The following is a 44,183-nucleotide window of genomic DNA, read 5'->3' as shown; positions in this document are numbered from 1 at the left end:
GACGGCTCGCCCGCCGAGCCGTCGCAGCTCTTCCCTCGGGATTATGTGGAGCGCGGCGAGCCAGAAACCCGCGGAAAACCTGCGCTCAGACGACATCGCTCCGCATAATGCTCCGCTTCGCATAATCGGCCTTATGTGGTGCACCACATAACACCGAGATTGGGGCCGCCTGGTCGAAGCGTTCGGAAGAGGGCCGTGACTACCTATCGCTCAAGCTCGACGATCCCTCCTTCAACGCGCCGATCTACGCGAACCTGTTCGACGACGAGGACGGCGAAGGCTACACTCTGCTTTGGTCGCGGCCGCGGAAGAACGGCGAGTGAGACTCAACCTCCGCCAAGCCCCGCCCGAGCTGCTCGGGCGGGGCTTTTCTTTACAACCGCGCAATATGGCTCGCCAACGGCGCCAACTAGATCCGCGCCTGACCTAGGCTCCTCATTCGTTTTGCTGGGCCTACAGAATTCTCATCTGGCAAAAAATGTTATCGACGTGGCTGACACCTCGCGTGAGCAGTGCTATTTCTTCTTGCGACGCGGGCGCGCCGGCTTGCGACCTTTGGGCAAAGGCTTGGGCGTCGTTGCTCCTTTGGGCGGCTGAACGAACAACTCGGATAAATGAACATCCAGCGTACCGGCGATTCGATCGAGAAGGTCAATTGTCGGGTTCTCCGATTGCCGCTCAAGACCACTCATATATGAGCGGTCAATCCCGGCATCGTACGCCAATTGCTCTTGCGGAATGCCGCGATCCACGCGGATCCGGCGCACATTCCAGGCCACAAGCGCACGAGCTTTCATGCGCCAAAGCAGCCATTTAGTAGGCCATCAAACCACTGGCTATAGCCTTAGTATTTCGGTAAGTTCGTCTCGAATGCAGTCGACGAAGTCCGCGCGTAAGCTTACATGAAAGAGCCGGCGTTAGATCCAGATGTTGCGGACGTGGCGCCGAATGAGTCGGTGCTGACGACCTATGACGAACAGCATTTGGTGACCTATTGGCGGCTTCTTGATGCCGAAGCCGCCGGCGCCGACTGGAAAGAAGTGGCTCGAATCGTGCTGCACATCGATCCGGATCGCGAGCCGGTGCGCGCCCGCAACGCATTTGACAGTCACTTGGCACGAGCAAGATGGATGGCAGACCACGGCTACCGCGACTTACTTCGCGGTGGTACGACCGAATAGCAAAGAAAACTATCGTTCGCATTTCGTAATTAGAACAGAATTCTCCCGCCGACGGCGTGATCGCCTGTAGGCATCACGCAATGCACAATTGCTGTCTTCCCCAACAACTCCAGGCTTCATAGAGATAGGCCGTAATCGTTGCACGGCAGGGGATCAGAGCAGTGTCTGAGATCGACTGGCGCTCACCGGAGGCGTATCGGCAAGCCATTGAATCAGGGGAGATGGCAGATTTCGCTTGGGAGTCACTCCGGCGGAGTACGAATTATCGAATGGCTTACCGGAACGTTCGACCGAAAGGCGGGCAGGTGACGTCCGAATTCCGGAGGAGATGGGGCGTCTGCTTTCGCTCATGACCCGCAGGGGTCCTTTTATGAACAGACGATCTTCTGGGCGCCCGAGGCCTTGCCCACGGTGGTCCGGGTCGTGCGCAGCGCGTCCGCCTCGCGAGCCATCGGCGCGACCCTACCGCGCGCGGACCTTGCATCGGGCAGCATTCGACAGGCACCGGACGGCTGGCACGCCGTGTTGCGCATTCAGGGAGCGCAACATCAACTCTGGCTGAAAGAGGCTCCGCAGCTGGGTGTCTCTTATGCAACCGAACTGCCGCTCGATGCGGATTTTGAGATCCGCGCTCATGCCTCACATCGGCTGTGGCGCGCCATCAACGGTCGTCCGTCAGGACCTCCCTTCCATCAGCTTTCGGCACAGCGGCGCGAACGGTTGGCCTTGGCGCTGCGAGCGCTCGACGGTCACATAGATGGCGCCTCGTATCGCGTGATCGCCGAGGTGCTGTTCGGTCGAAAACGAATCCCCGAACGCGCCTGGAAGACCCACGAATTGCGCAGCCGCACCATCCGCCTGGTGCAGGCTGGCTTAGCCTTGATGCGTGGCGGCTATCGCGCCTTGCTTCGTCCACCATCTCGCAAGGAATAGGGCAAGGGGTGCCGAAAATCGCCCCCGCATCTTCGGCATCCCCCCAAGCCTTTCTACTCCGCCATGGTGACCGTCAACGCACGACCCAACGCGGCCGCGCTCGAAACGATCACGGAGCCACACAAATGCCCGATCCGAACGCCGGCTTGCCGCAGCGATATCTGCGGACGCCAGAAGCTGCTCGATTTCTCAGCCTGTCCGGGCGGACCCTAGAAAAGCACCGAACCTACGGCACGGGTCCCGCCTATCGGAAGCTCGGGGGACGCGTCGTCTATGCGCTGGAAGACCTGAAAGCCTGGGCCGATCGCGGCGCCAAGACTTCGACCTCTGATCCCGGTGCAGGCACCGTGCTGCCTGCTAAGCGGCATGCGCCCATACCGTATGCCGGCCGGCCGCGTCGCTGAACGTCGCTAGGGATTATCTCGATGCGACGCAGACACATCTCTGAACGGGAACAGCTAAGTCTCTTCCGGGCGCTGTCTGGCGATCTCGCGCCACGCGATGCGCAGGATTTGATGGCCTATCCGTTCTTCTCCCTCGCTAAATCCAGGCGAGTCGTTCCCATCGACTTCCGCGCCGGCAAAGTTGCCATTCGCGTCGAAGCCGTGCCGGAGCATGGCATGGCTACGATCTGGGACGCTGACGTCTTGATCTGGGCGGCGTCGCAGATTGTCGAGGCCCGCGACGGCGGATTGAAGACCTCCCGCCTGATGGCGGCAACGCCGTATGAGATTCTGACCTTCGTTGGTCGCGGCACCAGCGTTCGGGACTACGACCGTCTCAAGGCCGCACTCGACCGGCTGCAATCGACCACTGTCATGACCTCGATCCGTCAATCGACCGATCGGCGGCGGCACCGATTCTCCTGGATCAATGAATGGAAAGAGACAGCCGACGTGCACGGCCGGCCCCGCGGATTGGAGCTGATCCTGCCGGACTGGTTCTATGCTGGTGTGCTGGATGACGCGCTCGTGCTCACCATCGACCGCGCGTATTTCGACCTGACGGGCGGGCTCGAACGCTGGCTTTATCGCGTTGTTCGCAAGCACGGCGGCAGCCAGAAGGGTGGCTGGAGCTTCGATTTTGCTCATCTCCACGCCAAATCCGGCAGCCTCTCGCCGCTCAAACATTTTGCCTATGACCTGCGCGAGATCGTCCGCCGTCAGACATTGCCGGGCTACCAACTCGTCATTGAGCGCGGCTTGCGGGGCGACGAGCGTCTGGCCTTTACGCCGATTGCCGCCGATCCCATTGCGGCGCGTCTGCGCAAGCGCGGTCTGAATGCTAGCCCGGGGGAAAACCTGTGAATCAGTTCGTGCTATTGGGGACGACAATCGACGTGCCAACGGGGACCCGATCCTCGTGTTATCGGGGACCAAAATCGGATGAAACGTCTTGGCACTCAACGACTTGGCGTGGCCGTAACTTTACTAACCTGGAATCCTTCGGATTCTTTCTAACGAGGTCGCGCGTTTTCCGGCCTGTTGGTAAGCGGCGGGCGTCCGTGAACTCACACCAAAGGGCGCGGACCGGCCATCGCTGCAGCAAAGACGGTTCGCGACCCCGGAATTGGACCGCGGCTGAGTTAGGCGCCGATCGTGCTTCGCAGTGCTTCAGCGCTCCAAGGGAATTGCTGCAGTCGGCGGAGCTGGGCGCATGGCGCACCCTGTCTTTGTTTCGATTCGGCAGAGCAAATTCGTCATCGATTGCGTCCGGCCTGCGCGACCATTCCAAGATCGCATCCTTTGGACACGGAATATGCATTGCCATCGGGCATGGCGACTTATTTACGATCGAAATCCTCCATGACGACGGAGGAACTGCATGAGCGACCTCACGCATGTTGAACTGCTGTGGCTTGAGAAGCGGATCGAGAACTGGATTCGGTTCGGCCGGGTGGCGGCCGAACAGATACTGGACCGACGACGTCGTGTCGTCTCATTTGCACCGGGCAGCATCTTTGCCTTCGTGCGCTGGACGTCCAGCGACTACGGAACCGTCGTTTCAAAGATCGATATCTTGCGTGCCGTTACGCCGGGCCAGCGCTGCGCGACCGTGCCCTATGTACGCCCAGGCGGCGATATTTTGCTGCGGCTCTCCGGTTGGCCGAAAGTCGAGCGGGTGCTGCAATTGATTGACGCCGTTGAGGCGCTCGGCATCAATGCTGCCGACGCAGCGCCTGACTACTGGCATCACGCACACAACCGCCTGTCGGTCGGAGAGTCGCCGAGGCCCTACACGCGGTCGCGGCATCAGATCTGGCTTCAACGTCGGAAGATCGCGCCATGAAGCACCGGATGACGATGCTCCTGACGATGTTCGGCTCGGTCGCCTTGCTGACGTCGGTGATCTGCGCGAAGCCTGTTGCCCTGTACGTCTGGAACGCCTCAGAGAGCGCCCCGCGTGGGCTCTATCGCCTGCAGCCCGTCGACACGCTGTTTGTCACCGAACTGGTTGCAGTTCTGCCGCCGGAGCCGCTTGCTGCGTTCCTTGCTGAGGGCAGCTATCTGCCGCGCGGCGTGCCAATGCTGAAGCGCGTCCTCGCACTCCCCGGGCAGACGGTTTGCAGGAATGGCCTCACCATTACCGTCGATGGAATTGGACTTGGCGAGGCGCTCGATCGCGACAGGCGTGGCCGTCCGCTCCCGATCTGGCAGGGCTGCCGCGTCGTCGCGCGAGATGACGTCTTCCTCATGAATTGGCAGTCGTCGGATTCGCTGGACGGCCGCTACTTCGGACCCATCCCGGCCTCTGCAGTCATCGCCCGCGCGCTGCCGATCTGGACGGATGGAGAGAATTAACCGTGTGTTGCTCACGCTCTCAAATAGCCGCGCCTCTAACCCATCGGATACAGCCGCATTCCTCCTTCCCGGCCAGAGCTAGCAGGGCCGCGGCATCGTGTGACCGTCGAGGTGGACCACTTGACCAAGTCGCAAGCAAGTCGCCAAGAGTCGGCTGTCGGCAAATTGGTGGAGTCGTATTCAATCGCGTGCTGTCGGGACTTTTCGCAAGGGGGACTGTGAGGAGAAGGGAGCACGATCATACGAGCCACGGACGGCAAGGGAAAAGCGCCGCCTCCGGTTGGGCGCATGTGGTTGGTGGAGTTGAAGTTTTAAGAGGCACCAGGAATGATCAAGCCATCGCTCCGTTCCCAATCGTCAAGGAAATCAACGGAGCCGGAGCCGTCGGCCTCCGCCAGTTTGCGGTGAAGCCATCGTGAGCCGGCGTGACAATGACCTTCGTGTTCGCCCTGGCCGTATTCGCGACAGCGGGCGCAGCTTCTCGGGCCCGAAGAGCTTTGTCGGCCAGGTCATGCGGGCGGCTAAGAGAGCCGGGCATGTCGGCAACGGTTTCGGGCGCGGTAAGGGAGGAGCAGGCCGGTCTCACTTCGGACGAGGCCGGCGTGCCGCGCTCTCGCTGTCACTCCGCTCGACCTCACGACGTGTGGTGATGAAGGCGCGCGTGGTACGTCACCACGGCACCCGCTTTCGCTCAGCACCGCTGACCAAGCACATCACCTATTTGAAGCGAGAGGGCGTGACGCGCGACGGTGCGGACGCCCGGATGTTCGATGCGAGGTCGGATGCGGCCGATGAACGCGCCTTTGCCGAACGCTGCAAGGACGACCGCCATCATTTTCGATTTATCATTTCTCCGGAGGATGCCGCCGAGCTCGGCGACCTCCGCACGTTCACGCGCGAGCTGATGACCGACGTCGCGCGGGATCTCGGAACCAAACTGGACTGGATTGCGGTCGACCACTGGAATACCGACAATCCGCATATTCATGTCCTGATCCGCGGCCGCGCAGAGGACGGCCAGGATCTGGTCATCAGCCGGGAATACATCAGCCGCGGGTTTCGGGACCGGGCGGCCGAGCGCGTCACGCTCGAACTGGGGCCGCGCAGCGAGCGAGACATCCAGTCCGCCCTGGAAAGGGAGGTTGAGGCCGAACGCTGGACCAGCCTCGATCGGGCGCTGCGTATCGTCGCCGACGAGGGCGCCGGCGTGGCAGACCTTCGGCCAAATGCATCAGGTGAGGACTCGGGGCTCCGCCGCCTGATGGTCGGCCGGGCAGTCTGGCTGGAACGTCTCGGTTTCGCCGATCAAGTTGCGCCCGGTTGCTGGACGCTGAAGTCTGGTATCGAGGACAAGCTGCGTGAGCTCTCGATTCGTCGCGATGTCATCAAGACCATGCATCGGGCGATGAGCGCTCGTGGCCGCGAGCCGGATGTCTCTGGCTTTGCCTTGCACGGCGAGGAACCGACAGATCCCGTGCTCGGCAGTTTGGTCGAGCGCGGGCTATATGACGAACTGAAAGGCTCGGCCTATGCGATCGTTGAGGGGATCGATGGACGAACGCATCACATCAGGTTCACCGATATCGAAATGACTGGCGATGCCGCGCCCGGCGCGATCGTGGAGGCGCGGTCTTACGATGACGCGCAGGGCCGTAAGCGTCTCTCGCTCGCCACCCGATCGGATCTCAGTATTGAGGCTCAGGTCACGGCGCCCGGAGCGACCTGGATTGACCGGCAATTACTCGCGCGGGATTCGATCGTGGCGAGCAGTGGTTTCGGATCCGAAGTGCGCGAAGCCATGGACCGAAGGCTTGACTATCTCGCAAGCGAAGGCCTGGCGCGCCGGCAGGGGTCAAGGGTCATCTTTGCCCGCGACCTCCTCAATACTCTAAGACAACGGGAGCTCGATGCGACGGTCGCAAGGCTCTCGGCCGAGACGGGGTTGCTCCACAATCCCTCGTCGGGCGAACGCATCGCGGGCATCTATCGTCAGCGCGTGACATTAGCGTCAGGCCGGTTTGCCATGATAGACGACGGGCTTGGATTCCAACTCGTGCCCTGGCGGCCAGCACTTGAGCAGCATCTCGGTCGACAGGTATCCGGCATCGCGGCAAGTGGCGGCGGTGTGACCTGGGGCTTTGGAAGGAAAATTGGCTTAGGAATCTGATTGGTGGGCTGCCCGGCACCTCCGCGGCAGTGTGCGAGGCGTTCGATGCGAAATCGCTGAACTGCCATCGCACGCCGTGCCGCCGGTCAAATACCATGCAATCTCGATCGGCTTTTGTACGCCAATCTATCCGAACACACTACGGTTGCGATTGAGCGGTTGCCCAGGGACCGCGAGTAGCCCCTTTTGCAGCCAACGTTCAGCGCGCCGGGTGAAGTCGATAGGCATCATTGCTCTGCTTCAGACGCGCACTGCAGGAAATGACGTTCTTCAAAAGGTCCAACGATGAAGCCCAGAATTGGCGTCTACCTCTCGGAGCAGATGGCCGCGCGGCTAACGGCAGCTGCCAAGCGTCCCGGCGTCACCAAATCGGCACTCGTTGAGGCCGCCCTTGCTCAGTTCCTCGGTGTTGATGATGAAGCCGACCACTCACTGGCTGACCACCGCTTTTCCCTTATCAGCCGTCAACTCGAACAGCTCGATCGGAATCTTAGAATCGTGAACGAGACTGTCGCGCTTCAGGCCAGATACCATCTTGCGGTGACGCCGCCGCTGCCCGCCGCAGCTCTACGCACGGCCTGTATGCTTGGGTCCGAGCGTTTCGACGAATTTGCTGCGCAGGTCGGACGACGCGTTCGGTCGGGAACATCGCTCATTCAGGAGACGATGGATCGGCTCAGCACACCGAAACGCGAAGCTCATTCGAGTGGCCCGTGCGGGGGAACGTCGAAGACATGCTCCTCAGCTCATGAGCCAGATCTCCGTACGTCAAGCCCGGTCGACGTTGAAGCAGAGCACTCCACTGCCGTCCGGGAGGGCGGCAGCCTGCTCAACTTTCCAGGGAAGACAGGACTGCCTCTGCACTAGCCCTGTTGCAAGGCAGACAGCTGCTCACCAAGGATTGGTCGAACAGCCACTACGGTCGCGACCGTCCATCCATGCGAATCGACGCCGGCGCGTCGGCGGCTTGACGGAAAATTGGCGCCTGAAGCTTCGGGTGTTCCTGCCGTTCGTTGCCGCTTACTATCTCTCATTTCTATTCCGGACCATTAATGCGACGGTCGCCGGCTCTTTGACCTCGGAATTTGGTCTCAGCGCTGGCGATCTTGGTCTACTGACGTCTGTTTACTACCTGATTTTCGCGGCTGCCCAGATTCCGATCGGAATCTTGTTGGACCGATATGGCCCGGGGCGGATCCAAAGTACCGTAATGGTTGCCGCAGCCCTGGGCGCAGCGCTATTTGCCATCTCGAACAACTTTTGGCTGCTCCTCGGCGGCCGGGCGCTGATCGGTCTTGGTGTCGCCGCATCCTTGACGGCCGGCTTGAAAGCCCTCGTGCTCTGGTTTCCCAGCGAACGTATCCCATTGCTAAACGGCCTGATGATTATGCTGGGAGCCCTGGGCGCGCTGACGGCAACTTTGCCTGCGGAATTTCTGCTGGTCTCGATGGGCTGGCGAGCATTGTTTGTGCTGCTCGCGATTGCCTCGGCCGGATGCGCTCTTATCATCTATTTTGTCGTCCCAGAGGTGTCGGCAACTATGTCGGTGGCGGGCGGACCAACGCCTAACAGTTTAAGGACGATTTATGCCGACCCACGCTTCTGGCGCCTGGCTCCACTTTCGGCCACCTGTATCGGGACGGCATGGGCGTTGCAGGGACTGTGGGCGGCGCCATGGCTCAGCGATGTCGAGGGCCTCGACCGGTCGGGACTACTCTGGCATTTGCTCATCATGGCTATCGCATTGAGTTTGGGCGGGCTTCTGTGGGGCATTGCGGTCGATCGGGCGCGCCGACGTGGGATTGGACCGCGGCCGCTGTTGGGTCTTGTCGCCGTGATGTTCATCGTGGCTCAGTTGGCATTGATCCTGCGATGGCCGCTCCCCTCGTATGTCCCGTGGATCGTCGTGGCGGCAGTCGGTGCTGGAACTGTCCTCAGTTACGCGATCCTGGCCGAGTATTTCCCAAAGGAGCTGGCGGGCAGGGCCAATGCAGCGCTGAACGTCTTCCACATCGGCGGCGCGTTTGTCGTGCAATATATGACGGGGTTATTGGTTCAGCTCTGGGCTCCCACAAATGGGCACTATCCTGAGATAGCTTACCAGACTGCGTTTGCTTTCAACGTAGGGCTTCAGATCGTAGCTGGGGTTTGGTTTGCACTAACTTGGATTCTGACGCGACGAGGCGAGGGGAATGAACTTGATGCATTCTCCCTCAAGCCGCTGCACGCATTCGAACTTGGGGGTAGGCGGCTTTTTCTGCAGGATCGCGAGAGCACGCGATAAGAGAACGGCGCCGATCAGTCTGAGCCGCATAAACGTAGCGGTTGCCTTTGTATGACGTGCCAGGAACGACGGGAATGCTAGGACCGATGCGCTTAAGACATGACGGGACATCCTGAGCATGTCCATTCTTAAGGGTAAAGCAGATTCCGCCTATTTGGCCGTCGATGTCGCCTTCTGACCGATAGTGTTGCAAAAGTCCCGAAAGGACGCGCGGCTAGTTTTCCGCGAAAGAACGAAATAAGCGACAATCGCCGGTCAATGTAGCCTCAGACCCGTTGTCAGAATCGCCGGTGGGTTTAGCGCCCGACAGAGTGGTCCCCCAGGTTATTATTCGATCGTCGCGCCTATGGCTCTAAGAATTTGAGTCGCATGCCGCAAAAAGACTTCTGCAACACTATCGACCCGGAGCAGAAATCGGGCGTCGTCCGTTCTTGCGGGAATCGAATTCAGGTCATTGCCGGGCGACCATGGCGTTCCACCACGGACAAACGCCGCTTAGCCTCGCGGCAATGGCGGCCAAACAGGCGAATTTTCGAAGACGCGGCTTCTGATCGCGCATCGAATTTGCGCAGCGCGGCACAAGTTTCCACTGCCATCAGGTCGACGATTGTGCTCTCTTTGGCTGCGCGACCTCTCACTGATCATTTCAACCCCAGCCCAATGGTCGGCTCGAGAGGGAGGAGCGCTGCCCCGGCGTTGATCCCCACGATTCGCGCCGGTCGCCTTGTTCATGCGTTCACCTGGAGTGGCAGCCATGGTGCAGAACCTAGTAGCCGGATTGGTCGTGGTGGCTTTGATGATCATGGGCGTACTTGCCTACGCCCAGAAACATGAGGGGTGCTTGCACGGGCGCTCGCTCCAAACCTTCAAGCCCTGCGGATCAGTTAGCGTTGACCTGTAGCGCTGGCCGCGACGCAGCGGCCAACCTCGCGCGATTTGGTGCTCATGATCCCGGGCACATCCCGGTTCGCCTATCTCCGTCTGTACGGGCCGAGCCGAGCCGTTCTTCAACCGAACGCGGGTTCTTGACAAACTGGGCGACTGATCACGCGACGCGTTGGACTCGCTTCCGTTGGTGGTCTGTCGAAGTCTGCTCTTGGCAGTTTTCGGGCCTGAGCATTCAGGCTGACGATGTCCGTTTACGAGGGGCATAGCGGACTTCTTTTTCGGGCGCGACCAGGTCCGTTGTTGGACCCACAGCGGACATTTGGTATCGGACTGGAAAGAACGTAATCTGGCAGTTCGCCCTCGCCGGAGATCCAACATGAAAGCTCGCCTTATCGCCGTCGCGGTCTGCAGCCTGTTGATCACGCATGTGGTCCAGGCGGCCGAAATCAGAATGCTTGCCGCGGGAGCCGTCAAAGAGGCTTTTCTCGAGCTTGTCTCGCAATTCGAAAGCACCTCCGGCAATCAGGTGGCGGCAACATGGACTGGCTCCGCAGACATAAGAAAGCGCATTGCTGCGGGTGAGGCTTTCGATCTCGTTATCGTCGGTGCACCGGACATTGATGCGTTCGTCAAGGACGGCAAGATGATGCCGGGGAGCCGCGTTGACATCGCTAGTTCCGGTGTCGGCATGGCGGTAAAGGCCGGCTCGCCTAGGCCCGACATCAGTTCCAGCGAGGCAGTTAAGAAGGCGCTGCTTTCCGCTAGGGCGGTTGCATATTCGACGGGTCCAAGTGGCGTCTATGTCCAGCGCCTGTTCGACCGCCTTGGGATAGCCGACCAGATGAAGGACAAGTCGAAACAGACGGCACCCGGCGTGCGCGTTGCCCAATATCTCGTGAACGGCGAAGCCGAACTCGGTTTCCAGCAGGTGAGCGAGTTGGTCCACGAAGCGGGCATCGATTTTCTAGGTCCGCTGCCGGCAGAAATCCAGAATGTCACAGTTTACTCCAGTGGTATCCCCACCGGTTCGAATGCAGAGCTCGCCAAAGCACTGCAGGCGTTTTTGTCCGCGCCCGCCGCCGCGCCCGTATTCAGGAAGAACGGCATGGACCCGAATCATCCATGATGCAGATCGACTGGGGTAAGTGCGCATCAGGTGATATCCGCTCTTGGCACCTTTGAGACATGCCCGCCTATCCTGAGAATGTCCGTTCACCGGAGTAGACAGGAAGTCGCCGTGGTGCGGTCAAACCGACGCGAATGACCCGGAACGGACAATTGTGATCCGCCGGTCGGCCTGAAGCTGCTATCATTTAGACTTCCCGGGGCCAAGGCGCTCGGCCTCGCGAATCGCGTCATCTTCCTGTGCGAAGACACGGTGATCGAATGAGACGATCTGCCGCCACGATGTCGGTCCTTCTAATTGTGCTGCTTGTTTTCGCGTCGGCTGCCGAAACCCAAGCAGCGCCGAGGGTGCCGCGTTTCGGAATGCTGTGCTCCCACTCGTGCAGCGGCAACATTAATGACGCTTTTTTGGACGAGCTTCGTAAGCTCGGCTGGGTCGAGGGTAGCACCATCTTCATCGAGCGTAAGGGTGCAGGTGGTCGCCTCGATCAGCTACCGGCGCTTGCCGCCGATCTTGTGCGATCGAAACCCGATCTCTTGGTCGCCTTCGCTCCTCAGCCCGTGCGCGCCGCTAAGGATGCGACCTCCGAGATACCAATTGTGATGCTCTTCGTCGCCGATCCGGTCGGTTTGGGACTTGCGTCAAGCCTGGCTCGCCCTGTCGGAAACCTGACTGGTGTCGCCACGCTGGTCCCGGGCGGTTTCGGCGGGAAGACCCTTGGCTTTCTTCGAGAGGTCTTGCCACAAGCGAAGCGCGTGGCAGCTTTCATCAATCCCTCAAACGACATCCATCGGCTGACTTTCCCAAGGGAACACCTACCTGCGGCCGACAAGCTCGGCTTTCAGCTCGACATTATCGAGATGCGCGAAGCTGAGGAAATTCCTGGCGCAATTGCCGCCGCTAAAGCCCGAGGGGCGGAAGCTTTATACATAGCGGGTGACCCGATGCTTAACTCCCCAACGAGCCGGGTGTCCGAACTTGCGGCGCAAGCAGGGCTGCCGTCCATCTACTTGGCGGGCTCCCGGGAGAGGGTGGAAGCCGGTGGATTAATTTCTTTCGGCCCTGACTACGCCGCCTTGGCGCGGCGCGGTGCCCACTATGTCGATCGGATTCTCAAAGGCGCTAAACCGGCCGAGCTTCCTATTGAGCAGCCGACCAAATTCCTGCTTCTCATTAATCTCAAGACAGCGAAATTGCTCGGTATCGAGATTCCGGCGTCCGTTCTCGCCGGTGCTGACGAGGTGTTCGAATAAGGCTTGTCACTTCCGGTTTTGGCACCTTTGAGACATGCCGACCGACCCTGACGATGTCCGTTTCCAGGGGAAGACCGGAAGTAGTGGGCCGACGGCTAAAGTGACGCGATTGGCACGAACGGACCTGCCGATCCTCCCAGCGAACGTCGGCTATGATGGGTAAAGCGGAAGTGGCCCGGACATTGCCAAACCGGCTCGATTGACCGGATATGGACAGTCAACACAATCGGCACCTTTGAGACATGCAGACGCCGACCTTTCTGGGGCGACTAACGCAGCAGATTATGAGGGACGAACACTCATTCGATTACCTCAAGTGGATCGCAGCGGATAAGGATCATCGGCAGTCACTTGATTCCGGCATCTTACCCCTGGAACAGACTACGAGCATTCAGGGTATGTCCTCTCGGATACGGAATGGGAGTTCTGGAGCAATCCAGAACGCCATGGCTCCTTTCCGTAACAAGCGTTCCCCCCGAGAACGTCCCAGGGCTCGCTTTGCCTTGAAACGGTGTGCAAAAACGCCTAATTTTTGCGTTGTGCAGAACGGGAGCATTCAGCGATTTCGGAGGTTCGCCAGAGCACTTATGCTTATGGCGATTTCGGCGTTTGTGCTGCAAGGCACGCTAATCGTGACCTCTCAGGCAATGGCTGCCGTCGGCACCATGCCGGAGCCGTCGGTCACCTTAAGCGGTTCCATGCATTTCCATGACCACTTGGCCGGTCATGTCCACGACCACGGCGGGGACAATTCCGAGGGTCACGTGCATGATGGGCCAGACTACGACGATAGCGGTGGTCTGAACTTCTCCTGGAACATATTTGGTGCATCAATCGCCGTTCCGGCGTCCCCTGCCTTGGTTCATACCTCTGATTTGCTCGGCTCTGTCGCTCTGCCAGCCGTGCCGACAGCCGATGGGATTGAACCCGGCGCACTAATCCGACCACCAAGTACCCTCAGCATCGCGTAGCTCGGGCGGCCATGCAGCCGCAGCCATTTTCGCGTGTTTGAGGGAATTCTCGATGTTTCCGATTCAACGCCGCCCGAAAGGGCGGCTCGTGAGGCTTGGCGCAGCCAGCCTCGGTTGCTTGGCGAGCCTTTTTCTTGGACTTGCCATTTCCATTGCCCATGAGGGCCACGGTGATGCCGACAAATCGCCCGCGGTGTCATCCGCATATCCACGGGTGGCGGCCCGATCCGACCTGTATGAGATCGTTGGCATCCTGAAGGACGGCCAGCTAACGATCTTTATCGACGACGCCATCACAAACGAGCCGGTTCCAGATGCGACCTTGCGGGTAACGATCGGCGACTCCCCGGCAATCGAAGCCGGGGCGCAGAGCGGTATCTATACTGCGGCTCTTCCCGATCGAAAGCTGACAGGGTCGGTAGAAGTTATCTTCTCGGTCGCCGCCCGGAAGGGTGATGACCTGCTGGTGGATTCCCTCACCTTACCGCAGGCCGTTGTCGTGCCCGAAAAGCACAGGTCCAATTGGCTTTCCCCAGGCCGAACCGTAATTGCCTTCACGTTCGCCGGCTTGGGCTTTGGCCTGCTGGCTGGCTATTTGAGACGACGGGGCCGCAGTGTTGCGGCAATGTCAGCGGCAATGGTGACCGGGGCCTGCGTTATCCTCGCCGCAATTTCAGTCGGCGAAAACCGAAACAGCGTCAGCGACGCAAGCGCGCCCGCAGCACGAGCTCTCAGCGATGCGCCGAGACGCCTGCAGGACGGTTCCGCCTTTGCGGCCAAGCCTACCCAGCGCCTGCTGGATGTCCGCACGGCTGTCGCCGAACCGCAGACGGTACGCCCTGCGCTCAATCTGATTGGCCGCGTCATTGCCGATCCAAACCGCAGCAGCATCGTGCAAAGCATCTATGGCGGCCGCGTCGTTCCAAATGAGCGCGCGATTCCACGTATCGGACAGTCGGTCAGCAAGGGCGACGTTCTCATCCAGATTGAGCCGCATTTGCCGGTCGCCGACCGCACCACAATCCTGGAAAAAGTCGGCGAGATCGAACAGTTGATAGCGGTCGCGGAGAATAAGCTGCGACGCCTGCGGCCATTGGCGGAACGAGGCGCGGTGCCACAAGGTCAGGTCAATGACCTCGAAAGCGAACTCGAGGGGCTGCGGGCGCGCCGTGAAACCACTCGGAATTCCCGCACCGGCTTTGAGGTGCTGCGCGCCTCCACGGACGGCATCATTACCTCGGCCAAGGTTGTGCCGGGCCAGGTCATTCAGCCACAAGACGTTCTGTTCCAGATTGCCGATCCAAAAAACCTTTGGGTTGAAGCGTTAGCCTATGACGACATCGGCCTGAATGAACCCGGCGAAGCAACGGCGATTGGACACAACGGACCGCCGATCGCGCTGTCCTTTCTCGGAACGAGCCGAGCGTTGCGGCAGCACGCCTCTGTCGTTCATTTCGCCATTCCAGAACCTCCGGCAGGGCTCAATATCGGCCAGCCGCTCACGGTGATGGTTCAGCGCGGCGCACCCGTAGCCGGTCTGATCTTTCCGAGCGATGCTGTCGTGCGAAGCAGCAATGGGGAGAACATTGTCTGGTTGCACACAGCGCCAGAACGCTTCGAGCCAAAGCCCGTTCGTGTTTTTCCCGTAGACGCGACGCGCGTGATCGTTGCGGCCGGCATCAACGAGCGTGAGCGGGTTGTGGTCCGCGGCGCCGACCTCATCAACCAGATCCGGTAGGGAGCCGCCATGTTCAAGCTCATCGTCCAGACAAGCTTGCGAAATCGCCTGTTCGTATTGGCGGTCGCGGCGGCGCTCGCAGGCTACGGCCTGTTTGTCCTGCCCAATATTTCCGTCGACGTTCTTCCCGACATCAACCGCCCGACCGTAAACATCCTGACTGAGGCGGAAGGTCTAGCTCCTCAGGAGGTTGAACAACTCGTGACATTCCCGATCGAGACGTCGATGAACGGCATGCCGGGTGTCATCCGCGTCCGCTCAGTCTCTGGCGTCGGGCTGTCGGTCGTTTACGTCGAATTTGATTGGGGCGTTGATGTCTATCGCGCACGGCAGTTCGTTTCGGAGCGCCTTGCGCCGATCCGCGAGCAACTGCCACCTTCCGTCAATCCCCAAATGGGGCCGGTGACCTCCATCATGGGTGAGATCATGCTGATCGCGCTAACCAGCGATGGCAAGGCGTCGCCCATGGAAGTGCGCGAGATCGCGGATTTCGTTGTCAGGCCGCAGCTTCTGGCCATTCCCGGCGTCGCCCAGGTGATATCCATCGGCGGTGAGGTGCGCCAATATCGCGTGACGCCGAACGTCGCGACTATGCAAGCTCTCGGCATCACCCACGACCAGATCGAGCAAGCAGTGACCAGGTTCGGCACCAACAGCGGTGGCGGGTTCGTGGATCAGCATGGCCGCGAATACCTGATCCGCAATGTCGGCCTCACCAAACAGATCGAGGACCTCGGCAACACCGTCGTTGCCACACGCGACCATCAGCCCGTCCTGCTAAGGCAAGTCGCACTTGTTGATTTTGCCGCGCGCACCAAGCGCGGTGACGCCGGGTACAACGGGAAACCGGCCGTCATTGTCAGCGTCCAGAAGCAGCCGGCGGCGGATACGGTAGGATTGACCCGCAATATCGAGGCTGCGCTCAAGGACCTGCAGCGCACCATGCGTTCAGGAATTAACGTCACGAACGTCCAATTCCGTCAGGCCACCTTCATTGAGACTTCGATCGACAATGTCGAGCGGGTGCTGGTCGAGGCAGCCATCGTCGTCGCGCTGGTTCTCTTCGTTTTCCTGATGAACGCACGCGCAACGTTCGTTTCGCTGACCGCCATTCCGATATCGATCCTGATCACCGTTCTGGTCTTCCGTGCCTTTGGCCTTACCATCAACACCATGACACTCGGCGGCCTCGCCATCGCAATCGGCGAGCTGGTCGACGATGCCGTGGTGGACGTCGAAAACATTCTGCGGCGCCTGAGAGAGAACTCCACTTTGGCGGCGCCGCGGCCTGTTCTAGAAGTGATCGCTCAGGCAAGCCAGGAAGTTCGCTCCAGCATCGTCTATGCAACGACGATCATCGTCCTCGTATTCGTGCCGCTGTTCGCGCTTCCCGGAATCGAAGGTCGGTTGTTCACGCCACTCGGCGTCGCCTATGTGGTATCGATACTCGCTTCGCTGCTGACCTCGGTAACGGTGACGCCGGTACTGTCCTACTATTTGCTTTCCGGGCGAACTCATTCGGGCGACCGCGAAAGTGCGGTCGTCCTGAGGTTGAAGGAGGCGAATCGACGGCTACTTGGCTGGGGATTTGAACGGCGCGGGCTTGTGCTTGGCTCGGTCGCGGCTGTGGTCGTGGTGGCCGGCTATGCAGCGAGCCTGATGCCCCGCAGTTTTCTGCCTCCCTTCAACGAAGGGACGCTTGTTCTCTCCCTGCAATATAATCCCGGCATTTCGCTTGCGGAATCGCATCGGCTCGGATTGCTGGCGGAGCAATTGCTTGCGAAGGTTCCGGAAGTGAAATCGGTCGGACGCCGCACGGGCCGCGCGGAACTTGATGAACACGCCGAGGGCGTGCATTACAGCGAAATCGATGTCGATCTCGCTCCGTCGAAGCGGCAGAAGGCAGACATCTACGCGGACATCCGTCAGACGCTTTCCGGATTGCCAGCTTCGGTCGCCATCGGACAGCCCATCAGCCACCGGCTGGATCATTTGCAGTCGGGTATTCGCGCCCAGATCGTGCTCAAGATTTACGGGCAGGACATCGAGATTTTGCGTCGGCTGGCCGAAACGTCACGCCAGCGCCTCTCGACAATCCCGGGGCTGGTCGATCTTCAGGTCGAGAAGCAGGTACTCATTCCCCAGGTACGGGTTCAGATCGATCATGCCCGTGCCGCCCTTCACGGCTTGACGCCGGCGGCGATCACGCAGGCGCTTGATACGCTATCGAACGGCCGAAAGGTCTCCCAGATCGTGGACGGCAATCGCCGCTTCGACGTTGTGATGCGCCTTTCGGAGCAGGATCGTTCGACAACGGGGCTGCACAACCTTCTCATACCAACCGCTTTGGAATTTGTGCCGCTGAGCGCCCTGGCCGAGATTGTCGAGACGGATGGTCCGAACCAGATGCAGCGCGAGGGAACCCAGCGCAGAATCGTAGTTTACGGCAACGGTGACGGCCGCCGCGACATGGCCGACATCGCCACCGACATCCGAAAGGCTGTTTCTGAACTGGATTTCCCCCAAGGCTATACGACGAACCTCGAGGGGACATTCCAAGCGCAGGAGGAGGCTTCCTGGCGCATCGGCATCTTGTCGCTCGCGTCTCTGGCGATGATATTCATCGTTCTCTACAGCCGCTATCGATCGCCCGCGCTGGCGCTCATCATCATGGGCGGCATTCCGCTGGCACTGATTGGCAGCGTGCTCGCCTTGAAAATAGCCGATCAACCGTTGTCGGTGGCATCGATGATCGGTTTCATTACTCTCGCAGGCATCTCCGCGCGCAATGGGATTCTGAAGATTTCCCATTACATCAATCTCGCCATTCACGAAGGCGAGCGTTTCGGAACCGGCTTGATCGTTCGCGGCAGCATGGAGCGGCTCAGCCCCGTTTTGATGACAGCACTTTGTGCCGGGCTGGCGCTGACCCCGCTTCTCATCGGCGCGGATGAACCGGGACGGGAAATCCTCCACCCGGTTGCCGTGACCATCTTCGGCGGCCTGCTCAGCGCCACTATACTGGATACCGTCGTGACCCCGATCCTCTTTCTGATGTTCGGCAAAAAGCCGCTGGACCGGCTGCTGGCCGAACACACTGCAACGTTCACCCCTGCGGAAGCCTATTGATCTCCGCACAAACCACCAAGGTGCAACCAATGCGAAAATATGTTTTCCTGGCCATGATAGCCGTCATCGCCGCAATGCCCGACTTTGCCGCCGCACAGACAAAGAAGGGCAGCAACGGCGGCCCCGTCGTCACATCGCAAGGGCACCCGATCGAGTTTGTACGGAAGGGCCTGGATATTGTCTTCTACGTCGGTGACGACGATGGGTCGCCGCTCTCGACAAAGGACATGCGCGGGCGCGCAACGATTCAGGACGGCGGCAAGACGGCTACGGTCCCGCTCACCCCCGCCAGCCCCAATATGATGAGCGGGAAACTTCAGGCCGAACTTTCACCCAAGGCGATCATTGTGTTTTCGGCCAGCCTGCATGGCCATTCCTTGGCGGCGAGATACACAGCGGAATGAGCCGAATCCCCTGGTCTAGTCTTGCAGCCCTTGCGAAGACGATCATCAAGGTCGCGCAAACTGGTGTCCATGACCCGGCGCAGCTTTCGGCTCTGGCGATCAAAGAACTAGGCGTCCGGTAAGGCCGCCGCAGTTAGCGGTCTCGTTTACTTCGAATGTCGCCTGTTGGCACCTTTGAGACATGACGACCGATCATTACGACATCCGCTTACAGGGGAAGAGCGGAAGTAGCCGGCGAGAGCCAAAATGACGCGATTGACCCATAACCGACCAATGGGACGTCACCCGTGACACCCGGCCGCAAGGCACAGAGCAGGGGAGAGCTTTGAACCTCCGGTTCGCCACATGGACCTATGTCTTGAGTAACCCGTGCCCGCTTGAGTGGGCGTCGTTGTCGTTTCGCCGGAGACGATGACGATCCCGCGCCGCTTCTGCGGTCCGCCAAACTCGGACAACTAGGGGGAGAAGGGATGAGCAAAGTCCTAATCTGCGGCGGTGGCGTGATTGGATTATGCGCAGCGACCATGCTTGGTCGCGACGGTCACCGCGTCACGGTCTTGGAGGCTGACCCAGCAGATCAACCTGGGGCCGCCATCGAGGGGTGGGACTCGTGGGAACGCCCCGGAGTTGCCCAATTCAAGCAACCCCATAGTCTCCATGCGCGATTTCGGATGATCGGCGATCGCGAATTGCCAGGGCTGACGGATGACCTGCTTCGCGCCGGTTGCGTTTGGGTGGATCATCTCGATAGTCAATCTCTTCCCCCAACTATAACGGACAGGGTGCCGCGTCCGAGCGATGAAGCCATGCGTTGCGTCGCCGGTCGGCGGCCGATCGTTGAATGGGCGGTGGCTGCGATGGCGCAAGTCGCACCGAACGTGACCATCCGTCGGGGGACCAAGGTTCGCGAATTGATCACGGGTGCATCGGCCGTCCCCGGTGTACCGCACGTCGCCGGGGTGCGCACGACATCTGGCGAAGAGATTCGTGCCGATCTGGTCGTCGACGCCATGGGACGACGAAGCCCGGCCGGTGAATGGATCGTCGGCGCGGGTGGCCGCAGCCCGATCGAGAAAGCCGAAGACTGCAACTTTGTCTATTTTACGCGATATTTCTCGGGACATCAGCGGCCTCGCAGGATAGAACGCACGCTCACGCCGATGGGCCTGTTCTCGGTCCTTACGGTGGACGGGGACAACGACACCTGGTCGATCACCTTGTATACCTCGTCGAAGAACAAGGCGATGCGAGCCTTGCGTGATACGACCACGTTCAATCGCGTCGTCTCCGCTTGCCCACAGCAAGCCCACTGGCTCGATGGCAAGCCGATCACACCCGTTCACCTGCTGGCAGGAGTTCTCGACCGGTACCGGCGGTTTGTCGTCGACGGTCAACCCGTCATCACGGGATTCGCCGCTGTCGGTGACGCATGGGCGTGTACCAACCCGTCCGCCGGATGGGGCTTGAGCGTCGGTCTTCTGCACGCACAGGTGCTCCGCGATGTGGCGCGCCGACAAATCAACGATCCCGAAGCGTTCTCCCGGGACTACGACGCGGAGACCGAACGCGAAGTCTTCCCGTTTTATCGAAACCAGATCGCTGCGGACCGCGCGCGGATTGCCGAGATGAACGCTCTGGAAGAGGGCACGCCGGTGCCGGCACCCAACCCGATCACGGCCAGGCTTCTTGTTGCTGCATCACGGGACGCCGATGTGTTCCGTGGCATGCTTGAAATCGCAATGTGCGTTGCGCTGCCTCAGGAAGTCATCGCTAGACCGCATATAGCCGCAAAGCTGGCCGAATTGGGCGGCCATCCATTACCGCCGGACCCCAACATCATCGATCGACATCGGATGGCGGCGCTACTGGACGGCTGATCTTTACGAAGCCAGACCATCATTCCCGCGCGTGGACATCGCGAGCCCGATGGGGTGATCGAATAACGATGCTGTCGCTGCGGTGCATGAGTCCGTTGCTGGCACAAAGCCGACTTCCCGGCTGCACACTTCTCAGTTTGATCCAGAACGGACAGAGGCTGGCCGAAATCCCGTAGTTCGGCGGCTCCCCCTTGCGGCTCATCCCCGTTTCATATTGGCTGCCAAAACCACCTTGCCCCATTTCTTGACCTCGTCCGAAATCAGTTTGGCGAAGTCGGCGGGCGATCCGCCAAGAGCCATGCCGCCCAGATCGGCGAACCGCGCTTGAAATTTTGGATCGGCGATGCTGGCGTTGACCTCCCTATTCAGTTTTTCGATGATTTCTTCCGGCGCGCGCTTTGGACCACCAAGGCCGTACCATGAACTTGCCTCGTAACCGGGCAAGGTTTCGCCCAGAGCTGGAACGTCCGGCAATATTGGCGAGCGCGCCATCGTCGTTACCGCCAGGGCGCGGAAATTGCCGGCCCTGACATATCCGATCGATGAGAGTAGCGGGCCGAAATAGACCTGCGCTTCGCCGGTGAGAAGGGCAGGAAATACCTGCGCCCCCCGATAAGGCACGTGAAAGAGATCGACACCGGCCATCGTTTTAAACATTTCGCCGGCCACGTGGGGAATAGATCCGGTCCCGGCTGACGCCATATTGACCTTGCCGGGATTAGCCTTCGCGTAGGCGATGAACTCCGCGACTGTCCTGGCGGGAACCGATGGGTGCACCTCCATGACCAAGGGCACACGAACGATACCTGCGATCGGCGCAATATCGCGGATGAAGTCGAAGCTAAGGTCGAACATGGTCGCATTGATCGCATTTGCTGCGGTGACCAACAGCAGCGTGTAGCCGTCCGGGGATGCCCGCACGACCGCCTCAGTGGCGATGTTGCCGCTAGCGCCACTGCGGTTCTCGATGACAAATGACTGTCCAAGTCGCTCCGACAGCGATTGACCGATCAATCGCGCGACAATATCAGGCGCTCCACCGGGGCCAAAGCCTTCGACCAGGTGCACCGCTCGGGTCGGGTAGCTCTGCGCGATAGCGAATTGGGATAATGCGGGAAGCGTGGCAGCGGCCGCTGCCAGATGCAGGAATTGACGGCGCGGAAGTTTCATTGCGGCCTCCCAAAGTGCTGGCACGCGTAGTCCCCTGCGGAGCCGCACGGGAGGCCGCACACGCAGACGTCGGATTAATTTCGATGCACGCCTGCCGACGGCACAAGCGCTGCGGCTAGATAAAAGGGACTTCGGCACGTCCCGCTCGGCAGCTCCTAATCACGCTACATCAGTTGCAAGACTGGCGGAAGGCACGAAATTGAGAGCAATGTTGCACCGTACGAGTCTGGCAGATTTTGCTGAAAAAGGTCGGCTGTTTTGGTTTGTGTAATAGCTGATTGAGTAAGCAGCCTATTACCGTATGCTGAGGCTAGGCTACGCGGTTTTGGCTTCCGCGTACCGCCGCAAACTGGTAGGATCCAGATCGAACCTGGCCCACCGGGAAGTCGACGAAGCCGATCACGCCACTTTACGTGAAGTGATGTGCAATGGTTCCGAAAACCCAATACGCAAAGAGCGGTGATGTTCGCATCGCCTATCAGGTCGTCGGCGAAGGGCCCTTCGACCTCGTGTTCGTTCCTGGCTTTATTTCGAACCTCGACGTCGCTTGGGAAGAGCCCTATCGTGCGCGGGTTTGGACCCGCTTGGCGGCCTTCGCCCGCCTGATCATGTTCGACAAGCGCGGCACCGGGCTTTCCGACAGAACGGTTGGTGTGCCAACCCTGGAAGAACGCATGGACGATGTTCGCGCGGTCATGGATGCCGTTGGCTCGCAACAGGCTGCCCTGTTCGGCATCTCCGAAGGCGGTGCGATGTCACTCTTGTTCGCGGCCACCTACCCAGAGCGTACCCGAGCGTTGGTCCTGTACGGCACCTATGGCCACTTCAGCTCGTGGGTTGTGCCCCCGGACAGGATCGAAGCCGCCCTGGATCGCATGGAAAAAAATTGGGGGACCGGCGAGAGCCTCCGTTTGTTCGCCCCCAGTGTGGCATCAGATGAGACGTTCAAGCTATCCTGGGCCCGTTTTGAACGTCTCGGTGCAAGTCCTTCCGCAGTTGTCGCGCTTATGCGAATGAACAGCGAAATCGATGTTCGTCCAATCCTTCCGTCGATCCGAGTGCCGACGTTCATTATTCATCGACAAGGGGACGTTCGCGTCAACGTTGAAGCCGGGCGGTTCATGGCCCGGCAAATCCCAAACGCGAAATATCTCGAACTGCCCGGCAGCGATCACATGTTGTGGACTGGCGAAACAGAACGGATATTGGATGAGGTTGAAGAGTTTCTGACAGGCTCGCGGTCCGCAATCGAATCTGATCGCGTGCTCGCCACCGTTCTGTTCACTGACATTGTGAACTCAACCAAGCGTGCCGAGACGATCGGAGATCGTGCATGGCACGATGTGCTTGATCGGCACAACGCGCTCGTGCGGCGGGAGATTTCGCGACATAGAGGACATGAGGTGAGGACAATGGGAGACGGCTTCTTGGCAACCTTTGACGGGCCGGCTCGATCAATCCGGTGCGCTCTGGCGATCAATGAAGGGGTTGAAGCTCTTGGGCTGCAGGTAAGGGCCGGCCTTCATACCGGCGAGGTCGAAATGGCCGAGGATGATCTAAGCGGCATCGCGGTCCACATTGCATCGCGTGTCGCGACAATGGCAAAGCCCGGGCAGGTTCTTGTGTCGAATACAGTCCGTGATCTTGTCGCAGGATCAAACATCAGGTTTCATGACGAAGGCAGTCATTCCCTGAAGGGCCTTACAGAGAGCGTCAGATTGTTCGCGGCCGAACGGTAGTGGCGCAAAACGGATGTTCTGCGAACGAGTTTGTCGGTGCTTTGGAAAAAGCCTTCCGAGCTGCTCTGTCCGATCAGCCGGCTGGCGCACAAGCGATCCGCATTGTCACTAAGCTTGTCCGCCCAAATGATTGCTCATTGTGCGACGGCCCCAAGCAGAAAGACGTCGTCGTTCTGTCCCGGCATCAAGTGACCGTGAGACGTGAGGCAGTTCACATTTGAAAATCGCGAGTTGGTTTAAGGCCGTCGCAAGCCCCGTTTCGGGAGACGAACGATGCCATTATTCAATAGCCAAATCCATTGGCAGGGAATAGGCACCACGGTGGCGGTCGTACTTCTCACCTTGCTCGTACTTGGGTTCGCCGTTGTTAGTTACGTGGAATGGTCATCGAACGCTGCCGTAGCCGAATTTATGAGCGCGACCGAGGCATCGGCATCTGATCCGAACCATTCCAACGAGTCTCCAGCTCCGATTCAGTCCCTCAAGGGCCGAACGGGCTGCCCCCAGGGCAAGAGACCGCTACCAACTGAACTTATGCCCTTGCTGTAATTTGCAATTTCGGACGCAAGGTTTCACCTAAGGCCGGTTGGAAAAAGAAGGGCCCAGTCGCGAATGTCTGCTGTTGGCACTTTTGAGACATGCCGGCTGGCACAGAGAATGTCTGTTCATCGGGGAAGAACGGAAGTCATCGGCCAACGTCTAAAACGGCGCTTTTGACCCATAGCTGTCTTGCGCCGCGCTGCATTTCCGGCGCAGTAATCGCGCCCGCAGTGAGTGCGACGACCATTGAGACGTGATACTCTGCGGCCCGTCGTCCTCAAGCTGCGATGAGGATCAAATGAAGCGGCGGGAGTTCATCGCGGGCACTGCGGCGCTGCTCGCTTCGCCAAGGCGTTCGTGGGCGCAGCGGACACCTCGCCGAATCGGTTTCCTGGCCGCTTTCTTAGATCCGCCGGGTCGCGAGGCGTGGCTTAGAGGCTTGCGCGATCACGGTTGGATCGAGGGCAAGAACCTGATCATTGACTACCGATTCTTCGAGGTCCAGCCCGAGCGCGCACCGGCTCTCGCGGCCGAACTCGTCGCTCTCAAGCCCGATCTTGTAATTGCCGTCGGGCCACGAGAAGCCGTAGCCATGAAATCGGCAACTGCAACTATTCCGACTGTATTCGTGGTCGTGTTCGATCCCGTGGGGCTCGGCCTCGTCCAAAGTCTCTCCCGCCCAGGCGGCAACATAACGGGTCTTGCGACCTACGTGCCAGGAGATTGGGTCGCAAAACGAATAGAAATCCTCCGGGAACTGGTTCCCGGCGCCTCGAAAATTGCGATCCTGGTCAATCCGGGCAACCCAATACACAGGCTGATGTTAGCCGAGGAGGTACCCAGCACAGCCAGGAAGCTAGGCGTGGCTCTGCCGATAGTTGAGGCGACCACGGCCGAGGAACTCGACACCGCCTTTGCATCGGCGGCTTCCCAGCACGCCGATGCAATCATTGTCTTCGCGGATGCTTTGACTACTTTACATGCCTCCCGAGTTGTCGCGCTTGCGGCGGAGCATCATCTGCCCGCGATGTATCTCTTCCGACAATTCGCCAATGGCGGATTGGTCGTCTACGGCCCTGATATATTCGATCTGTTACGCCGTGCAGGCGGCTACGTCGATAAGATCCTCAAAGGGGCCAAGCCTTCCGATCTGCCGGTAGAGCAGCCGACCAAATTCGATCTGGTGATCAACATGAAGACTGCCAAAGCGCTCGGCCTCACCGTGCCGCCCTCGTTACTCGTCCGCGCCGACGAGGTGATCGAATAAAACCAAACGCATGTCCGAGTTTGGACCCGTTTCAGACATCAGCCACCTCCCGACGACCGCGGCTGACGCTATCCCCGAACCCCGTTCAGTGCGATAATTTGAATTGGGACTAACGTTCTCCTGATCCGGGAGACAGCCATGCGGCGGCGGCAATTTGTTAAATTCATTGGCGGCGTGGCACTTGCTTGGCCGCTCAATGCCGGAGCACAGCCGGCGGGCAAGTTATACCGTATTGGTTATTTTAACGCGGGCGCCGCAGCTGCGCAGGGTGGCGTCGGACTCGAACGAGCTTTCGTTGAAGCCCTCCGTGAGTTGGGCTGGATGGAAGGGAAGAATATTGCCTTCGAGTACCGATTCGCAGAAGGTCATTCGGATCGGCTACCCGGCATGGCCACAGAGTTGGTGCACCTCAAGGTCGATGTCATCGTTGCAAACGGAACATTGGCGTCACTCGCCGCCAAGCAAGCCACCTCGACGATCCCCATTGTCACGGCGCCTGCTGGCGATCCACTCGGGAGCGGGCTTGTTCCGAGTTTGGCGCACCCAGGCGGGAATGTCACAGGTTTGAGCCTCATGGCTCCGGATTTGGGCGGGAAGCGGTTGGAGCTACTCAAGGAGCTTCTGCCCGACGTCTCCAGAGCGGCCATCCTGTGGAATGCTGCCAATCCCTATGCGGCGGATGTGTTCAGAGAGACGGACCGTGCCGCCCGGACATTGCGAATTACGCTGCAACCGCTTGAGGTGCGCAGTCCCGATGATTTTGATACAGCGTTCGAGGCTGCCAAAGTCCAACGTCCAGAGGGCCTGATTACGGTCGAAGACCCACTCACCGTTGGTTATCGAAAACAGATTGTCGACTTCGCAGCGAGAAATCGCTTGCCTGCCATCCACGGCGTTCGGGAATTTGTGGAGGCTGGAGGCCTCATCGCTTATGGCGCGAGCCTATCGGATTTGTCCCGGCGCGCTGCGACCTACGTAGACAAGATCCTGAAGGGCACCAGGCCTGCGGATCTTCCAGTTCAACAGCCAACCAAGTTCGAGTTTGTCGTTAATCTGAAAGCCGCCAGGGCCCTTAGCCTTGCCATCCCGCCCACCTTGCTTGCCCGTGCCGACGAGGTGATCGAATGACAATCCTGCTTCGCTGCTGTGCATAAGTCTGGTTGTGGCACGTTTGAGACATGCCGACGCACGGTAACGATGTCTCTTTATAGGGGGCGGGCGGAAGTCGTCGGTAGGCGGCCAAATCGACGCGACTGACCCAAATGCGACATCGTTCTCGCCGTCAATGTGCTAGGCTGAAAACTTGATTAGGGGTTTCCTCCGGGGGCTCAATGAGGCGGCGCGAGTTCATCACGCTTATTGGTGGTGCTGTGGTATGGCCGCTCGAAGCACGCGCGCAGAAAGCCGGCAGGCGGTACCGCATTGCGACATTAGGGCCTTTACCGCAGAGCTTCTTCGATGAACTGGGCAAAGCCGGATTTGTAAAAGGCAGCAACGTTGAATTTGATGGCCGTGGCATCGGCGTGGCTTCGGCCTCGTACGCGACCGTCGCTTTTGAACTGACCCAAGCAAGTCCAGATGTACTGCTGGTAGTCGGGACCGAAGCAGCACGTGCGGCACAGAAAGCAACACAACGCATTCCCATCGTGGCGCTCGCGGACGACCTGCTTGGCAGTAAGCTTGTCGCCTCCATGTCTCGTCCCGAAGGCAACACAACCGGTGTGGCCATCTTTGCCCCCCAACTTGACGCCAAGCGATTGGAGTTATTGCATGAGGCGCTACCCAGTGCTCGACGAATAGCCGTTCTCGCCGACCGCCAGCCAATACCAAACATAAGCGCCCTCGAAAGTGCCGCCGAAGCTTTCGGCATCGAAATCGCTCCGTTTGCCGCGCGGTCTGAGGAAGATGTCATCCGGGCGATAGACGCCATGAAGACGGCCCAGGTCGAGGCAGTCAACCTGCTGGCATCGCCAATACTATCGAGCAAATTCCGATCCTTGATCCGCGATCGATTAGCCCTGCGTCGTCTGCCAGCCATTTGGCAATGGCCCGAGGAAGCCGAGGACGGCGGCCTGATAGGCTATGGTCCCCGTCTCAGCATGGTTTTTGGCCAATGCGCTCGTCAGGTCGCGAAGCTATTGCGAGGCGCAAAAGTGGTTGATGTGCCCGTTGAGCAGCCGACTAAGTTTGAGTTGATCGTCAATCTCAAGACAGCCAAAACGCTAGGTGTCGAAATCCCACCGACGATGCTCTCCCGTGCCGACACGACGATCGAGTGAGTTCGCGATTTTCGGTTATTGGCACGTTTGAGACATGTGGACCGGCACTGAAGATGTCCGTTCATCGGGGTAGACCGGAAGTCATCAGCGGACGGAGAAAACGACGCGATTGACGCACTGCGGACTCTCTCGGGCGCCAAAGCGTCGCTCAAAGCGGACATTGGATTCCTTTAAAAGAGGGGCGTCGGATGGCTTTTTGATTGGAGCGCGACGTTCGATGGAATGACAACCCGAGGCCGGGCACAACGCTGCCGGGCTGGAATCGTCCTCACTGATGGCGGTCAGAAGGAGTAGAATGCGGCTCGCAAGCCAGTAGGATACGTTGACCTAAGCTCGGAGCGGACATGAGGCGGCGGGCTTTTCTCAGTGTCGTGTGTGGTGCGGTGGCATGGCCGCTCGCTGTGGCGGCACAGCAGAGCACCAATAGTAAGCGTCTTGCTATCTTCAGCCCAGCAGAGCCAAGCGCGGACTTGCATGAGCATAGCGAAAGCAAAAAGTCCCGAGCCTTTTTCGCGGAGCTTCGACGGTTGGGGTGGATCGAGGGACAAAACCTCAAGGTCGAAAGTTACGGCCGAGAGCAAAATGCGTCCGGCCCCGAAGCCCTGGCGACGGAAATCGTTCGGAGCAACCCGGATGTCATCCACGTCGTTGGCCCTGGCGCAGTCATCTTCAAAAAGCTGACATCGCGTATTCCGATCGTAGTGATAACTGCCGACCCCGTTAAGCAAGGGCTCGCCGAAAGTCTGGCTCACCCGGGCGGCAATTTCACGGGAGCCAGCATCGACGCCGGTCTGTCCATTCATGGGAAACGGATTGCACTGTTGCGCGAGATGGTTCCGACGATGTCGAAACTTGGCTGTCTCGCTCTTCGATTTCAATGGAATGGGCCGAGCGCAGGCGCTTTCCGCGCAGCTGCCGAAACGGCAGGCCTCCCTCTCGCGGTGTCTTTACTAGAATTCGGTACCAGCGAAGCAGACATTCGGGCGGCGGTCGAGAGCATCTCCCGCGACGGTGCAAATGCGGTCATGGTCCTCGATTCGCCTCAGGTCCTTCAAAACAGCACTTTGATCGCTACGCTGCTCGGCGACGCGAAGCTTCCGGCGATTTTTACGTTTACCGAATCCGTCGAGGCCGGGGGCTTAATGGCCTATTCCTTCGATCTAATCGAATTGCATAAGCGCGCCGCCCACAATATCGACGCAATTCTCCGAGGAGCAAAGCCCGGCGACATCCCGATCTACCAAGTAACCAAATTCGAGTTGTCCATCAATCTCAAGACAGCCAAGCAACTGGGGCTTTCCGTACCCCCTGCGCTCGTCGCGAGTGCCGATAAGGTAATTGAGTGAACGAGCAAAGGTCCGGCGTTGGCACTCACCGGACCAACCGGGCCGGTCTGACGAGGTCCGCTGTTAGGGGTCGACCGGGAATGGCTGGCAGAGCGTCAAAACGGCACTTTTGACCCTGAGCGGACCGAGCGCCAGATCCGCGCGTCCCCGTACGGCGCGATGACGCTGGGCAACCCCACGATGCTCGCTGGTGCTTAATCGACGCTTCGACCTTGTCGTCATCACATGATTGGGCGTACCATGTCCGCCGCGCGGTACTGCACGCATTCGAGATCATTCGCAGCGATCCACGAATATGCGGAGGACGCGATGAAGCAGGGTTTTGGGTGTTGGCTCGCTGCGCTAAGCATTGCATTCGCCAGCTTCGTAGCCGCGCAACCCGTGGCGGGGCAGCAGGCGGAAAAGACCTATCGCGTCGGCATCCTATGCGGTGGGTGCAGTGATCAGGAGGCCCCGTCGAGGCACGCACCAATTCGCCAGGCTCTGCGCGAACGCGGCTATGTCGAAGGCAGGAACATCGCCTTCGTGTACCGCTCGGCAGAAGGAAGATATGAGAAGTTACCCGACCTTGCCGCCGATCTGGTCCGGGCCAAGGTCGACGTCATCATGGCCGGTGGGGGGTTGCCCGGAGCCTTGGCTGCAAAAAACGCGACCACGACGATTCCGATCATATTCGTAGGCATTGGCGAAGACCCGGTTCAGCATGGCCTCGTTTCAAGCCTCTCTCGGCCTGGCGGCAACGTCACCGGATTAGTTGACCGCTATGCTGATCTGATTCCGAAACAGCTGGCCTTGCTGAAAGAGGCGGTGCCGAGCGTATCGCGCGTGGGCGTATTGTGGGATGCGCGCCTAAGGCAAGCGCTCGAACCAAGCTTCCAGGCGATGCAGACGGTGCTGCCGTCACTCGGGTTGCAGCATTACGCTATTGCGGTGAATGGGCCTGACGATCTCCCCGACGCACTCCGGGCGGCGAGTCGCGCGCGGGTCGAGGCGCTCATCCTGTTCCCGTCGCCTAAATTCTTTGTCCATCTTGCGGAATTCGCACTTATGACGGCAGAGCAAAAAATTCCTGCGATTTCCGGTTTTACCGACTTCGCTCGGGCCGGTGGTTTTTTGTCGTACGGTCCGGACAGCAAGAAAACTTGGCGGTATGCCGCGATATCCGTCGACAAGATTTTCAAGGGAACGAGTCCGGCCGATATTCCCGTCGAGCAATCAGATAATATAGATCTCGTCGTCAACCTTCAGACCGCGAGGGCGCTGGGGCTGATCGTGCCGCAAGCACTTTTGGTGTCGGCGAACGAGGTCATCGATTAAGGCAGGGACGACCTGTCGACGAAGCGCTGCGCCTCGTCGGTTGTGAGCATGTCCGCCTCTGGCACAAATGCGAAGTGCTGACTGGCTATAAAATTGTCTGCTTATAAGGGGGCGATCGGAAGTGATCGGCGCGCGCTCAAAACGGCGCTTTTGACCCATAGCAGTGTGCTACGCGGCGCATTTGCGACGCAGCATCCACACCAGCACTGAGTGCGACGACCATCGAAATCTGATACTCTCACCCGCGTCTCCTCAAGCTGCGACGAGGATCGAATGAAGCGGCGGGAGTTTATAGCATCTGCTGCGGCGCTGCTCGTTTCGCCACGGCGCTTGCAGGCGCAGGGGACACGCCGTCGGGTTGGCTTTCTTGCCATAGGTGATGGTAGCGGGCAGGCCCTCAATCAAGCCGAGCTTGTGTTGCTTGATGGGCTGCGAAACCACGGCTGGATAGATGGAAGAAACCTGATTCTCGAGTATCGTTTTTCCCACCCGCGGGATCGACTGTCAGCTTCAGTCGCCGACCTGATTGCTCTCAGTCCCGATGTGCTCATCGCTGCGGCACCGCAAGCAACCGTAGCCCTGAAATCGGCAACGGCTAGCATCCCGATCGTATTCGTGGCGGTGTTCGATCCAGTTGGGCTTGGCCTCGTGCAAAGCCTATCGCGTCCCGGCGGCAACATAACGGGTCTTGCGACCTCCGCGGGAGTAACGGTCGCAAAACAAATAGAAATCCTCCGGGAACTGGTTCCTGGCGCCTCGAAAATCGCGATCCTGGCCAACCCGGGCAACCCGATGCAGAGGCTGATATTAGCCGATGAGGTACCCAGCACAGCCCGGAAGCTAGGCGTTGCTCTGCCGATAGTTGAGGCGACCACGGCCGAGGAACTAGACTCTGCCTTCGCCTCGGCCGCCGCCCAGCACGCCGATGCAATGATTGTTTTTGGCGATCCTCTGACCGTTGTCCAGGCCCCGCGAGTTATCGCGCTCGCGGCGAAACATCATCTGCCTGCGATTCATCTCTCCCGACAATTCGCGAATGGCGGATTGATCGTCTACGGCCCCGATATAGCCGATCTGTTCCACCGTGCAGCCGGCTACGTCGATAAGATCCTCAAAGGGGCCAAGCCTGCCGATCTGCCGGTAGAGCAGCCGACCAAATTCCAGCTGGTGATCAACATGAAGACTGCCAAAGCGCTCGGCCTCACCGTGCCGCCCTCGTTACTCGTCCGCGCCGACGAGGTGATCGAATAAGTTCGGCACTTCCGGGTTTGTGAAGGTTTTCGATGCCGGCCCCACGATGGTGGTGCCGCACACACGGGCCGACGTCCGCAAACCTCCAAGGGAACCACGGGAGGGGCATGTAAGTGTCGCGGCGTGGGCTATGGGATTCAGATCGGCGTAGCGACACAATTGCGACCGGTCTGGAGATCAGTCGACCAAGTCTTGGATTTCGTTTACGGGCGACGTGCGCACACATTCACATTGAAGGCTTGGATCGGACGGTGAAAGCCCTTGAGCACGAGCCCGCCGACAGGCTCGGTCTCTGCAAGCTCCTCGATCGCCGCGAACACCTTGCTGTCGATCAGGATCTGTCCGTTTTTCGCCTCGGCGCACAGTCGCGCGGCGAGATTGACGACCGAGCCGGTGGCCGAATAGTCGTACCGGCCCTCGCAACCGATGCGGCCGAGCGTGGCGTAGCCGTGGGCGATGCCGACTCCGAACCCGAGTTCGTGACCCAACTTGCGCCAGTTGGTCGCAAGCGCGGCAGCGTGGTCGCGCATCGCGACGGCGAGCCGAACGGCGCGCAGCGCAGGATCGACACATGGCAGCGGATCGTTGAACAAGACCATGATGCCATCGCCGGCAAAGCGGTGCAACGTGCCTTCGAACTCGTGGATGAGCCTACCGAGGTCCGCGTGGTACTCGCGCAGAACCGCTATTACCTCCTCCGGCTCGGCCGTCTCCGCAAAGGCCGTGAACCCCCGCAGATCACAGAACAACACGGTCACATCTCGGCGGTGGCTGTCCAAGAGCTCTTCGCCCGAGGACATAACGATCTCGGCAATCTGCGGCGCCAGGAAGCTCTTGAGCCGGCCCATGCGTTCGATCTCGGCGACTTGCTCCGTGACGCGCTGCTCGAGCGTGCGGTTCCAGTCGGCGAGTTCGTGCGCCTGCCCCTGCACCTTGTCATGAAGTTCCTTGAGGCGCAGGACCGACTTCACACGCGCTACCAGCGCGGATTGATCGATCGGCTTGGTCAGATATTCGTCGGCCCCGGCCTCGAGCCCTGTGACGACATCCCTGGTATCGGCCTTGGCCGTCACCAGAATGATGGGCATGAACGGCAGCTCGGCATCCTGCTTGAGCCGGCGGCAGACCTCGATGCCGTCGATCTTGGGCATCATGACGTCGAGCAGGATCAGATCCGGGGCCCTTTCTCTCGCGGCAGCGAGCGCTTCCTCTCCGTCGGCCGCTTGCATGAGCTCATAGCCGTGTGGCGCCAGCCGTGCGCTGAGAATGTCGCGGTTCGCCTCGCTGTCGTCGACGATTAGAATGCGGGGAGGATGGTGCATCGGAGCTCGGCTCGTTAGGGCAGATATTCCCGGATCTTGGCGAGCAGCTCACGCGGACTAAAGGGCTTGGTGACATAGCCCTCGCAGCCCGCAGCCCGCGCCTTGTCCTCGTCTCCGCTCAGGGCGTAGGAGGTCACCGCGATAATGGGGATTGCGGAGAGCGCCGATTGAGCCTTGATCCGGCGTGTCGCCTCGTAGCCGTCCAGAAGCGGCAGCTGTATATCCATTAGGATGAGATCGGGCCGCTCCGCGGCGGCTGCCGCAACGCCGTCCTCGCCATTTTCGGCTTCGATCAGCTCGTAGCCGACGCTCGAAAGCAAATCCCGCAGGATTCGCCGGTTGTCCTCCTGATCTTCGATCACCAGGATGCGCTTGGTCATGGTTGCCTCGCCTGTTGCTCGACTCGCACCGGAACCGCAAAGGAAAATGTCGCGCCCTCGCCAGGGGCCGATTCCACCCAAATCCGCCCGTGGTGCAGTTCGATGATCCGCTTGGCGATCGACAGGCCGAGCCCCGTTCCGCCCTTCTTGCGGGTCGAGGATGTGTCGGCCTGCGCAAACTCCTCGAAGATCTTCGCTTGATGGTCTGCTGAAATTCCGGGCCCGGTATCACGAACGGCGACCGTAAACGTGCCATCCGCTGCCGAAGCCTTGATCGATACCGAGCCCCGGTCCGTGAACTTGATGGCATTGCCGACAAGGTTGAGCAGCACCTGCGCGAGGCGACGCTCATCGCCGCGGCCAATGGGCAGATCCGGGGCGACTTCAACATTGAGCGCCAGATCCTTTTCGGTTGCGAGCGACTCGACCGCGACGACCACGGCGTGTACGGCGTCTCTAAGCGAGTAGTCGGTCAGCGACAGGGTGAGCTGACCCGCCTCGATCTTGGACAGATCAAGGACGTCGTTGATCAGACCAAGAAGGTGCTTGCCGTTGCTCTGAACGCGCTCGAGCACCGCTCGCATCTTGTCGGGCATGTCACCATAGATGTTGTCCAGGATCAGCTCGGTGTAGCCGAGGATGGCGTTGAGTGGCGTGCGCAGCTCGTGACTCATGTTGGCGAGGAACTGCGATTTGTGCTTGCTCGCAATCTCGAGCTGCCGGCTCTTGTCCTCGATCTCATGGAACAGCCTGGCGTTCTGGATCGCCAGCACCGATTGGGCCGCGAAGGTCTGCAGGAGGTCGATCTTGCCAGCCGCGAACGTACCGGTGTCGCGCCGCCGTACCACCAGGGCGCCGACGATGGTGTCGCGGCTGAGCAACGGCACAGCCAGCAGCGATCGATAGCCGGCGCGTAGGATGAGCTCCAGCGTCGGCGAGGAGGGCTCCTGACGCAGGTCGGGGACCTGCAGGGGTCCGCGAACCGAAGCGGCCTGCTGCATCAGCCTCTCACCGGCACCGATCCGTTGGTCGCGGATCGCTGCAATCAGCGCCTCGTCCATTCCGTAGGTGGCGCTCAGCCGGAATTGCTGTTGCGCCTCGTCGAACACGTAGATAGCGCCGGCATCGGTATCCGAGAGCTGCACCGCCTTGGCGACGATGGTCGCAAGCACGGTTTCGAGATCGAGCGTCGAGTTCACCGCCTGGGTGACGTCGCCGAGCGCTTTCAGCTCCTGGACCGAGCGCCCGAGCTCCTCCGTTCGCGCCTGAAGCTCATCGAGCAGCCGAACATTCTCGATCGCGATCACGGCCTGGTCGGCGAAAGTCCGAACCAGCTCGATCTGCCTGTCAGTAAAGGGTTGCACCCGCTGGCGTCCGAGATTGATCGTACCGACCACGACCCCCTCGCGCAGTAGAGGCACGCCGAGCATGGTGTGAGTTTTTTCCAGCGTCACCGTCTCGGTTATGGAGTATTCCTCGTCGGAAGCGATGTCGGCGATGTGGACGACCTGTCCCTCAGATGCAACCCGTCCGGTCATGCTCCCACGCCCAACGGGCAAAACGCGACCTCGAATGAGCGCGTTGTATTCGGGCGCAAAGGAAAAGGTTGCTACCACCCGGTAAGCTTCTCCCTCGAGGTTGGAGATAAGCGCGGAATCGGCTTCGCACAGCCGTACGGCAGATTCGACCAGCGTATCGAGCACCGTCTGCAGGTCAAAGGCCGACCGGCTGATTACCTTGAGCACTTCCGCCGTCGCCGTCTGCTGCTGCAGGGACTCCCGCAATTCTGCGGTCCGCTGCTCGACCTTGTTTTCCAGGTCGGTATAAGATTCCTGCAACCGCGCGCCCATTTCGTTGAACTGGTCAGCGAGGCTTTCCAGTTCGTCGCCGGTCTTGATTGAGATGCGCTGGCCGAGATCGCCGGCGCCGATGCGTGCGGCGCCCGCGCGCAGCGCCTGGATCGGGCCGACCATGCGTCGCGCCAGCAGCATCCCCGCAAGCACAGCAAACACTGATGCCGCAAGCAGCACGAACGCTAGCCGCTGCAAGGCGGTGTAGAGCGGGGCATAGGCTTCCTCGACCGGTAGTTCGACAAACATGGTCCAACCGAGCGGTAAGATCGGCGCGGATGCGGTCAACACCTCTTGCCCCTGGATATTGCGTGCGCTCTGCAGCTCGTCGGCTGTGCCGCCCGCCTGCCCAGCTTGCGCTGCCTGCACCTGCGCGAGCTTGGACATGTCGGTGTTGCGCAGCACAAGGCTGATGTCGGGATGCGCAATCAGCCGGCCCTCAGCGTCGACGACATAAGCGCGGCCGTGCTCGCCAACCTTGATCTGGGACACCACGTCCCAGATCAGCTTCAAGTTGACCTCGGCGATGCTGACGCCAGCGTCCTTACGGGTGCCGGCCACCGCCAACGTCATATAGGGCTCGGATTCCCTGCGAAAGTAGACCGGCCCGTAGTAGACCTTGTGGGCGACGGGCTCGGTGAATTTCGGCTCCTTTGAAAGGTCAAGGCCGCTGTCGATCACGTCCATGGCCAAGCGCGAGACGCGCAGCCGCTCCTTGCCGGCAGAATCCACCTGCGCGAGTTCGGTGATCGCCGGCACCTGACGCAGCAATCGCAGCGCGTCAAAGCGGCGCTGTTCGATTGAACCCGCCGACCACGGTAATTGGGTGGTCCATCCGAGCTGGCTCTCGATTTCCTTGATGAACCGGCTGATCCTGGCCGCCGCAGCCACCGCCTGTTCCTGCTGAATCCGGATCAGCGAGGCCTTGTGCTCGCGGTAATAGAAGAAAACCTCGAAACTTCCGTTGGCTAGCAGCGCGACGCCAACCACGGCGACAAACAGCGCAACGTACTTGATGAAGAGCCCGCTGCGGTTCCTCGCGCCGGATGAAACCGCTCCCAACCCCGCGCTCGCTACCGGCGATCCCGCTAGCGTCCGACCCCGTGGCGTGTCCGGGTGGAGGGAGATGCTCATTGCTCAAATCTAGCAGCAATGCTGCAGCTTGTCTCAGCCTGCGGACCGGGAGCCGGCAGGCGGTGACGGAACCCGAGGTTGCTCGCCCAACAGAGAGTTACCGAAAGCTACAGGCGTGGTCCTCTGAGGGGGAGGGCGCATGCGACGAAAGGAATTCATCTCATTCCTTGGCAGCGCGGCAACGTGCTTGCCCGCGGCGAGTGCGGCAGCCATCCACGGCCCGGACGCTTCGTAATTTGGAGACACTGACAGCGCTCGACCCAGAGCCTCCCGTCGCATGCGTTAGCCGCGCCGGCGACGTGATCCAATGAGGGCGTAGTTTGCTGTGGTGCATGAGTCCGGAGTTTGCACGAAACGGACCTGCCGATATGGTCGCTGAATTTCCGCACTTTGGGGTAGAACGGACGTCCGTCAGATAAGTCGCGATGTCCGAGTATGACCACAAAGCGTGACCTCGACGGTGGGCGCGTCAAAGGTCTGTAATTGACCCGGAACTCCCAGCCCAAGGTGTACGCGATTTTCCGCGCACGCCCATTTCCAATCTCAGACGACTACGACATAATTTCCGCCGCGGTTGGCAGCACGAGCGAAGGTGACGCTCATGGTCTTGCCGGGCTTCGTATTGCAGAGACAAGCAGCCAGATAGCGGCAATAACTGGGGGATAGGTGCCGGGAGAATAGCAATGTTGACGACCGATTATTTGATCATCGGCAGCGGTACCGCTGGCATGAGCTTCGCAGACCAATTGTTAACCGACACCAATGCCACCATTGGTATCATCGACCGGCATCACATGCCGGGCGGCCACTGGAACGACGCCTATTCCTTTGTCCGGCTGCATCAGCCATCTGCGTTCTATGGCGTGGGATCGCGTCAACTCGGCAGCAACCGCATCGACGTATCCAGCCTCAATCGGGGTTATTATGAACTGGCCTCTGGCCCGGAGATCGTCAGCTATTTCGACAGGCTGATGCAAGAACGTTTTCTGCCTTCGGGTCGCGTCCAGTATTTTCCGATGTGTGACCATCTGGGAGACGGCCGATTCATTTCCCTCGTCTCGGGCGCAATCCAGCAGATGGCGTTTAGCAAGAGACTCGTGCACGCTACGTTCTTGAACACCCAGGTGCCCTCGACGCACACCCCCTCCTTTCGAGTCGCCGAAGGCGTCAAACTCGTAACGCCCAACCTGCTGCCGATTTCCGCGCCCGGGCACCAACGCTACGTTATCTTGGGCGGCGGCAAAACAGCGATGGATGTCGGAACCTGGCTGCTGCAGATGGGCGTTCGGCCGGAAAATATCCGATGGATCGTACCACGAGATTCCTGGGTGCAAAATCGCGACGCGACTCAGCCCGGCGACGCCTTTTTCGAGCGCACAGCCGGCGGAATGGCCGACAGGTTGGAGGCGGCGGCCGAAGCCACCTCGGTCGCGGATCTCTTCGAGCGGCTGGAACGAAGAGGTCAGATGTTACGCATCGATCGGACTGTGCGGCCGACCGGGTTTCGCGGCGCCACGCTCTCGATCCTCGAAGTGGAAGCGCTGAGCACTATCAAGGACGTAGTTCGCAAAGGACGTGTTAGGCGGATCGAGCGCGATGCGATTGTCCTTGATGAAGGCACTGTCGATGCTGCGCCGGACGACCTCTACGTGGATTGTACCGCGAAGGCATTCAGCAGACGCCCTCCAGTTCCGGTCTTCAATGGCGATCAGATCACGCTCCAATTGTTGCGCGTCGGGCGTTACAGTTTCAGCGCGGCCTTCATCGCACATGCCGAAGCGGTCTATGACGATGACGTGATCAAGAACGATCTTTGTGCGCCGATTTCGACGCCAGACGTCGCTGCGGATTGGCTTAGGAATATGCTCTCGGATTTGCGTAATGCAAAGCGATGGGCGGCCGAAAAAGCGCTGCGTACATGGATCGCCGAGCACAGGCTATCAGGCGCCGGATTCCCAGATACCGGCGCGGCATCGAGTCCCGAAGGGATACGCATTCTTGAGCGCCTGCGCGAAGCCCGTCCGCGGGCTGCAGCAAGCTTAGCACGGCTTGTCGCCGAACTCGATCGGCCCATATAGGCTCGGGAAGACCGATACCGCATTTGTCTGCTTCTTGGCACGAAGGAGACGTTAGCGAGTGCGGACGCGGCGTCTTGCAAATCGCGCGCTTTGTCGCGTGAGGTTCGCTCCGGCCTGTCACGGAAGGCCCTGCCTATGACAGGAACACTGCCGGAATTCACTGCCTTCTGTAGATTCCGATCAGCTCCAAGGAGGTCTAGTATGCGCCTTATTCCATATCCGCTAAGCTGAAGCAAAATGCAGTAGTTTTCATCGCCTCTCCAGAGGGACAGCTTTATGCCGACAACGCTTCGAGAGATGGCGCTCACACTCGATCTTGTGGCACGCACCACGCGCGTGGTCGAGGATGCAGGCCCGAGCCCCGGCGCGGTCTACATGACCGATGAAGATTACGACGCGGCCATAGGCAACGTTCTCGCACACGCACCACCTAGTGATGTCTGGCTCTTTGGCTATGGCTCGCTTCTCTGGAAGCCGGTATGTGAATTTAGCGAAAGCCGGATAGCTACAGTTCGGGGATGGCATCGGGCGTTTTGCTATCGGGTGGCCCGCTTTCGCGGCACCCGCGATAAGCCGGGATTGATGCTTGCCCTTGATCGCGGCGGCAGCTGCAAAGGCATGATCTTTAAGCTCCCTCCCGATCAGGTCTCGGCGAGCCTGAATGCCCTATTTCGGCGCGAGATGATGGTCAAACCAGCGGCGAACGTACCGCGTTGGATGACAGCTGAAACGGATGAAGGTCCGATCCGGGCTCTCAGTATCGTGGTAAACCGCGAAAGCCCGCACTACTCTGGGACGTTGGCGTTAGAAGAGGCCGCCAACATTCTGGCATCAGCTGCGGGACATTGGGGCTCCTGCGCAGAATACCTCAGAGAAACTGTGTTCCGATTAGAAGAACTGGGCATTCACGACGAGTCGCTATGGCGACTCCAGGCGCTAGTGGCGGAAAGGCTGCAAGTCACTCTAAGCTCCGAAAATTCGAACTAAGCCGGTTGCCGTGCCGCTTTGGATGACGGTTGCCAACTGCACCGCTTTTTCAAGATATCTCGGGTAGACGTAAGGGCTGAAGCCTCTTTCAGTTTAGGCCAAACGTCGCCTACTGGCGCCTTTGAGACATGACGACGGCCATTACGACATCCGCTTCCAGGCGGCGAAGAGCGGAAGTAGCCGGCCGAGAGCCAAAATGACGCGATTGACCCATTTCGGACATCGGGCTTAGTCGGACATCAGCCCGTTTTCTACTAAGCTGCACTCGATTTTTCGGGCCGAGCTGCGTCTTGAGCGGCGAGCGCGTCGAACGGCGACTGGCAGCGGTGCTGGCGGCGGATGATCGCGGGGTGTGGCCGGCTAAGCGCTTTTCAATCTTGCCTTGGCTCTGACCAGGTCAGTGGTGTCAAAACCTTCACTAAAGGATGCGTAAACCTCGCCAAGTTGTAAGTAACACCTGTTGTCGTCTTGTCTCAGCTTGTACAGGTCACACATGCTCAGACAAAGTCTAAGTTCAAAGTATTTGGCTTTCTGTTCGCGCGCAACCTTAAGACCTTCGCAAAAGTAATGCTCCGCCTGATCCAGATTTTGGTTCGATCGCAGGTACGTTTCACCGAGCAAACGATATATTTCGGCCGCGTAAAAGCGTTCGGAGTTCTCTGTATTGAGCCTCAATTGCGCCTGTTTCAAAAAGTCGAGCGCTTGCCCGTAGCGTTTGTTCTTTAGGCATGCATCCGCCAGTAACCCCAAAGCATAAGACTCAAATATTAGCGCGCCAGTGGCCCGCTCTTGTTCCAAGCCTTCTTGAACCTCGGCAATGCCTTTCTCAAATTCACCTTGGTAGGTATTTGCCCATCCACGCAAAATCAAAGCCATGGCCAGATAGTGCACAAACTCATGCTCTTCGCAGAATGCGATGACAGCGTTTGCCTGGTCTGCAACAGCGGCAACATCGCCGCGAAGCTGATGCACGCGAAGGCTTATCGTTCGTGCGATTGCTTCACTGAACGGATGTTGAGATACATCTGCGTATCGGCGAGCCTCCGTGCAAATTCGTAGCGCCCGATCTGGATAGCCGAGCAGACAAAGTGCCATGCCGTCGTATAATCTTACATGAACTCGGGGATCTTGCGCTGACAGGTCAATATATGCTGCAGCCTTACTGTCTTCACAGAGGCCAATACTGCGTTCTAGCTCCGCGTGGGCATCGGCAAATTTTCCCTGTGCAAACAGGGTAAACCCTAAGGCTTCATGGGCAAGAACCTTGCAAACCGAGTTGTCCGCGTTCTCGGCGCTATTCAGCAAATGCTCAGCAAGGGCCTGAGCTTCACCAAGCGATGCGTGAACAAAATTCCACGTCCATAAACCAAAGACCGCGGGCGAGATAAGCTCGTCGAGACCAGTCTCTTTGCACAGGTGAAGTGCTCGCGTGTACGCATGCTTGACACTGTCAGTGCTCCAACCTTTGATCGCACGAAGGGAGTTGCCGAGCGACGTCTGAAGGAGCAACTCCGATTTGGCGCATAGCATCGGGTCGTCGATATTTGGAATCTGATTCAATCCTTGTTTCAGATGACCGACCGCTTCGTTGTGCGCCGAACGAGCCGCGGATCGTTTACCTGCCTCGTGCCAGTAGTGTACGGCCGTTTCGTAGTTTCTCGCCTGTGTGTAGTGGTACGCAATAGTCTCGGGCTGAGTTTGCACGATTTCAGGGAATTGCTGATCCAGCGCCTTCGCAATAGCGGCGTGCAGATGCACGCGGCGGCTCTTTAGGAGCCCCTCATACGCGGCGTCCCGCACCAGCGCGTGTTTGAAGGTGTAAACCGCGTGTGGAATTTCGCCCCGGCAGAATATCAGTTCCGAGCGCACTAACTGATCAAGCGCCTCGTCCAATCGCTGCTTCGGCAGCCCGGCGACGGCGCTCACAAGTTCGTAGTGGAATTCGCGACCCGCGACGGCTCCGATTTGGGCGACGTCCCGCACCGGCGACAATCGATCAAGGCGAGCCATTAACGAAGCCTGCAACGTGGTTGGGATCGCCAATGACGGTAAGGGACCCTCAAGAACATATTCGCCGTCCCGCTCCTGCAACAACCCGCCTTCCAGCACCATCTTCGTTAGTTCCTCGACGAATAGCGGCACCCCATCGGTGTGTGCGAGAATGCGCTCCATTACCTCCTTCGGGAGTGTTTTGCCGCCGGTCAACCGCAAGACCAGCGCTGCGCCGTCGCGCCGGCCAAGGCGGGTGAGCGGGATTGTTGTGGTGTGGGGATAACTCGGCCAAGGGAGCGTGAATTGGGGTCTTGCCGTGATCAGCACCAGCGCCCGAAGCTGCGGCACGTGCTCCACAGTAGCTGCGAGCAGCTCAAGCGACGTTGGGTCAATCCAGTGTACATCTTCGAAAATGAGTAAAACCGGCTGCTGCGCCACTAACCCATCGAGCTGGGCCAATAGTGCCGCAAAGGTCTTCTCCTTGCGCTTTTGTGGAGTGAGGTCCAGCAGTCTGTAGTGATCATCGGTTGGCAGCGCCAACAAATTGGCGAGAACCGCCAGGTGTTCGGGATCGTGTGTGGATTGCGCGAGTAGAGCGTCGAGCTTGCATAGCCTCTCGTTGGGTAAGTCGCTGTGCTTGAACCCGGCAGCACGCTCGAGCTGGCTGATGAATGGGAACAATGCGCTGTGGGTATGATGCTCAGAGCAGAAATAGCGAAGGGTAATGTGTGATTCGGCCTGGAGCCGCTCATTAAGCGCCGACGCAATGTGTGACTTGCCAATACCCGGCTCTCCCGTAAGGGTCACCACCCGGCCTTCTTCCTGTATAGCTTGTCGCCAGCGGCGTAACAGCAACTCTATTTCCTCGTCGCGCCCGACCAGCGGCGGCAGCTTGGTGGTGTGCATGGCCTCGAAGTGGCTTTCTACACCGCTCATCTCCAGCACCTGATAGACCCGGACCGGCTCCGCCCAGCCTTTCAGTGCGACTGGACCGAGGTCGCGGTAATGAAACTCTCCCCCGGTAAGCCGGCGCGTGCTCGCGCAGATCAACACAGTCTCTGGCTCGGCCATCGTTTGTAGGCGCGCGGCGAGGTTCGGCGTCTCGCCAACAACCGCTTGCTCTGCCGGAATATTCTCAATCAGAAGCTCGGTTACGACCACAGTGCCCGTCGCAATGCCGACGCGAACCTGCAGCGCCGCAGCGGCATTCCGGATGCTCGCCACAGCATGAATGAGTGCGAGTGCGGCGCGCACAGCCTGCTCGGCATCATCCTCATGTGCTTGCGGATAGCCGAAATAGACCAAGACACCGTCACCCATGTAGCGAGCAATCTTCCCTTGATAGCGGCTTATGACGTCTGTGATGCAGGTGTGATAGGCGCCAATCAGCGTGCGCATGTCCTCCGGGTCCAACCGCGCAGAAAGGGCTGTGGAGCCAACCAAGTCACAAAACATCACTGTAAGGTGGCGCCGCTCGCCTTCATCCGGTCGCCTTGGTCCGGTCGTTGTTTTCGCCGGTTTAGACCTAGCTGCGTCATCAAGCTCTGCGATGGCACGCAGTAGCTTGCGACGATGACCTAGCAGGACGCCCAGCTCCCTTAGGTCCTGATCTGTCAGGTCGCGCACGACCGAGAGGTCAATGCCGTTTTCGGCGAAGCGCTGGGCGTACTCTGATAAGCCGATTGACTCGAGCCACTCCGTGACGCCTCTCATGGTATTGGCGCCTCCCCGCTCAGTTCTCGGTCCCTGGGGGAATTTAGTACTACACAATGTATTACGCACGAAGAAAGAGCGCACGCGCAACGAATTAGGTCCAAATGGGCAGGACGGCGCAATCTGCAACCAACACTCGAGCTTTCATAGTTTGAAACTGTTGGACGGTTAAGCCCACAACCTTTGTGCAGTGCCGCCCAATCTTCTCCACCGTTTCCGGTCCGCCTGCGTTCTTCGTTTCTCGGCTACAATGTCGATTTCAGTCAAGTGAGCCTCTCGCTGTGAGTGCACGACTCACCTGCTGTGCGATTTCCGATTAGCACTTTTGATACATGCTCACTGGCCCCGACGACGTCTGTTTACAGGGAAAGACCGGAAGTAGTAGGCCGACGACCAAAGTGACGCGATTGAACCCAGAAGAGACATGAGGCCGAGGCGAAGAGACGCAACATCCTTCCCTTGTGACCCAGTTCACAATCAGCCGGAGGCGATGTGATAAAATCGAAATGCATAGGGAGACTTTCAGGAAAACTGACCATCGTGCCTACCCACGCTCTCGGCGTCGTCTCTTGAAGACAACCGACGAGAGCTCAGGTTGGTCAGCAACAGATCAGGTGCGGCATGGAGTGCCCGAGCTGCGGCAGCGCCAACCCTGACGGTCACGACATCTGCCGCGACTGTGGCAGGCCGCTATCTGTGCGCTGCGCCGCATGCGGGTCCGAGAACCCGTCGGGCAAGAGATTCTGTGGCGACTGCGGCGCCCCGCTGATGCCGATAGGAGCGGCGCGAGTATCGGTAGCGGCGGGACGGGCGGTGTGCTCCGTACCGCGGGTATCAGAACCGCTGATCTTTCCACCGGCGCCAAGTTCATCCGCGGAGCGCCGTCAGCTCACAGTGATGTTCTGCGACCTCGTCGGTTCGACGGCGCTTGCGGCACAACTCGATCCGGAAGATTTACGAGAAACCATTGCCGCATACCGCGATGGCGTCGCGGCGATCGTCCGGAAATATGGCGGCACCATCAGTCGCTACATTGGTGATGGCATGCTGATCCTGTTCGGCCATC

The 44,183-nt window shown here is 59.5% G+C and carries 33 protein-coding genes and 1 pseudogene; 28 read left to right on the top strand and 6 right to left on the bottom strand.

Translation table 11 applies throughout. The features are described 5' to 3' along the window. Positions 1–155: 155 nt before the first annotated feature. Positions 156–323: pseudogene (locus tag C7G61_RS37690) on the top strand (DUF736 domain-containing protein); the annotation flags it as partial. A gap of 192 nt (positions 324–515) precedes the next feature. Here C7G61_RS37690 and C7G61_RS37685 read toward each other — a convergent pair. Next, positions 516–797 (bottom strand): helix-turn-helix domain-containing protein, encoded by a 282-nt coding sequence (locus tag C7G61_RS37685; protein ID WP_108522730.1) that lies wholly within the window; start codon positions 795–797, stop codon positions 516–518. A gap of 105 nt (positions 798–902) precedes the next feature. Between C7G61_RS37685 and C7G61_RS37680 the strand changes: the two genes are divergently transcribed. The 17 genes from C7G61_RS37680 (at position 903) to C7G61_RS37600 (ending at position 20,752) form a co-directional block, all read left to right on the top strand. Then, positions 903–1,181 (top strand): DNA -binding domain-containing protein, encoded by a 279-nt coding sequence (locus C7G61_RS37680; RefSeq protein WP_108522729.1) that lies wholly within the window; start codon positions 903–905, stop codon positions 1,179–1,181. Positions 1,182–1,402: 221 nt separating this feature from the next. Then, a complete protein-coding gene (locus C7G61_RS46455) occupies positions 1,403–1,534 on the top strand; it encodes a transcriptional regulator domain-containing protein (protein WP_244608659.1) in 132 nt (43 codons plus the stop codon). Positions 1,535–1,583: 49 nt separating this feature from the next. Continuing rightward, positions 1,584–2,114, top strand: coding sequence for a DUF2285 domain-containing protein (locus C7G61_RS37670; RefSeq protein ID WP_108522727.1), 531 nt, complete (start codon positions 1,584–1,586; stop codon positions 2,112–2,114). A gap of 125 nt (positions 2,115–2,239) precedes the next feature. Further along, complete coding sequence (locus C7G61_RS37665; RefSeq protein WP_057837518.1) at positions 2,240–2,518, top strand: helix-turn-helix transcriptional regulator; 279 nt, start codon at positions 2,240–2,242, stop codon at positions 2,516–2,518. Between the two features lie 21 nt (positions 2,519–2,539). Next, positions 2,540–3,421: a replication initiator protein A gene (locus C7G61_RS37660; RefSeq protein ID WP_108522726.1), complete on the top strand. Its 882-nt coding sequence runs from the start codon at positions 2,540–2,542 to the stop codon at positions 3,419–3,421. A 517-nt stretch (positions 3,422–3,938) separates the two neighbouring features. Next, complete coding sequence (locus C7G61_RS37655) at positions 3,939–4,403, top strand: DUF2840 domain-containing protein (protein ID WP_108522725.1); 465 nt, start codon at positions 3,939–3,941, stop codon at positions 4,401–4,403. Beyond that, the gene (locus tag C7G61_RS37650; RefSeq protein ID WP_057901008.1) at positions 4,400–4,915 is read left to right on the top strand and encodes a S26 family signal peptidase; all 516 of its coding nucleotides are present in this window, start codon (positions 4,400–4,402) and stop codon (positions 4,913–4,915) included. The genes C7G61_RS37655 and C7G61_RS37650 overlap by 4 nt, the downstream gene beginning before the upstream one ends. Positions 4,916–5,330: 415 nt before the next feature. Further along, positions 5,331–7,082, top strand: a complete 1,752-nt coding sequence (locus C7G61_RS37645; protein ID WP_108522724.1) for a relaxase/mobilization nuclease domain-containing protein — start codon at positions 5,331–5,333, stop codon at positions 7,080–7,082. A 285-nt stretch (positions 7,083–7,367) separates the two neighbouring features. Continuing rightward, complete coding sequence (locus tag C7G61_RS37640; protein WP_108522723.1) at positions 7,368–7,949, top strand: ribbon-helix-helix domain-containing protein; 582 nt, start codon at positions 7,368–7,370, stop codon at positions 7,947–7,949. 130 nt (positions 7,950–8,079) lie between these two features. Beyond that, positions 8,080–9,366: an MFS transporter gene (locus C7G61_RS37635; protein WP_244608656.1), complete on the top strand. Its 1,287-nt coding sequence runs from the start codon at positions 8,080–8,082 to the stop codon at positions 9,364–9,366. A 1,264-nt stretch (positions 9,367–10,630) separates the two neighbouring features. Next, positions 10,631–11,380: a molybdate ABC transporter substrate-binding protein gene (locus C7G61_RS37630; protein ID WP_108522721.1), complete on the top strand. Its 750-nt coding sequence runs from the start codon at positions 10,631–10,633 to the stop codon at positions 11,378–11,380. Positions 11,381–11,640: 260 nt separating this feature from the next. Next, on the top strand, positions 11,641–12,633 hold the full coding sequence (locus tag C7G61_RS37625) for an ABC transporter substrate-binding protein (protein ID WP_108522720.1): 993 nt from the start codon (positions 11,641–11,643) through the stop codon (positions 12,631–12,633). 587 nt (positions 12,634–13,220) lie between these two features. Continuing rightward, positions 13,221–13,604, top strand: coding sequence for a hypothetical protein (locus tag C7G61_RS37620; RefSeq protein WP_108522732.1), 384 nt, complete (start codon positions 13,221–13,223; stop codon positions 13,602–13,604). 52 nt (positions 13,605–13,656) lie between these two features. Further along, a complete protein-coding gene (locus C7G61_RS37615) occupies positions 13,657–15,342 on the top strand; it encodes an efflux RND transporter periplasmic adaptor subunit (protein ID WP_108522719.1) in 1,686 nt (561 codons plus the stop codon). 9 nt (positions 15,343–15,351) lie between these two features. Continuing rightward, the gene (locus C7G61_RS37610) at positions 15,352–18,471 is read left to right on the top strand and encodes an efflux RND transporter permease subunit (protein WP_108522718.1); all 3,120 of its coding nucleotides are present in this window, start codon (positions 15,352–15,354) and stop codon (positions 18,469–18,471) included. 29 nt (positions 18,472–18,500) lie between these two features. Further along, positions 18,501–18,875, top strand: a complete 375-nt coding sequence (locus C7G61_RS37605; RefSeq protein WP_244608655.1) for a hypothetical protein — start codon at positions 18,501–18,503, stop codon at positions 18,873–18,875. A 470-nt stretch (positions 18,876–19,345) separates the two neighbouring features. Then, entirely contained in the window at positions 19,346–20,752 is a 1,407-nt protein-coding gene (locus C7G61_RS37600) for an FAD-dependent oxidoreductase (RefSeq protein ID WP_108522717.1), read from the top strand. A gap of 198 nt (positions 20,753–20,950) precedes the next feature. Here C7G61_RS37600 and C7G61_RS37595 read toward each other — a convergent pair whose 3' ends face one another. Further along, positions 20,951–21,922 (bottom strand): Bug family tripartite tricarboxylate transporter substrate binding protein, encoded by a 972-nt coding sequence (locus tag C7G61_RS37595; RefSeq protein WP_108522716.1) that lies wholly within the window; start codon positions 21,920–21,922, stop codon positions 20,951–20,953. A 428-nt stretch (positions 21,923–22,350) separates the two neighbouring features. On the opposite strand from C7G61_RS37595, the gene C7G61_RS37590 reads away from it, so the two are divergent. From C7G61_RS37590 to C7G61_RS37560, 7 genes are all read left to right on the top strand, one after another. Continuing rightward, positions 22,351–23,661, top strand: coding sequence for an adenylate/guanylate cyclase domain-containing protein (locus C7G61_RS37590; RefSeq protein WP_108522715.1), 1,311 nt, complete (start codon positions 22,351–22,353; stop codon positions 23,659–23,661). Positions 23,662–24,499: 838 nt separating this feature from the next. Beyond that, positions 24,500–25,468 (top strand): ABC transporter substrate-binding protein, encoded by a 969-nt coding sequence (locus tag C7G61_RS37585; RefSeq protein WP_108522714.1) that lies wholly within the window; start codon positions 24,500–24,502, stop codon positions 25,466–25,468. A gap of 138 nt (positions 25,469–25,606) precedes the next feature. Continuing rightward, positions 25,607–26,596, top strand: a complete 990-nt coding sequence (locus C7G61_RS37580) for an ABC transporter substrate-binding protein (RefSeq protein ID WP_108522713.1) — start codon at positions 25,607–25,609, stop codon at positions 26,594–26,596. 203 nt (positions 26,597–26,799) lie between these two features. After that, positions 26,800–27,747, top strand: a complete 948-nt coding sequence (locus tag C7G61_RS37575; RefSeq protein WP_108522712.1) for an ABC transporter substrate-binding protein — start codon at positions 26,800–26,802, stop codon at positions 27,745–27,747. Between the two features lie 344 nt (positions 27,748–28,091). Next, positions 28,092–29,093 carry an ABC transporter substrate-binding protein gene (locus C7G61_RS37570; RefSeq protein WP_108522711.1) on the top strand — a complete coding sequence of 334 codons (1,002 nt, stop codon included), beginning with the start codon at positions 28,092–28,094 and terminating at the stop codon, positions 29,091–29,093. Positions 29,094–29,402: 309 nt separating this feature from the next. Then, positions 29,403–30,410, top strand: a complete 1,008-nt coding sequence (locus C7G61_RS37565; protein WP_190242154.1) for an ABC transporter substrate-binding protein — start codon at positions 29,403–29,405, stop codon at positions 30,408–30,410. A 273-nt stretch (positions 30,411–30,683) separates the two neighbouring features. After that, complete coding sequence (locus C7G61_RS37560; protein WP_108522709.1) at positions 30,684–31,661, top strand: ABC transporter substrate-binding protein; 978 nt, start codon at positions 30,684–30,686, stop codon at positions 31,659–31,661. A 203-nt stretch (positions 31,662–31,864) separates the two neighbouring features. Here C7G61_RS37560 and C7G61_RS37555 read toward each other — a convergent pair whose 3' ends face one another. Genes C7G61_RS37555 through C7G61_RS37545 form a run of 3 tightly spaced genes read right to left on the bottom strand, consistent with a single transcriptional unit; the run spans position 31,865 to position 36,347 of the window. Continuing rightward, positions 31,865–32,983 (bottom strand): adenylate/guanylate cyclase domain-containing protein, encoded by a 1,119-nt coding sequence (locus C7G61_RS37555; RefSeq protein WP_108522708.1) that lies wholly within the window; start codon positions 32,981–32,983, stop codon positions 31,865–31,867. Between the two features lie 14 nt (positions 32,984–32,997). Continuing rightward, positions 32,998–33,363, bottom strand: a complete 366-nt coding sequence (locus C7G61_RS37550) for a response regulator (protein WP_108522707.1) — start codon at positions 33,361–33,363, stop codon at positions 32,998–33,000. Further along, a complete protein-coding gene (locus tag C7G61_RS37545; protein WP_108522706.1) occupies positions 33,360–36,347 on the bottom strand; it encodes a GAF domain-containing protein in 2,988 nt (995 codons plus the stop codon). The genes C7G61_RS37550 and C7G61_RS37545 overlap by 4 nt, the downstream gene beginning before the upstream one ends. Before the next feature lie 683 nt (positions 36,348–37,030). On the opposite strand from C7G61_RS37545, the gene C7G61_RS37540 reads away from it, so the two are divergent. Beyond that, entirely contained in the window at positions 37,031–38,425 is a 1,395-nt protein-coding gene (locus C7G61_RS37540; RefSeq protein WP_108522705.1) for an NAD(P)-binding protein, read from the top strand. A 276-nt stretch (positions 38,426–38,701) separates the two neighbouring features. Further along, complete coding sequence (locus C7G61_RS37535; RefSeq protein ID WP_108522704.1) at positions 38,702–39,412, top strand: gamma-glutamylcyclotransferase; 711 nt, start codon at positions 38,702–38,704, stop codon at positions 39,410–39,412. A gap of 360 nt (positions 39,413–39,772) precedes the next feature. Here the strand turns inward: C7G61_RS37535 and C7G61_RS37530 are convergent, their stop codons facing one another. Then, positions 39,773–43,117 (bottom strand): adenylate/guanylate cyclase domain-containing protein, encoded by a 3,345-nt coding sequence (locus tag C7G61_RS37530; RefSeq protein WP_108522703.1) that lies wholly within the window; start codon positions 43,115–43,117, stop codon positions 39,773–39,775. A 621-nt stretch (positions 43,118–43,738) separates the two neighbouring features. On the opposite strand from C7G61_RS37530, the gene C7G61_RS47640 reads away from it, so the two are divergent. Next, positions 43,739–44,183 (top strand): double zinc ribbon domain-containing protein (locus C7G61_RS47640; protein ID WP_190242153.1); only part of this gene is annotated, 445 nt, incomplete at its 3' end.

The organism is Bradyrhizobium algeriense (assembly GCF_003062295.1).
Lineage (GTDB): Bacteria > Pseudomonadota > Alphaproteobacteria > Rhizobiales > Xanthobacteraceae > Bradyrhizobium > Bradyrhizobium algeriense.
Note: the sequence above shows the minus strand (reverse complement) of the source record. Positions and strands in the feature narration are given on the sequence as shown.

What these genes read in the sequence shown, in the direction of transcription:
- C7G61_RS37685 (WP_108522730.1), bottom strand. Translation starts at nt 797, where the DNA reads ATGAAAGCTCGTGCGCTTGTGGCCTGGAATGTGCGCCGGATCCGCGTG.
- C7G61_RS37680 (WP_108522729.1), top strand. Translation starts at nt 903, where the DNA reads ATGAAAGAGCCGGCGTTAGATCCAGATGTTGCGGACGTGGCGCCGAAT.
- C7G61_RS37570 (WP_108522711.1), top strand. Translation starts at nt 28,092, where the DNA reads ATGAGGCGGCGGGCTTTTCTCAGTGTCGTGTGTGGTGCGGTGGCATGG.
- C7G61_RS37665 (WP_057837518.1), top strand. Translation starts at nt 2,240, where the DNA reads ATGCCCGATCCGAACGCCGGCTTGCCGCAGCGATATCTGCGGACGCCA.
- C7G61_RS37580 (WP_108522713.1), top strand. Translation starts at nt 25,607, where the DNA reads ATGCGGCGGCGGCAATTTGTTAAATTCATTGGCGGCGTGGCACTTGCT.
- C7G61_RS37660 (WP_108522726.1), top strand. Translation starts at nt 2,540, where the DNA reads ATGCGACGCAGACACATCTCTGAACGGGAACAGCTAAGTCTCTTCCGG.
- C7G61_RS37555 (WP_108522708.1), bottom strand. Translation starts at nt 32,983, where the DNA reads ATGCACCATCCTCCCCGCATTCTAATCGTCGACGACAGCGAGGCGAAC.
- C7G61_RS37600 (WP_108522717.1), top strand. Translation starts at nt 19,346, where the DNA reads ATGAGCAAAGTCCTAATCTGCGGCGGTGGCGTGATTGGATTATGCGCA.
- C7G61_RS37655 (WP_108522725.1), top strand. Translation starts at nt 3,939, where the DNA reads ATGAGCGACCTCACGCATGTTGAACTGCTGTGGCTTGAGAAGCGGATC.
- C7G61_RS37545 (WP_108522706.1), bottom strand. Translation starts at nt 36,347, where the DNA reads ATGAGCATCTCCCTCCACCCGGACACGCCACGGGGTCGGACGCTAGCG.
- C7G61_RS37565 (WP_190242154.1), top strand. Translation starts at nt 29,403, where the DNA reads ATGAAGCAGGGTTTTGGGTGTTGGCTCGCTGCGCTAAGCATTGCATTC.
- C7G61_RS37630 (WP_108522721.1), top strand. Translation starts at nt 10,631, where the DNA reads ATGAAAGCTCGCCTTATCGCCGTCGCGGTCTGCAGCCTGTTGATCACG.
- C7G61_RS37620 (WP_108522732.1), top strand. Translation starts at nt 13,221, where the DNA reads ATGCTTATGGCGATTTCGGCGTTTGTGCTGCAAGGCACGCTAATCGTG.
- C7G61_RS37575 (WP_108522712.1), top strand. Translation starts at nt 26,800, where the DNA reads ATGAGGCGGCGCGAGTTCATCACGCTTATTGGTGGTGCTGTGGTATGG.
- C7G61_RS37595 (WP_108522716.1), bottom strand. Translation starts at nt 21,922, where the DNA reads ATGAAACTTCCGCGCCGTCAATTCCTGCATCTGGCAGCGGCCGCTGCC.
- C7G61_RS37640 (WP_108522723.1), top strand. Translation starts at nt 7,368, where the DNA reads ATGAAGCCCAGAATTGGCGTCTACCTCTCGGAGCAGATGGCCGCGCGG.
- C7G61_RS37590 (WP_108522715.1), top strand. Translation starts at nt 22,351, where the DNA reads ATGGTTCCGAAAACCCAATACGCAAAGAGCGGTGATGTTCGCATCGCC.
- C7G61_RS37535 (WP_108522704.1), top strand. Translation starts at nt 38,702, where the DNA reads ATGCCGACAACGCTTCGAGAGATGGCGCTCACACTCGATCTTGTGGCA.
- C7G61_RS37560 (WP_108522709.1), top strand. Translation starts at nt 30,684, where the DNA reads ATGAAGCGGCGGGAGTTTATAGCATCTGCTGCGGCGCTGCTCGTTTCG.
- C7G61_RS46455 (WP_244608659.1), top strand. Translation starts at nt 1,403, where the DNA reads ATGGCAGATTTCGCTTGGGAGTCACTCCGGCGGAGTACGAATTATCGA.
- C7G61_RS37605 (WP_244608655.1), top strand. Translation starts at nt 18,501, where the DNA reads ATGCGAAAATATGTTTTCCTGGCCATGATAGCCGTCATCGCCGCAATG.
- C7G61_RS37540 (WP_108522705.1), top strand. Translation starts at nt 37,031, where the DNA reads ATGTTGACGACCGATTATTTGATCATCGGCAGCGGTACCGCTGGCATG.
- C7G61_RS37585 (WP_108522714.1), top strand. Translation starts at nt 24,500, where the DNA reads ATGAAGCGGCGGGAGTTCATCGCGGGCACTGCGGCGCTGCTCGCTTCG.
- C7G61_RS37625 (WP_108522720.1), top strand. Translation starts at nt 11,641, where the DNA reads ATGAGACGATCTGCCGCCACGATGTCGGTCCTTCTAATTGTGCTGCTT.
- C7G61_RS37615 (WP_108522719.1), top strand. Translation starts at nt 13,657, where the DNA reads ATGTTTCCGATTCAACGCCGCCCGAAAGGGCGGCTCGTGAGGCTTGGC.
- C7G61_RS37550 (WP_108522707.1), bottom strand. Translation starts at nt 33,363, where the DNA reads ATGACCAAGCGCATCCTGGTGATCGAAGATCAGGAGGACAACCGGCGA.
- C7G61_RS37650 (WP_057901008.1), top strand. Translation starts at nt 4,400, where the DNA reads ATGAAGCACCGGATGACGATGCTCCTGACGATGTTCGGCTCGGTCGCC.
- C7G61_RS37610 (WP_108522718.1), top strand. Translation starts at nt 15,352, where the DNA reads ATGTTCAAGCTCATCGTCCAGACAAGCTTGCGAAATCGCCTGTTCGTA.
- C7G61_RS37530 (WP_108522703.1), bottom strand. Translation starts at nt 43,117, where the DNA reads ATGAGAGGCGTCACGGAGTGGCTCGAGTCAATCGGCTTATCAGAGTAC.